Annotated in this window: 44 protein-coding genes, 8 tRNA genes, 3 rRNA genes, 1 pseudogene and 1 other annotated feature (2 of these 57 running past the window's edge); of the genes and pseudogenes, 4 read left to right on the top strand and 52 right to left on the bottom strand. The window is 40.0% G+C overall.

Annotated features, from left to right (window positions below; translation table 11 throughout):
- The 19 genes from IGI63_RS09185 to IGI63_RS09275 all read right to left on the bottom strand — a co-directional run.
- Positions 1-428, bottom strand: the 5' portion of a protein-coding gene (locus IGI63_RS09185; protein ID WP_002354736.1) for a non-canonical purine NTP pyrophosphatase. 166 nt of this gene lie to the left of the window's left edge; only the first 428 of its 594 coding nucleotides appear in the window; its start codon is at positions 426-428; the stop codon falls past the left edge of the window.
- A gap of 3 nt (positions 429-431) precedes the next feature.
- Positions 432-1,001, bottom strand: a complete 570-nt coding sequence (gene folE, locus IGI63_RS09190) for a GTP cyclohydrolase I FolE (RefSeq protein WP_002383148.1) — start codon at positions 999-1,001, stop codon at positions 432-434.
- The gene (gene folK / locus IGI63_RS09195) at positions 995-1,480 is read right to left on the bottom strand and encodes a 2-amino-4-hydroxy-6-hydroxymethyldihydropteridine diphosphokinase (RefSeq protein ID WP_002410681.1); all 486 of its coding nucleotides are present in this window, start codon (positions 1,478-1,480) and stop codon (positions 995-997) included. Before folK ends, folE begins: the two co-directional genes overlap by 7 nt.
- Complete coding sequence (gene folB, locus IGI63_RS09200) at positions 1,481-1,843, bottom strand: dihydroneopterin aldolase (protein ID WP_002354733.1); 363 nt, start codon at positions 1,841-1,843, stop codon at positions 1,481-1,483.
- A gap of 197 nt (positions 1,844-2,040) precedes the next feature.
- The gene (gene gor, locus IGI63_RS09205) at positions 2,041-3,390 is read right to left on the bottom strand and encodes a glutathione-disulfide reductase (protein WP_002354732.1); all 1,350 of its coding nucleotides are present in this window, start codon (positions 3,388-3,390) and stop codon (positions 2,041-2,043) included.
- A gap of 86 nt (positions 3,391-3,476) precedes the next feature.
- The gene (locus IGI63_RS09210; RefSeq protein WP_002378872.1) at positions 3,477-3,875 is read right to left on the bottom strand and encodes a hypothetical protein; all 399 of its coding nucleotides are present in this window, start codon (positions 3,873-3,875) and stop codon (positions 3,477-3,479) included.
- 22 nt (positions 3,876-3,897) lie between these two features.
- Positions 3,898-5,037 carry a helix-turn-helix domain-containing protein gene (locus IGI63_RS09215; RefSeq protein WP_429975720.1) on the bottom strand — a complete coding sequence of 380 codons (1,140 nt, stop codon included), beginning with the start codon at positions 5,035-5,037 and terminating at the stop codon, positions 3,898-3,900.
- Positions 5,015-5,680: a hypothetical protein gene (locus tag IGI63_RS09220; RefSeq protein ID WP_002354729.1), complete on the bottom strand. Its 666-nt coding sequence runs from the start codon at positions 5,678-5,680 to the stop codon at positions 5,015-5,017. Before IGI63_RS09220 ends, IGI63_RS09215 begins: the two co-directional genes overlap by 23 nt.
- A gap of 262 nt (positions 5,681-5,942) precedes the next feature.
- Positions 5,943-7,496, bottom strand: coding sequence for a hydantoinase/oxoprolinase N-terminal domain-containing protein (locus IGI63_RS09225; RefSeq protein WP_002365445.1), 1,554 nt, complete (start codon positions 7,494-7,496; stop codon positions 5,943-5,945).
- Positions 7,497-8,591, bottom strand: coding sequence for a DUF917 domain-containing protein (locus tag IGI63_RS09230; protein ID WP_002354727.1), 1,095 nt, complete (start codon positions 8,589-8,591; stop codon positions 7,497-7,499).
- Between the two features lie 19 nt (positions 8,592-8,610).
- Positions 8,611-9,885: a cytosine permease gene (locus IGI63_RS09235; protein ID WP_161970876.1), complete on the bottom strand. Its 1,275-nt coding sequence runs from the start codon at positions 9,883-9,885 to the stop codon at positions 8,611-8,613.
- A 287-nt stretch (positions 9,886-10,172) separates the two neighbouring features.
- Positions 10,173-11,735, bottom strand: coding sequence for a PucR family transcriptional regulator (locus IGI63_RS09240; protein WP_429975721.1), 1,563 nt, complete (start codon positions 11,733-11,735; stop codon positions 10,173-10,175).
- Between the two features lie 23 nt (positions 11,736-11,758).
- The gene (locus tag IGI63_RS09245) at positions 11,759-13,006 is read right to left on the bottom strand and encodes a peptidase U32 family protein (RefSeq protein WP_002368523.1); all 1,248 of its coding nucleotides are present in this window, start codon (positions 13,004-13,006) and stop codon (positions 11,759-11,761) included.
- Positions 13,007-13,033: 27 nt separating this feature from the next.
- Positions 13,034-13,954: a peptidase U32 family protein gene (locus tag IGI63_RS09250; protein WP_002354722.1), complete on the bottom strand. Its 921-nt coding sequence runs from the start codon at positions 13,952-13,954 to the stop codon at positions 13,034-13,036.
- Between the two features lie 179 nt (positions 13,955-14,133).
- The gene (locus IGI63_RS09255; RefSeq protein WP_002354721.1) at positions 14,134-15,168 is read right to left on the bottom strand and encodes an FUSC family protein; all 1,035 of its coding nucleotides are present in this window, start codon (positions 15,166-15,168) and stop codon (positions 14,134-14,136) included.
- Positions 15,169-15,301: 133 nt separating this feature from the next.
- The gene (locus IGI63_RS09260) at positions 15,302-17,797 is read right to left on the bottom strand and encodes an ATP-dependent Clp protease ATP-binding subunit (RefSeq protein ID WP_002378875.1); all 2,496 of its coding nucleotides are present in this window, start codon (positions 17,795-17,797) and stop codon (positions 15,302-15,304) included.
- Positions 17,798-17,799: 2 nt separating this feature from the next.
- The gene (locus IGI63_RS09265; RefSeq protein ID WP_002354715.1) at positions 17,800-18,267 is read right to left on the bottom strand and encodes a CtsR family transcriptional regulator; all 468 of its coding nucleotides are present in this window, start codon (positions 18,265-18,267) and stop codon (positions 17,800-17,802) included.
- A gap of 203 nt (positions 18,268-18,470) precedes the next feature.
- The gene (locus tag IGI63_RS09270; protein WP_016615462.1) at positions 18,471-19,700 is read right to left on the bottom strand and encodes an aminotransferase class I/II-fold pyridoxal phosphate-dependent enzyme; all 1,230 of its coding nucleotides are present in this window, start codon (positions 19,698-19,700) and stop codon (positions 18,471-18,473) included.
- Positions 19,678-20,985, bottom strand: a complete 1,308-nt coding sequence (locus IGI63_RS09275; protein WP_010783903.1) for a PTS sugar transporter subunit IIC — start codon at positions 20,983-20,985, stop codon at positions 19,678-19,680. Before IGI63_RS09275 ends, IGI63_RS09270 begins: the two co-directional genes overlap by 23 nt.
- 145 nt (positions 20,986-21,130) lie before the next feature.
- Between IGI63_RS09275 and IGI63_RS09280 the strand changes: the two genes are divergently transcribed.
- Complete coding sequence (locus IGI63_RS09280; RefSeq protein ID WP_002354705.1) at positions 21,131-21,988, top strand: MurR/RpiR family transcriptional regulator; 858 nt, start codon at positions 21,131-21,133, stop codon at positions 21,986-21,988.
- Positions 21,989-22,033: 45 nt separating this feature from the next.
- Here IGI63_RS09280 and IGI63_RS09285 read toward each other — a convergent pair.
- The 11 genes from IGI63_RS09285 to IGI63_RS09335 all read right to left on the bottom strand — a co-directional run bounded on the left by IGI63_RS09285 (position 22,034) and on the right by IGI63_RS09335 (position 27,720).
- Positions 22,034-22,107 (bottom strand) — tRNA-Pro (locus IGI63_RS09285).
- 89 nt (positions 22,108-22,196) lie between these two features.
- Positions 22,197-22,270: transfer RNA gene (locus IGI63_RS09290), tRNA-Arg, on the bottom strand.
- A 14-nt stretch (positions 22,271-22,284) separates the two neighbouring features.
- A tRNA-Leu gene (locus tag IGI63_RS09295) sits at positions 22,285-22,370 on the bottom strand.
- Positions 22,371-22,385: 15 nt separating this feature from the next.
- Positions 22,386-22,457: transfer RNA gene (locus tag IGI63_RS09300), tRNA-Gly, on the bottom strand.
- Between the two features lie 4 nt (positions 22,458-22,461).
- A tRNA-Thr gene (locus tag IGI63_RS09305) sits at positions 22,462-22,537 on the bottom strand.
- Positions 22,538-22,543: 6 nt separating this feature from the next.
- Positions 22,544-22,625 (bottom strand) — tRNA-Leu (locus IGI63_RS09310).
- 16 nt (positions 22,626-22,641) lie between these two features.
- Positions 22,642-22,714 (bottom strand) — tRNA-Lys (locus tag IGI63_RS09315).
- A gap of 6 nt (positions 22,715-22,720) precedes the next feature.
- Positions 22,721-22,793: transfer RNA gene (locus tag IGI63_RS09320), tRNA-Val, on the bottom strand.
- A gap of 14 nt (positions 22,794-22,807) precedes the next feature.
- Positions 22,808-22,923 (bottom strand): 5S ribosomal RNA (rrf, locus tag IGI63_RS09325).
- Positions 22,924-23,019: 96 nt separating this feature from the next.
- A 23S ribosomal RNA gene (locus IGI63_RS09330) occupies positions 23,020-25,933 on the bottom strand.
- Positions 25,934-26,159: 226 nt separating this feature from the next.
- A 16S ribosomal RNA gene (locus tag IGI63_RS09335) occupies positions 26,160-27,720 on the bottom strand.
- Together the 16S, 23S and 5S rRNA genes with 8 tRNA genes alongside form the textbook arrangement of a ribosomal RNA operon.
- A gap of 666 nt (positions 27,721-28,386) precedes the next feature.
- Here IGI63_RS09335 and IGI63_RS09340 point away from each other — a divergent pair.
- From IGI63_RS09340 to serS, 3 genes are all read left to right on the top strand, one after another.
- A complete protein-coding gene (locus tag IGI63_RS09340) occupies positions 28,387-29,076 on the top strand; it encodes a response regulator transcription factor (RefSeq protein WP_002355963.1) in 690 nt (229 codons plus the stop codon).
- The gene (locus tag IGI63_RS09345; RefSeq protein ID WP_002363566.1) at positions 29,066-30,247 is read left to right on the top strand and encodes a sensor histidine kinase; all 1,182 of its coding nucleotides are present in this window, start codon (positions 29,066-29,068) and stop codon (positions 30,245-30,247) included. The genes IGI63_RS09340 and IGI63_RS09345 overlap by 11 nt, the downstream gene beginning before the upstream one ends.
- Before the next feature lie 40 nt (positions 30,248-30,287).
- Positions 30,288-30,494, top strand: a binding site (T-box leader).
- A gap of 87 nt (positions 30,495-30,581) precedes the next feature.
- The gene (gene serS / locus IGI63_RS09350) at positions 30,582-31,853 is read left to right on the top strand and encodes a serine--tRNA ligase (RefSeq protein ID WP_002355965.1); all 1,272 of its coding nucleotides are present in this window, start codon (positions 30,582-30,584) and stop codon (positions 31,851-31,853) included.
- Between the two features lie 116 nt (positions 31,854-31,969).
- Here serS and guaB read toward each other — a convergent pair whose 3' ends face one another.
- From guaB to IGI63_RS09460, 22 genes and pseudogenes are all read right to left on the bottom strand, one after another.
- Positions 31,970-33,451, bottom strand: a complete 1,482-nt coding sequence (guaB, locus tag IGI63_RS09355; protein ID WP_002355966.1) for an IMP dehydrogenase — start codon at positions 33,449-33,451, stop codon at positions 31,970-31,972.
- 157 nt (positions 33,452-33,608) lie between these two features.
- Positions 33,609-35,291 (bottom strand): 6-pyruvoyl-tetrahydropterin synthase-related protein, encoded by a 1,683-nt coding sequence (locus tag IGI63_RS09360; RefSeq protein ID WP_429975722.1) that lies wholly within the window; start codon positions 35,289-35,291, stop codon positions 33,609-33,611.
- 166 nt (positions 35,292-35,457) lie between these two features.
- Entirely contained in the window at positions 35,458-36,147 is a 690-nt protein-coding gene (locus IGI63_RS09365) for a DUF1129 domain-containing protein (protein ID WP_002363563.1), read from the bottom strand.
- 108 nt (positions 36,148-36,255) lie between these two features.
- Positions 36,256-37,371 (bottom strand): redox-regulated ATPase YchF, encoded by a 1,116-nt coding sequence (ychF, locus tag IGI63_RS09370; RefSeq protein ID WP_002355971.1) that lies wholly within the window; start codon positions 37,369-37,371, stop codon positions 36,256-36,258.
- Between the two features lie 56 nt (positions 37,372-37,427).
- Positions 37,428-37,613 carry a DUF951 domain-containing protein gene (locus IGI63_RS09375; protein ID WP_002355974.1) on the bottom strand — a complete coding sequence of 62 codons (186 nt, stop codon included), beginning with the start codon at positions 37,611-37,613 and terminating at the stop codon, positions 37,428-37,430.
- Between the two features lie 117 nt (positions 37,614-37,730).
- The gene (locus IGI63_RS09380; RefSeq protein WP_002355975.1) at positions 37,731-38,621 is read right to left on the bottom strand and encodes a ParB/RepB/Spo0J family partition protein; all 891 of its coding nucleotides are present in this window, start codon (positions 38,619-38,621) and stop codon (positions 37,731-37,733) included.
- Positions 38,614-39,375, bottom strand: a complete 762-nt coding sequence (locus IGI63_RS09385; RefSeq protein ID WP_002355976.1) for a ParA family protein — start codon at positions 39,373-39,375, stop codon at positions 38,614-38,616. Before IGI63_RS09385 ends, IGI63_RS09380 begins: the two co-directional genes overlap by 8 nt.
- Positions 39,376-39,390: 15 nt before the next feature.
- Positions 39,391-40,107, bottom strand: a complete 717-nt coding sequence (gene rsmG, locus IGI63_RS09390) for a 16S rRNA (guanine(527)-N(7))-methyltransferase RsmG (RefSeq protein WP_002355977.1) — start codon at positions 40,105-40,107, stop codon at positions 39,391-39,393.
- Positions 40,108-40,354: 247 nt separating this feature from the next.
- Positions 40,355-41,341, bottom strand: coding sequence for a DUF3114 domain-containing protein (locus IGI63_RS09395; RefSeq protein ID WP_010775464.1), 987 nt, complete (start codon positions 41,339-41,341; stop codon positions 40,355-40,357).
- 410 nt (positions 41,342-41,751) lie between these two features.
- Positions 41,752-43,524, bottom strand: a complete 1,773-nt coding sequence (locus tag IGI63_RS09400; protein ID WP_002361446.1) for an oleate hydratase — start codon at positions 43,522-43,524, stop codon at positions 41,752-41,754.
- A 200-nt stretch (positions 43,525-43,724) separates the two neighbouring features.
- Entirely contained in the window at positions 43,725-44,402 is a 678-nt protein-coding gene (locus tag IGI63_RS09405; RefSeq protein ID WP_002355980.1) for a fructose-6-phosphate aldolase, read from the bottom strand.
- Positions 44,403-44,429: 27 nt separating this feature from the next.
- Positions 44,430-44,786 (bottom strand): PTS glucitol/sorbitol transporter subunit IIA, encoded by a 357-nt coding sequence (locus tag IGI63_RS09410; RefSeq protein ID WP_002355981.1) that lies wholly within the window; start codon positions 44,784-44,786, stop codon positions 44,430-44,432.
- 23 nt (positions 44,787-44,809) lie between these two features.
- On the bottom strand, positions 44,810-45,805 hold the full coding sequence (srlE, locus tag IGI63_RS09415; protein WP_002355982.1) for a PTS glucitol/sorbitol transporter subunit IIB: 996 nt from the start codon (positions 45,803-45,805) through the stop codon (positions 44,810-44,812).
- Positions 45,806-45,821: 16 nt separating this feature from the next.
- Positions 45,822-46,376 (bottom strand): PTS glucitol/sorbitol transporter subunit IIC, encoded by a 555-nt coding sequence (gene srlA, locus IGI63_RS09420; protein WP_002355983.1) that lies wholly within the window; start codon positions 46,374-46,376, stop codon positions 45,822-45,824.
- The gene (locus IGI63_RS09425; protein WP_002355985.1) at positions 46,376-46,861 is read right to left on the bottom strand and encodes a transcriptional regulator GutM; all 486 of its coding nucleotides are present in this window, start codon (positions 46,859-46,861) and stop codon (positions 46,376-46,378) included. Before IGI63_RS09425 ends, srlA begins: the two co-directional genes overlap by 1 nt.
- Positions 46,858-48,720, bottom strand: coding sequence for a BglG family transcription antiterminator (locus IGI63_RS09430; protein ID WP_429975723.1), 1,863 nt, complete (start codon positions 48,718-48,720; stop codon positions 46,858-46,860). The genes IGI63_RS09425 and IGI63_RS09430 overlap by 4 nt, the downstream gene beginning before the upstream one ends.
- Before the next feature lie 15 nt (positions 48,721-48,735).
- The gene (locus tag IGI63_RS09435; protein ID WP_002355987.1) at positions 48,736-49,536 is read right to left on the bottom strand and encodes an SDR family oxidoreductase; all 801 of its coding nucleotides are present in this window, start codon (positions 49,534-49,536) and stop codon (positions 48,736-48,738) included.
- An 844-nt stretch (positions 49,537-50,380) separates the two neighbouring features.
- A pseudogene (locus IGI63_RS09440) lies at positions 50,381-52,705 on the bottom strand (type I restriction endonuclease subunit R, EcoR124 family); the annotation flags it as partial.
- A 117-nt stretch (positions 52,706-52,822) separates the two neighbouring features.
- On the bottom strand, positions 52,823-55,813 hold the full coding sequence (locus IGI63_RS09445) for a DEAD/DEAH box helicase family protein (RefSeq protein ID WP_429975724.1): 2,991 nt from the start codon (positions 55,811-55,813) through the stop codon (positions 52,823-52,825).
- Positions 55,814-55,833: 20 nt separating this feature from the next.
- On the bottom strand, positions 55,834-56,403 hold the full coding sequence (locus IGI63_RS09450) for a hypothetical protein (RefSeq protein ID WP_429975725.1): 570 nt from the start codon (positions 56,401-56,403) through the stop codon (positions 55,834-55,836).
- A 6-nt stretch (positions 56,404-56,409) separates the two neighbouring features.
- Positions 56,410-56,739, bottom strand: a complete 330-nt coding sequence (locus IGI63_RS09455) for a DNA methyltransferase (RefSeq protein ID WP_010717426.1) — start codon at positions 56,737-56,739, stop codon at positions 56,410-56,412.
- A protein-coding gene (locus IGI63_RS09460; RefSeq protein WP_002403332.1) for a site-specific DNA-methyltransferase crosses the window boundary here: on the bottom strand, positions 56,681-57,671 show its 3' portion. The gene runs 35 nt beyond the window's last position; only the last 991 of its 1,026 coding nucleotides appear in the window; the start codon falls outside the window, past its right edge — the gene reads right to left on this strand; the stop codon is at positions 56,681-56,683. The genes IGI63_RS09455 and IGI63_RS09460 overlap by 59 nt, the downstream gene beginning before the upstream one ends.

Genomic DNA, 57,671 nt, shown 5'->3' on the forward strand with positions numbered 1-57,671 from the left:
TCAACTAATTCACCAGTCAAAGTGGCTTCCGTTTGCAACAGTTTGTCGTCATCGAGTACATAGACCAACGTGGCTGATAAGGTTAACTCTCGGGTCGACTGTTGCCCTTCAAATAAGTGCAACAGTTCGCGGTTCTGTTCTTCCGGATTGGCTGAATGGAAAAAGCGGCTTGTATGAATACCTAATAAATCAGGAAAAGCAGTTAACGTTAAGCCGCCATCATCACCTAACACTGGGCGGCCAATTAATTGTTGGAAAAAGCGAGCTTTTAGATAAGCATTTTCAGCATACGTAGTGCCAGTTTCTGCAGGTTGTTCTTGACTGGTTGTATACTTTCGATAAGAGACAAGTTGAATAGCGGGGTCCTTAAGTCCTGATTGCATTTCTTTTAACTTACCTTGGTTATTCGTGCCAACAATGATTTCCATTTTCTAACGTATCTCCATTAAAAATTGATTTTTCCACTCTTGTTCTTTAAATAGTCCGGTAAATTGAAATGTTTTGGTGCTACTTTGTGGTGTTTTCACGCCGCGCATCGTCATACACATATGTTCCGCTTCAATGGCTACTGCAATGCCTTTGACGGGAATATTTTCTTGGAGTTTGCGGGCAATTGTCACTGTTAAATCTTCTTGAACTGTGGGACGTTTGGCACAATGTTCTACTAATCTTGGTAACTTGCTTAGTCCCAATACTTTGCCACCTTCTGGCAGATAAGCGACATGTACTTTTCCATAAAATGGCAATAAATGGTGTTCACACATTGAATAAAAGGCAATATCTTTTACTAAAACCATTTCGCCTTCATTTAAGCTATCAAATAATTTATAATCATCAAATTCAGGTTCGGTTAATCCACTAAAAACTTCTGCATACATTTTAGCTACGCGTTTGGGTGTATCAATGAGTCCTGCCCGTTGAGTATCTTCCCCCACTGCTTCTAAGATTGTGGTAACTGCCTGCTCAATTTGCGCTTGTTTTTCCTGCTCCATCTCTACCATTCCTTTTCGCTTACTCGCACTTCTTCTTGATTGCCACTGCGCTGAATCCACGTAGCTATTGGCGTGCCCAATAATTGTTCCTCTGCGTAAACATCACTTAAGGGAATCAAAACAAATGACCGTTTTGTTAATTCTTGATGAGGAACTTGTAAGTGAGGCAACGCGACTGACTGTTCCCCTAATAATAAAATATCAATATCAATAATCCGCGGACCCCAGTGAATTAATTTTTTACGTTTCATTACTTGCTCAATCCCTTGGGTAACAGCCAATAACTCTTCAGCGGTATAGCTAGTATCAATTTTCAATACGGCGTTCAAAAAATCATCTTGGTCTGTATAGCCGTAAGGATCCGTTTCATAAAGTTTTGAAGAAGCCACGACCTGAATCTGCGGGTCTTCGTTTAAATAATTGCGGGCTTTCACTAAATTTGCGTACGGATCGCCGACGTTACTACCTAATGCTACATAGCCAATCATCTATACTTCTCGCTCCATTTCAATTTCAATATTGTCAAAAAGGCCGGGCATCGGCACACTATATTTTCTAATTTTAATGATAATTTTGTTCAATTGTTCTTGATAATCTGCGGAAATATCATCTAAAATAGCACTCGCTAACCCTTCGATTAAATCGTACGAGTGATTGTTTACTCGTTGGGCAATCAATTCATTCACTTCGGCATAATTGACAGTTTGAGTGACATCATCTGTTCGCCCTGCCTCAGCTAACGACAACTGCATTTCAAGGTCGATTTCTACTTGCTGTCCTAGACGTTTTTCTTCTGCCAAAACACCATTTTTTGTGAAAAATTTCAAGTTGTTGATTCTAATTTTATCCATCCTTTAACTCCCTACCCTCTGTTTTGCTGATTTTTTTAATCATAGCATATTTCTTGGAAAAGTCAGTAGTTAAAAGATGGAAAAGTGGTTATTGGTATGATATAAAAAATTACTTTTTACGAATCAAATAGTATAACTCGTGTATTCAAAAAAGAGCGTTGCATCAGCAACGCTCTTTTTTGGGGTTTATTCGCCTTTTATCGCATTGTTACAAATTCTTCTGAGCCTGTTGGATGAATCGCAACAGTATTATCAAAATCAGCTTTGGTCGCGCCCATTTTAATAGCGACTGCAAAGCCTTGTAGCATTTCGTCAACACCGATGCCGATGCCATGCAAACCGACAATTTTTTCTTCTTTGCCGACACAGATTAATTTCATGTCGCATTTTTGACGGTATTCTCCTAAAGCGAAATACATTGGTGTAAAGCTAGAGCGATAGATTTTCACTTGGTCTTCACCATATTCTTCAAGCGCTGCTTTTTCCGTCAAACCAATTGTCGCAACTGGTGGATGGGTAAAGACCACCGTTGGTACCAAGTTATAATCCAAATATAAATCGGTTTGTCCGTTAAATAAGCGTTCAGACAGGCGCCGACCAGCGGCAATCGCGACTGGCGTTAAGTCGATTTTCCCAATGACATCGCCGACTGCGTAGATGCCATTTTGCGTGGTATTTTGGAATTTATCTACTTTGACGTAGCCTTTTTCATCAAGGGCTACTTTCGTATTTTCTAAGCCTAATTGATCCGTGTTTGGCTGACGGCCTGTCCCGAAAATCACGGCATCTGTCGTGATTGATTCACCATTTTCAAATGTAATAACGTACTCATTCTGCGCCGTTTTTTCAATTTTAGCTGGTGTTGCATTCGGATGAATTTGCATGCCCATCTCTTGATAGCGTTCTACGACTTTTTCAGAAAGCATGTCATCAAAGCTTCGTAATGGTCGTTCATGACGGAAGGCCCAATGTGTTTCTGCGCCTAAGCCATGTAAGGTTCCTGCTAATTCGGCTGCGATGTAACCTGCACCGACAAAGACCACACGTTTTGGCATTTCTTCTAACGCAAAGAAGCCGTTTGAATCTAAGGCATATTCTTCTCCTGGAATACCTAGTTTTTTCGGACGACCACCTGTCGCGATTAAAATGTGCGGCGCCGTATATTCTGTCCCATTGACTTCAATTGTTTGCTCCCCAGTAAACGTAGCGTAACCATGGATACGTTCAATGTTGTTACTGTCTAAACCACGATTATACGCACCATGTAAGAAGTCGATATATTTTTCACGATTTTCAACTAATTGTTTAAAGCTAAAATTTTTGATTTCAACATCAAACCCGTAGCCTGCTGTGTCTCTTTCCATCATTTCCATCATGCTGCTGGCTTGCCACATGACTTTTTTAGGCACACAACCAACGTTGACACAGGTCCCACCAATTTCGTTGCCCTCAATTAAAAGGACGTTGGCTCCGTGCATTCCTGCGCGGTTAGCAGAAGCAATCCCGCCACTACCGCCACCAATAACAATATAATCATAGGTTTTCATTTATTCTGGCTCCCTTTCAATTTGAACTTTCTCCTTTATTATCGCAAAAAATAGCAAAAAAAGACAGTCGTATTACTTACTTTTGTTTAGTTTTCTGCTGCTTCTGTTTCATGGATTCGTTCCGTAAAAGCACTGGGGGAAAGGAATTCAATCGTAGCATTGTCGAAGGAAATTCCTAAATCTTCTTTCGTTACGTTTGGATTCATTGTAATGACATAAAGTGTTTTGCCTAAGGAAAGTGCAATCCCAATTTCTAAATAACTTAGTCGGTCAAAGTCACCATTAATAAAAACGTAGGTTGCTTCGTGAAGATACCGTTTTATCACTTCAATATCTGTAAACATTCCGGTTTGAACACAATCTGCTAACCCGAAGTCCACACCCCCCGCACAGCCATGCTCATCTTCAAACAGCTGAGGATCTACCAAAAGGTCCGTTTGAATACGAGGGTTTTGACCAATTTGGTAGGCGAATAATTTAGCCATAGTTATTCCTTCTTCTTTTTGATTACTTGTTAGAACGTAATAATTCAAGAACAATTTCTGTTTTGTCCTGCTCCGTTTGAATAGCTGTTCCTAATATCTTTTCTATTTCTTCTTTAGGTAATTTAAAAGCTTGATTTAGTTGACTTGCAGGAATGACTTGGTGCTCTAAAATCATGTGGTAAACTTTTTGGAAAACTTCTGGCTGTTCGATAGTCAGTTGTTCATCGTAAGGCTCTTTCGTTTTCCATTTATTTTTAGCAATTCTTTTATTTAAATAGAGACGTTGATCATCATTAATTAACGCTAATGTGTATGTTTTTTGAATCATTGATTGAAGAGAAACTTTCCAATACTTTTTCAAATCAATATAGTATTCTAACGAAATAGACAAGAGCGAATCAGAAAAAGCCGCTGAAGGAAGGAGAAAATGCGCAGCAAATAGATTTGCTTGATACTCAATAATGTTCTTTAATTCTGTTTGCGAATACTCATGAATACTTTCAACACCGTTGTGTAATAAAATATGTCCTAGTTCATGCGCCACGTTAAAACGACGACGGACAGCAGATTCATGATTATCTGTGAGCATAATAAACGGCCGACCAATCATCCAACGCGAGACCGCATCTAGTGTTGGATTGGACATGTTGGCTTCTGAAATAATCACACCATTTTGTTCAGCCAACTGAATGAGATTAGGGACTGGCGAAATCAAGTCTAAGCCCCAAATTTTCCGTAATTCCTCAGCCTTTTTCACAATTTCTTCTTCTGTGATTTCATAAATACTCTTTTCAATTAATTCTGGTAAACAAACTTTGGGAAAGTTCACATATGTTGCTAATACTTTATACACTTCTTGCACATATTTTAACCGCTCTTTTTGCATATCTCTTACTTTCTTCGTTGCCGCACTTCGGCTTCTAAAAAAAGTTGTGCCTGAATACAATTCAAATGTATCTGCTGAAAAGAAACTACGGGGAAATTGTAAAACAGAAATTAGTTTTAATATGCTATCTGCTTTAGGAATTGTTTTTCCCGATTCGTAATTCGAAATCATTTGCCTAGATAGCTCTGCTTTCTCGGCTAATTCTTTCATTGTTAATCCTCGTGCAATGCGAGCCGAAGTTAATTGCTTTGGATTAAAAATCAACCTCTCGTTCATTTTCTAGTCCTCTCCTTATCAGTTCGTCAGCGGTTGACGTAAAAGTCAAATGTAGGTCCTTACGAACTTCCTCTGGATTTTTTAAAAGAACTGGTGCCTGCGTAATATCAATTTGGTCAATCCAACGACCAACTCCAATATCTGGTAACCCTAATCGAACAAAACGTAATTGATGATTCGATCCGCCATAAGTTAGTAATAAGAATGGTGGTTGATTGGCATCATAATACTCATTTAAATCTTCTGGTTTGTCAAATAAATTATACTGCTTATTTAATAAGCTCCCACGATTTCTAAATAATGCCTTTTTAGGAACTGAAGCTTCTGATAAAACTTTCGCTGGCGTTAAAATTGCGCCTTTGGTTTCAATCATTAAGTACGTATGGCCATTGACATATCGACTACTAGCTTTGTCAGCTATTTCATGTGGGATTGCTGATGAAGTTAACACTTGTTTTAAACCAACATCAACCAATCCATGCCGAACGTGTCCCCAAACTTTTTTCATTTCTGCTCGTTGAAAAATAGATTCTCTTTCTGTTAGCTCCATTAAGTAGCGATATGCTTCTCTTATGCTTAACGATAAAACACCAACCATTCGTGCATCACAATTTCTTTTTAAATGTTCTTTTAAAATACTCATTATTTTCTCTCCTTTTTTCATAACACCCCAACAACATACCATGTTAACATTTTGCCTTTTCTAAAAAAATATGTCAACACAAAAAAATGAACTTAGGAAGGTAAGTCATTTCGACTTACCTTCCTAGCTCTGAATTTTAAAATAAACGGCGAGACAGATATAGCTTCTTCTGTACTCTTCAGGATAAAACTTCAATCGACAGCCCTAGCCCGACCTCATATTTCAAATAACTCTTCTTATAACTTTTGCTTTGCACTGGTCCTCAATACATATTCCCAACCACTTTTACTCGTAAGCGGGTTGCATTTTCTGGATGATAGGCGAGTGGTGTTTCTTCCACCTCGACTAACTCGATTGTGCCAGGGACTGCACCCGCAAGTTCAGCTTGTTGGACGGCTTTTTCTTGGGCATCGGCCAACGCCGCGTCTCGTTGGATTTTTGAATAGACATAAATTTGTTCGTATTGTCCGCTAATCTGAGCGATAGAGGCACCGATGGCATTCGCCACTGCCCCGTTTTCGTTGCGAATTAGCGCTTTAACACCTGTCAATTCTTCGGGGATGATAATACTCCCACCACCAACTAAAACGACCGTCACGTCTGCAGAACTGGTTTTCATGCGATCAATCGCTTCACTGACCAATTCGCCAATTTTTTGGTACACTTTTTCCGCAAACGCTTGGTCTAAATGAGCCACTTTGCTAGGATCACCGACTTGGGCATGGCCTAAGCGAACCGCAATATCAGTGGTCGTTAATTGTGTGCCACCAAAAACAAGGGCCTCTTGTGTAATACGGTAGCCGACACTATCGGGGCCAACTGTCACAGAACCATCTGGTTGTTCACGCACTAGACTGCCGCCGCCGACACCGATTGACACGATATCTGGCATTCTAAAATTGGTCCGTACCCCGCCAACATCAACGGCCAGTGAAGATTCTCTTGGAAAGCCATCCACTAACACGCCAATGTCGGACGTTGTGCCACCAACATCTAAAACAACCGCATCTTTCAAGCCAGCTAAGTATGAAGCGCCACGAATACTATTGGTTGGTCCACAAGCAATGGTTAAAATAGGAAACTGTTTGGCATACGTTAACGACATTAACGTACCATCATTTTGACATAAGTACACTTGGGCGTGATGAATTTTTTCTTGTTCTAAGGCTTGTTCAAAGCCTTCGCTGGTCACTTTAATTACTTTGTGCAACGCAGCATTTAAAATTGTCGCATTTTCCCGTTCGATTAAACCGACAGACCCAATCATTGAGGAGCAAGATACAGGAACATCTGCCCCTAACACTTCCTTCGCAAGTGCTTGAACAAACAATTCTTGGTCATTTTTTAAAGAAGAAAAAACGCCAATTACTGCGATTGCCTCTACTTCTCCTCGCCAAGAGGCCAAAATCCCACGTAATTCTTCTTCGTCCAGTGCAGTCAATGGTTGTCCATCATATTCGTAGCCGCCATGTGCTAAAGCATACGTTTCTGAAAGAGTGGCCACTAAATCCTTGGGCCAAGCTGTGTAAGGCAAGACCGAAGCGGTTGCTGGATAGCCCAAACGAAGGACCCCAACTTTTGCTAATTTTTTTCGCTCAACAATGGCATTCGTACATTGGGTCGTGCCCAACATTGCATGTGTGACTTTGGTTGGGTCCACTGCTGATTCTGCCAAGACTTTATTTAAGGCACCGGCAATCCCTGTTTGAATATCATCGGTTGTTGGAACTTTCACTGAATGAATCAAGTTTAATTGATGATCTAAAATAACAGCATCTGTATTTGTGCCGCCGACATCGATACCGATTTTATACATTTATTTATCCTCCTTCGCTACTAAGTTTTCTAGTGGTTGATAATCCATTTCGTAGCCGAAATACCGAGGACCCACTGTTTCGATACCTTTTTTCGTTCGCCAAGCTGCATTCGCTTTCAAGCCCATTACTTGGACACGTTTGCCGTATTTCAAGCTTTCTGTTGTCACAGGCGTTAAAGTTTCTAAATCTACCATACAAATCAAATCAGGCGTCATCGCAATCACCTGACCATCTTTCTCGGCAATTAAATTTTCATTTTGAAAATGGACGACTGCTTCTGAACCAGCATCACTGTTTAAGCCACTCAATTTGACACGTCCCAAATTGAAGCCACCTTTTACTTCTCGTTCTACATCTAGAATTTTTCCTTGGAACAATTCAAAGCCATCCGTAACTTCTACTAATGCTTGGCGTTTTTCTTGTTCATCTGCATAGGTACCTCGAATCACTTTGCCAATTTCTTCTGATAATGTCACGATGTTGTGAATACCATAGTCTTGTAATTGTTTGCCTGTCGCGGGATAAATGCTCACTAAAGCACTGGCGCCCATTTCAACCGTTTGAACACGAGCAAGACGTTCTGTCCAAGTATTATCAATCGTTTCCATAATGCCGATATTTCCTTTTTCATCGGTAATTGCCATAGGGGTCGCTGACATCCCATTCAAATGGAACGTTACCATAGGCAATTCTGGAAAGGCCCGACCCATACCATCACAATCCACCAAGGGAATGCCTAGCTTCGCTGCAACAACAATTGGAATCATTGAATTGACGCCCCCAGCTTCCATTGGAAAGGTTCCCGCAATCGTTTCTTGGTCTAAATATTTTCCTAACTTCTCAAAGACACGGACGAATTCGTCGCCTTTGGGAAATTTTTCAATTGCGACAGATGGGGCACCCATCATTGCGGCTGGTAGGAAAAAATCCTCCGCAGCTATCTCTTCTGGAGAAACCAGTTTGACAGGTCCGTTTTCTTCGATGGCGGACAAAGCCATCATTTTACCAATGTAGGGATCACCGCCACCTCCTGTCCCTAAAAACGCTGCTCCTGTGGCTATATTCTCAATTGCTTCTGCATCTAAATAACGCATTCTCCGACACTCCTCTTCTTCATTCCATTTCTAATGATTCGGTGTTCGTCTGTTGACGTTTTGCACCGAAATAATAAATAACAAACGATAAAACAATGCCAATTAGCGGTTGGTTAGGCAATTGAGGGGCATTGGGAAAGAAACTCATAATCACCGGAATGCCCCCCACTGCAGCACCAATTAGCCATGAAAAAACACCTAATTTATTCACGCCAGGCGTTGGCTGCCATTTGGTTCGATCGCCTTTGTTAATCAACCAATAGGCAGCAATCATTACACCAGCCACTGGTGGCACCATCGCAGAAAGGACGGACATAATCGGCGTAAAGTAATTTAAAATCCCCACAACTGCTAATAAGGTTCCAATCGCGCCGGCCGCACCGACAGCGACTTTTTCTTTTTCTTTTGGAATATCAAAGACATTAATCAAGGCCAGTCCGCCAGAAAAAGCATTCACGGCATTCGTGGTCCAAGTTGCTAAAATTAGCGCAATAATTCCTAAAACTGGAAAACCGAGATTCATAAAAACTTCCGTGATATCTGCGGTGTTCGATGCAATGGTCAAGACCGCACCAACGCCAATCATCAACAAGCCTGTCGGTAAAATCCCTAATGTGGCCGCTTTAACCACATCTTTACGAGAAGAAACATATTGAGAGTAATCTCCAGCAATTACTGCGCCTAATGCAAAAGAACCGACAGTCATTGAAAGACCTGACATAAAGCTTCCTACTGTTTGAGGTGTATATTGACTAACAGCTTCCCAACCGTTGTTTCTTAACGAAGCCACCAAGCCATAAAGACAAACCAGAACTAACACAGGAACCGCAAAATAATTCAGAATTTTCAATATTTTTATGCCATAAAGAGCCGAAATAAGCATGATAACTCCCCAGATTAAGGAAGAAAGCGACACAGGTAAATCAATGCCGTAAATTTTTAAAAAGTTCGTGAAGGCGCCGCCGCTGACATTGGCTTGCAAACCAAACCAACCTAAGCAAGCAATCGCTAGAATAATAGAAATGATCTTTTGCGAACCTTGAATGCCAAACACTTGAGAAGCGACTTTGACAGAAGGTTCTTGTAAGTCGGAACTTTGAATTCCTTGTAAAATCATTAAAATAACAATAATACCGTAACCAATAAATCCTGTTAACAAAGCTTCCCATAAAGGCATGCCTGCAACTAACGTTCCTCCAATAATTAATCCTGGCACGCTAATCATTGCGCCCGCCCAAACAAATGCTAAGCTAAGCCACGATTGTTGTTGCTCGTTTTTTAATTTCATTCTCATTCCTCCTTAATTATTTTTTCAATTATAACGAAAAATCAGTCATAGGTCTTTTTCAAATTAAAAAAAATATCGAGGAAGTTTTGGCTTAAAATAAAAAAGAGACAAGAACCTGGGACAAAAATCACTTTGGATTTTTGTCCCAGGCTTAAAAATTGATAAACGGCGGAAACAGAAGCAACTCCTTCGGAAATAAGCCGAAATTCTCCAAAAATTAAAGAACAATTTTCGGAAATTCCTTCTTATTTCTCGGAGTTAAACACTTCTGTCCCGACCTCTGTCTGCTTTTTTCATTCGTTCGTGACCAAGCGATATAAGATCATCGCCAAATAGACTTCATAGGCTTCGGCGGCGTTGGTCATATCATAGCCGAGCGCTTCATTAATTTTACTGATACGATATTTGACCGTATTTTTATGAACAAATAGGCGTTCACCGCATTCTTTAAAATCACTACTTGCATCTAGTAAAAACGTTCCTAATGTCATTAACTGCTCTGATTCTTTTAAGAGAGGTTGGATAACTGCTAAGCGTTGTTGGATTGCTTCTTCTCCTGCTTGGAGACACGTCATCATTTGTTGAACTGTACGAATTTCTGCGATTGATAACACTTTTCTTTGTGGATAGACGCGCTTTAAAAACGGCGCGACTTGATTAGCGGTTTGGTAGATGACACGCACTTCAGTCGTGTTACGAACTTTCGGACAAAGGATGATTTCACCTAAATAGTCCTGATAGTCTGTGGCTTGCAAGTATTCTTTACTAATCGTGGCTTCAGGCTGTTTGTGTAAATAATTACCTAAGAGAACAATCAGGTAATTTTCTGTTTGCTGGACAATCGTTGTTTGGTAATAGTAACGTAGGAAATCTTTCAAATCTTGCTGAATAGCGTGGATTTCTTGTCCTTGTTGCCAAATAGGCAAAAGCCACATCGTTTCGACAGAAGAAATATCAATCATTAATTTTTTGGCTAATTGGTACATCTTATCACTTTCATCGTTAATGATTGCTTGGACTAAGGCATACTCACTGACTTCGTCATAGTTTTTCCCCCATAAATTCAGAGCCATCTGAACGACTTCCACCGCTTGATTCATCTCAAAAGAGGTTAACTGCTCTTCTTCTCGAATGAAGTAAAGCTTCAATGTTTGTCCATCTTTCTGAGGAAGTTTTTGCGAGGTAATGAAGTAGGTCGTTTCTCCCAGCGCTACTTTCTCTTGTGATTGATAAAGTAACTTGGTTAAGGGCAATTTCGTGCTTCGCGGCCAATTGATGGTGCTGATGATTTCATTGGTATATGTGGTTAACGCAATGTTGACTTTTAAAAAATCGGATAGGATTTTCAAGGTCATTTCCACACTGCGGTTTTGTTCAGGCAAAAGGGAAACTTTTTCCAAGAGGTCCGTTGCAAAAGAAGCCATTTTATTTTTATTGACTAACAATTTCATGACTTCATAAATGACTTCGTTGTAGCGTAATGTGGGATCATTTTTAGGCATTTGGATTAAAATAAAACCTAAAGAATCCGCTAATTGAATCACTTCCTCTGCAACTTTCGGTACGATAATCCCAACGTAGTACAAGATTAGGCCTACTTCGCCTAATTCATGGAGATGCCGAATCGTTTCGCATTGCTTCACCACATCATGACGAATGGCACAAAATGAACCAATCAAAATTTCGCCAGCATGGTATTCATTTGTTTTGTGAAGTTTTTCCGAAAACAAAGACATATCAGAGACTTCTAAAAAAGAAAGAGAAGCAACAGATGTGTCCAATTGGTTTTTACCAGAAAGTACCGTCGCTTCTCGCAAAGACGGTAATTTTAATAAATCATTCACGCGGACACTCATATTTACTCCTCCTTTTGGCTGGTTTATTTTTTCTTACGAATCATATCGCCGACTGCAACAGGTTGCGTCACTTCCATTGTTAATAACATCATGGGATTAGGTGCCCGATCGATCGCTTCACCGTCTTCATTATACATCTCTTTAACGGTTTGGTGGAAATGGGTAAACCCGGGACCATAAAATTCAATTTCATCGCCGACACTGAAAAGGTTCCGTTGACGAATCGTTGCGACTTGCGTCTTTTCGTTGTACGCAATCACTTCACCAACAAATTTATATTGTGGAATTTTACGACGTTCGCCGAATAATTGTTCATTTTCACTTGGTGTATTGTAATAAAAACCAGTTGCTAATTCACGTTGTGCTACTTTCCATAATTCATCAATCCACTCTTGTTGGCAGACATAGTTTTCAGGGTCTTCCATGTAAGAATCGACGGCTTTTTTATACACATTAGCGACTGTCGAAACATAGTGAATGGATTTCATGCGGCCTTCAATTTTAAAACTATCGACACCATTTTCAATTAATTCTGGAATATGTTCAATCATAGACATATCTACGGCGCTCATTGAAAACTCTTCTTCAACTTCCCCTTCGCTGGTTTTGCTCCGACGTTCTGTCCCAAAAGGCATATCAAATAACTCGTATTTCCAACGACAAGATTGAGAGCAACCGCCACGATTGGCATCCCGCATCGACATATGGTTGGATAAAGTACAACGTCCTGAATATGAAATACACATTGCTCCATGAATAAAGGCTTCAATCTCAATGTCCGTATTTTCACGAATCGCTGCAACTTCCTCCATTGAAACTTCGCGCGCTAATACCACACGTTCTAAGCCTTCATTTTTCCAAAATTCTAATGTTTCATAGTTGGTTGCTGAAGCTTGTGTCGATAAATGGATGGGTAAACCTGGTGCTTCTGTCGCACAAATTTCGATTAAAGCTGGATCGGAAACAATCACAGCTGAAATTCCGATGTCTCGCAATTCTCTGAAAAACGCTCCTGCCCCTTCCTGGTTTCCTTCATGAGTGACCATATTGGCAGCGACATAAACTTTCGCATTATGTTCGCGGGCAAAGGCTACGCCTTCCGCCATTTCTTCTGGCGTGAAATTTCCTGCGCGGCTACGCAGACCGTAGGCATTCCCTCCGATATAAACGGCATCGGCACCGTAACGAATTGCGACTTTTAGTTTTTCTAGCGTCCCGGCTGGAGCCAACACCTCGGGACGCTTCAATGTTCGTTCTGTCATTACTTTCATGTTCTTCTTCCCCTTAAATGAATCAATTTATTTTATTGCATCGGCACTTAAATCAAAGAAACCATTGTCTAAGCCACGACCTGTTGGATGTAATTTTTCAATTTCAGCTGTTGCATGAGCTGCTTGATCTTCTGACCAAGTTCCCGCTTCAAGTGCTGCTTTCGCTTCAGCAAATAAGCGAGCAATCGCGACAAAATTTTCACCTGGCGTGTAAAGGCCATCGAGCTTCCATGTACGATAGTGATGGTCATACAAGTTTGTTAACTCATTCATCAAGTTCACATCGTTATTGGCAAAAATATGCGTACCATGACTATCTTCATAAATGGAATAGTGGGTTTCTGGTTTTTTGGGTTCAGAAATAAACAGCCCTTCGTCTTTCGTAACCCCTTTGTCGTTCTTTGTGTAATTGTAGTAATTTTGAATTAATGGGCGTTTCGATTGATGAATACAGGTCGCCCCATAGACAAGAATTTCAGCTGGAACTGCTAAGTTTTCTTCCATTGCGACCATTTCTTCAAAAGGCACTTCCCGAGCTAGGACAGCTCCGATGGCTCCTCGTTTACTCCAAAAATTGATTTGACGTGAGCTCGTTACTAAGGTTTCACCATCATAAACGTAAGGAATTTCTAATCCATCTCGTTGCATAATAAACACAATACCTGGATCACCCAAAGTAATTTTATCGACGTTGATTTCTTTTAAAAATGTCAGATACTCTGGGACTAATTTCATTTTTTCAGGGTGCATAATGCCATTTACTGCAACTAGCACTTGTTTGCCCATTTCATGTGCACGTTTCACAATCTCGCGTTGTTCATCTCGTGTAAAAGATACGGGCAAACGCAACCCGAATGTTTCTTCTCCAATATATAATGTATCCACACCTGTTGCGAGTAATTCTACAGCCTGCTCAACAGATTCTGCAGTTGCAATCAGTTCAATCATAAATATAGCCTCCTTCTTTATGACCGTTTAATAGTATCATACGTTCACAAACTTTAAAAGAGCCTATCTGTATTAAACGTACATTTTTCACAATGTTTCCGAAAAAATCTTGGTAGAGAAGCGCCATCCGCTTACCTACCAAATGCTCTTTTTTTAATTACTGGTCATCTGTTCTTTGGTCACTCGTTCAAGTGATATTTTCGTTCATAAAACGTTACTACAACGGTGAATAGCCACGCTGCCGCTAAGCCTAACAAGCTGCCTAAAACAATCCCCAAAAAGCGGAATTGAATCAACGTTATCACGTACTGCTGACGAACGAGCAATGAAAGCATCAGAGCCATAGGCGTTGTGAAAAATTGCGCCAATCCATAATTACGACGAATAAAATACTCAACGGTCACAAATAAGATTGTAATCACGACAATCGATTCAAAAGTTGTCAAAGCTAAATTAAGCAGAAAAGCGGAAATAACCAATCCAATCGTTGTGCCAAAAATCCGCTGAATATTTCGCTGCTTAATCGCACGTAAATTGTCTCCTTGTAAAATGGATGCACAGGAAACGACTAACCAATACGGATTCTGTAAATGTAAACTTTCGCTGATATATACAGCAAAAAATAAGACAAAGCTATAATATATGCTATCTAATGGCGCTTCTGGATGCCGATAAATTCGTTCCCGTAATGATCGCTTAGCTAGCGGGGCACTGATTTCCTTCTCTGTAAAATGCAACACTAGTGCAAACAAAATAGAAAAGCCAATACCTAATAACATACAGCCACTCATGAACGGAATTTTTGCTAACGGAATACTCGTACTGGCACCCATCGCTGTCACCATCACACCAAAGAAGGCCCCTGGTTTTGAAATATCGTAGACTTCAAAGAAAAAGCGGCCACCAAAACCGACCAGTGCAACAACAATGGGAATAAGCCATGCAATATGGGTCGATAACATGCCTAACAAATTTCCTAAAAAAAGGTAACTACCGACCACAGATAAACGAGTCATTAACTGTTTTAATGGTAACGGCTGATAATATAAAAAAGTAAAAATACCTAACGAGCCAAAGCTTGAAATCAATAATTGATGATTGATATAGCCCAAAAAAAGAATGCTGAACATAACCAAGCCAGCAAACACTAGTCGAAAAGGATTATCCTTTGGACGCTGATAATGTAGTAATTCTCGAAAAAAAGATTGTTCCATTCCATCACCCCTCCTTATTAACGTAGCACAGAAAAATCAATCTGGCAATTCTCAAAAAGAAATCGCCACTGGAAAATAGAAAAGCCTGGTATAAAAACCCTAAATGGTTTTTATACCAGACTTCGCATCTCATCTATACAGTTTGTAATTCTTTCGCTTCTGTTTTTGGTGCTTTTGGTGCCCGCACATTTAACGTAATTTTGCCTTTGCTAGCGCCTAAAGTTACTTTATCCCCTAACTGAATTTGACCAGAAAGAAGGGCTTCACTTAAACGATCTTCCACTTCTTTTTGCAAGGCCCGACGAATTGGACGTGCGCCATATTCTGGATCAAACCCGACTTTACCAATAACTTCAATTGCAGCTGGTGTGATTTTCACTTTAACCTCTTGTTCGGCCATCCGTTTCACGACAGATTGACTCATAATTTTTACGATTTCATGAATTTCCTCTTGTTTCAAGGAATGGAATACAACCGTTTCATCAATTCGGTTTAAGAATTCTGGACGGAAGGCTTTTTTCAATTCTTCCATGATTCGTTTTTGCATTAATTCATGATTTTTAGAAATGTCTTTCACATTGAAGCCGACATGTTTTTCTTCACGAATCGCTGTTGCTCCTAAGTTGGAGGTCATGATTAAAATCGTGTTACGGAAATCGACTTTTCGTCCTTTGGCATCCGTTAAATGGCCATCATCTAAGACTTGTAATAAAATATTAAAGACATCTGGATGGGCTTTTTCTACTTCATCTAGCAAAATAACGGAATAAGGACGTTGACGAATTTTTTCAGTTAGTTGGCCGCCTTCTTCGTAGCCGACATAACCTGGAGGAGAACCGATTAAACGGCTAGTACTGTATTTTTCCATAAACTCAGACATGTCCACGCGAATCAAAGCTTCTTCGCTGCCAAACATCGCTTCGGCTAAGGCTTTGGCAAGTTCTGTTTTCCCAACCCCAGTTGGTCCTAAGAACATGAAGGAACCAATCGGTCTTGCTGGGTCTTTCAAGCCACTACGCGCACGACGGATAGCGCGTGAAACAGCTTCAACTGCTTCATTTTGGCCAACGACCCGTTGATGTAAAATGGTTTCTAATTCCATCAATCGTTCGCTTTCTTTCTTCTCTAGCTGCTGCAAAGGAACGCCTGTCCATTGTGAAACAACCCCAGCCACGTCTTCTTCTGTTACTTGTGTACTGTAACCAGACAGACTTTTTTCTTTCACTGCAATCAATTCTTCTAGTTTTTCCATCACTTGTTTTTCTTTTTGACGAATCCGAGCAGCACTTTCAAATGATTGGTTTTGAATGGCCTCTTCTTTTTCCGTAATTAATTGAGAAATTTCGGTACGCAATTCATTAATTTCTGAAGGTTGATCTGCCTTATCTAAACGAACTTTTGCTGCAGATTCGTCCATTAAATCAATTGCTTTATCTGGTAATTGGCGGTCATTTAAATAGCGAATCGATAATTGAACCGCTGCATGTAGAGCTTCATCTGTAATTTCTACGCCATGATGTTTTTCATAGCGTGAACGCAAGCCTTTTAGAATTTCTTCTGCTTCTTCTGGGGTTGGTTCTGCTACTTGAATACGGGCAAAACGACGTTCCAAAGCGGCATCTTTTTCAATATATTTTTGGTATTCATCCAGAGTTGTCGCACCAATGGTTTGCAACTCGCCACGTGCTAAAGCAGGTTTTAAAATATTTGAAGCATCAATCGCCCCTTCTGCACCGCCAGCACCGATCAAGGTATGCAATTCGTCGATAAATAAAATGACTTGTCCATCTTGATAGATTTCATCGACAACTTTTTTCAAGCGATCTTCGAACTCACCTCGATATTTGGTTCCAGCAACCAAGGCACCCATGTCTAGCATCATTAAACGTTTGCCTTGCATATCTTCAGGGACTTCCCGGTTGACAATTTTCTGGGCTAAGCCTTCTGCTATCGCTGTTTTCCCAACACCTGGTTCACCGACTAAGACAGGATTGTTTTTGGTACGGCGACTCAAAATTTGGATTAAACGACGGACTTCGGTCCCGCGACCAACTACTGGATCCAAGCTTTGTTCTCGTGCTAACTTGGTTAAATCTCTTGCTAAAGAATCCAATGTTGGCGTCCCTTGTGGCGCATTTTTATTTTGACCATTCCGACGACGTTGTGCGCCATTGGGTTCGGAAACGCCCATTTTTTTCAATAATAATTGACGCATTTTGGATAAGCTTAATCCTAAATTCACTAAAATTCTAGACGCTAAAATTTCTTCGTCTCTTAACAAGCCTAATAATAAATGCTCGGTACCAATCTTTTGAGCCCCTAAGCGCTTCGCTTCATCTCCAGCATAGGCAAAGATTTGTTTGGCTCTTGGTGAATAAGGTAAGTATAAGTTGTTATTCCCCATTGGACTTTGCATGGTGCCATAGCCACTTAAATGCTCAATTTCTTCACGGATGTCTTCTGTGTCAGTATTCAATTGTCGTAATGTTTTTCCGGCAATCCCATTTGGTTCTAAAACGAGTGCTAATAATAAATGTTCAGAACCGACGGATTGGTGACGAAAATACTTCGCTTCTTCTTGGGCAATCGCCAGTACGGCTTTCGCACTTTCTGTAAATAGTTCATCCATAGTTATTCCTCCTCATAGCTCAAGCGCTCTAAAAATGAACGCATTATTTGAGCTCTTAGAAAATCTTCGTGATTCCCCAGACCATTCAATGTGCTTTTACTTAAAGCAGCTAGCATTAAATTGCCTTCCTTTTTCGTAATCACTTCTTCTTCATACAATGTTTGAATAAATGTTAGCGCATCTTTTTCTGTTAAGGTTGCGCCAATCAATTGATCCATTTGTTTTAGTAATTGATCGTTATCTGAAATTTGTACTTTGACAATGCGAATATAGCCGCCTCCACCACGTTTACTTTCAACTGCGTAGCCTCGTTGGATGGTAAAACGTGTATTAATTACATAGTTAATTTGTGAAGGAACGCAATTAAATAAATTAGCCATTTCCGCCCGACGGATTTCAATTTTATTACTTTCTTCTAAAATCTTTTTTAAATAAGCCTCGATTAAATCTGACGTATTTTGATTACTCATAGTCTTCCATCCTTCTTCTCTCTTGACTAATATTGACCATTATTATATCGAACTTTGCCTATTAAATAAAGAGGAACGCTTTGACTTTAATAAAAAAATGCAAAACAGGAGGAGCAACCTCAGTCAAACTGACTTAAGTTCCCCTCCTAAAATTGAAAATATGTTATTGAATCACAGGCAGACAATGGCTCTGCCTTAATGTCTCACAAAAACGATTCTTCGCCGTAGGCTTGATCCAAGGCTTGTTGAATATCTTCGATAATAGATGTTGGCTCTTCCAAACCAACGTACATGCGAATGTGTGCTGGCGACAAACCTCTTTTCTGAACAGCCGCTAAGTTATTGCCTTTGAATACAGGCAAGGCCAAACTTTCAAAGCCACCCCAACTGACCCCAATTGTGACCAGCGTCAATGCGTTCACAAATGTTTTCAAACGTTCAAAATCGGTATCTTTTAAATCAATCGCAAACAATGAGCCATAACCTGTTAAATATTTTTCTGCTAACGCTTGTTGTTGTTGATTTCCTACAAAAGGATGATATAAGCGGCTGATTCGCGAATCCTTTTGCAAAGCCGACAGCACCGTTTGGATGGCTTGAGACTGATGCGCCAACCGAACGGGCATGGTACGAATACCACGTAACGCTAACCAAGAATTGAAGGGACTATTGACTGCTCCTAAAGCTTGATGACCATGTTCAAAAATTTGATCTACAAGCGCTGCTTTGCCAATGACAGCCCCCGCTACAATATCCGAATGGCCACCAATATATTTGGAACAAGAATGAATCACTAAGTCCACATTATGGCATAAAGGATGCTGAAATAACGGTGACGCCCACGTGTTATCAATGACAGTGTATGCGCCGATTTTTTGTGCTAACGCAGTTATTTTTTCTAAATCTAGCAGTTCAAACTTTTGTGAGGACGGACTTTCAAAGTAAATGACTTTGGTGTTTTCCTGAACAAATTGAAAAAGTTCTTCTGTTTCTGCAACGTCTACTTTGGTCAAGGATACGCCAAATTTCTCTAAATATTGCACAAACGAAACAGATTCTCCATAAATTGTATTGACCATTAAAACATGATCGCCTTGTTGGAGCAACGTAAACAGCGTTGCCGAAATAGCGCCCATTCCTGAGGCAAAAACTTTACATTTTTCTCCACGTTCCAAACGAGCAATTTTTTTCTCTAAAATTTCTGTTGTGGGGTTGGTGCCACGTGTGTAAACATAATTATTTTTTTCATCTATACTCGCTGCCATAAATTCTTCGTAAGTTGGAAAATAAAAGGAAGAGGTTTGAACCAACTCGGGCACCATCGGATGATACATTTTTTCCATTCCTTTTTCCACTTCACAGCAAATATTTTCATCATTCTCAACATGCATTTCCTTCACTCCTCTTTCTCTACAATGTTTCTGGTACTTCATGGGCTTCTTCTTTTTGATATTGTCGATCTAAGGCTTTTACAAATGGATAATAAATAACGACACTAGCGGCAACAGCTAAAACTTGCGTCACTGCACCTTGCCATTTTCCCACTAAAAAGCCCGAAAACAGAAAGGGGGTAGCCCATGGTGCTTGAATGTTTGTAAACATTGGCATGAACCCAATTTTCATTGACAGAAAGGCAATCAAGACCGATACAATCGGCGCGACCGCAATCGGAATCAATAATAAAGGGTTAAAAATAACTGGGAGTCCAAAAATCAAGGGTTCATTAATGTTGAAAAATGCTGGAACAAACGAAATTTTCGACATGGCTTTCATTCTAGACGAATGTCCGACGATGGCCATTGCAATAGCCAAGCCAATCGTGCAACCAGCGCCTCCAATTGTAGCAAATTGATCGAGCATTTGGACCGTGCCAAAGTTGCCATTTTGAGCAGTTAATTGTCCTAATTCCGCTAAGCTTTGGTTTTTGTCTGCATTCGCATATAAAATAGGATATAGCATGGAATTGATGACAGTTGGATGAATCCCAAACCACCAGAACAGTCCATTTAAGCCAGCCACAATAATAATTGCAAAAGGGGTTCCGATTAAACCTTGCAGTGGCGCTTGAATCACCGCATAAATTAATTGTGGGAAGGAATCCGCAAACGAAAGCCCAATCCCATTAATCAATAAAGCCACCGCTACCACAAAAATCCCAGGAATCAATGCACTAAAAGCTTGGCTCACCATAGAAGGCACGCTTTCAGGCATTTTGATGACTAATTTTTTCTTAATACAGAAACGAGTCAACTCAACCGAAAGAATTGACATAATAATGGCCGTAATCACCCCTTGCGTTCCTAACCAATCAAACGATAAAACTTTCGTCACAACTTCGCCTGATTCAGTGGTCACCGTTTTCGGTAAAACGACTACGTAAGCGACAATTCCTAAAATTAATGAAGTTAAACGATCCATTTCGTAACTTTCCGCCAATTTATAGGACATCGTCCCAGCAAAAATAATTCCCATCATGTTGAAAGTTGCTCGATAAGCTGGTGAAATCATATCCGCCCAACCTGCACCGAAAATTCCAGCCATAAAATCGCCATACCCTGCTACTGGAAAATCTGTAATCAACATAAAAATCGATCCAATAATTGTTAACGGCATAATTGCAAAAAAACCATTTCTTAAGGCTTGAAAATAACGTAAACTTGTAATCCTTGAAACTTTAGGCACTACGGCTTGCTCCACCCAGTTTGTTAACTTATCCATTTCACTTCTCTCCTTAATCCTTTGTGATATCCTCATCATAAAGAAACCGCTTTCTGATGTAAATACGACTAACTGATTCTGTAACTATGTTTCATAATTCATACGCTTAAGGTATACTGAAAGCGAAACAAAGTATCACAGAGAGGTGAACCCATTGAATCTAATCGAATGTTTAGAACAAAAAGAACGCTATACATATAACGAAGGGCTAATTATTGATTTTATTTTATCTCATACTGAACGAGTCCTGCATATGTCGATTTATGAACTAGCAGAAGCCACCAACTCTTCAACTTCCACGATTGTTCGTTTGTGTAAAAAAACAGAAACTAGCGGTTTCAAAGAATTTAAAATCCGCTTGTCCCGCGACTTAGAAATTCACTACCAAGCAATCCGGAATGTTGATGCGAATATGCCTTTTTTAGCGCAAGATTCTGATTTACTAATTGCCAAGAAAATTGCGCAGTTAACGACTGAAACTGTTCAATCCACCCAACAGTTATTAACCGAGGCCATGTTAAATAAAAGCATTGATTTACTTTTAACCGCTGAAAATATTTTAGCAGTGGGTGTCAGTAACTCCTACATTCGCTTAACGGATTTTCAAACAAAGTTATTACGCATTCAGCTATTTATCCATTTAATCCCTTATCAAGCTGAACAATTTTATTTAGCCATCAATGCCACCAAAAATGACGTAGCCATCCTCGTCTCTTACAGTGGTAACACTGCAGAAATCGTAAATGAAGCACGGATTTTTGCAGAAGGAGGCACCCCGATTATTGCCATTACTTCAGACTTGAACAGCCAATTAGCTAAATACGCCACAGTGATTTTGCCCATTCCTAACGTTGAACATGCAGATTTCAAAGTCTCGACCTTTTCCTCTCAACTAGCCATCGAATATATTCTCAATGTCCTTTATTCCTGTATTTTTAGTCGCAATTTCGATAAGAATTACACATCACAAAAAAATACACCTACTTCGATACTTAAATTTTAAACAAAACAAAAAAACAGTACTGATGATCAGTACTGTTTTTCACAATCGGGAAGACAGGATTCGAACCTGCGACCCCTTGGTCCCAAACCAAGTGCTCTACCAAGCTGAGCTACTTCCCGGGCTATGAAGTTAAAGTAATAAAAAAAGACTATCGAATTAAAAAGAAACTCACGTGCACCTTTTTAAAACTTAGTCAATCACTCAACTATGCACCCAAAGGGAGTCGAACCCCTAACCTTTTGATTCGTAGTCAAACACTCTATCCAGTTGAGCTATGGGTGCTAAATATAAAACAATGCCGAGGACCGGAATCGAACCGGTACGGTGATCACTCACCGCAGGATTTTAAGTCCTGTGCGTCTGCCAGTTCCGCCACCCCGGCGTAATGAATTGGCTAAGCGGAAAACGGGGTTCGAACCCGCGACCCCCACCTTGGCAAGGTGGTGCTCTACCACTGAGCTATTTCCGCAAAATGGTGCCGGCTAAAGGACTTGAACCCTCGACCCTCTGATTACAAATCAGATGCTCTACCAACTGAGCTAAGCCGGCTAAATATGCGGGTGAAGGGACTTGAACCCCCACGCCTTGCGGCGCTAGATCCTAAATCTAGTGCGTCTGCCAATTCCGCCACACCCGCAAATGAAATATGAATATGAGCCGTACAGGGCTCGAACCTGTGACCCTCTGATTAAAAGTCAGATGCTCTACCAACTGAGCTAACGGCTCAAAAAATGGAGGTTAACGGGATCGAACCGCTGACCCCCTGCTTGTAAGGCAGGTGCTCTCCCAGCTGAGCTAAACCTCCAAAAACAACAATTCGCGTGGCGACGTCCTACTCTCACAAAGGGAAACCCTTCACTACAATCGGCGCTAAGAAGCTTAACTTCTGTGTTCGGCATGGGAACAGGTGTATCCTTCTCGCTATCGCCACCACACTGGGTGTTGTTTCTTATTGAGTTGAATCTTCATTCACTCAAAACTGGATTGAAGTTTGAATCAAAATAACCAAGTTGCTTTTACTTATCCATTCTTTGGTTAAGTCCTCGACCGATTAGTATTGGTCCGCTCCAACTATCACTAGCCTTCCACTTCCAACCTATCTACCTGATCATCTCTCAGGGGTCTTACTTTCTTAAAGAAATGGGAAATCTCATCTTGAGGTGGGCTTCACACTTAGATGCTTTCAGCGTTTATCCCTTCCCTACATAGCTACCCAGCAATGCCCTTGGCAGAACAACTGGTACACCAGCGGTAAGTCCATCCCGGTCCTCTCGTACTAAGGACAGCTCCTCTCAAATTTCCAACGCCCGCGACGGATAGGGACCGAACTGTCTCACGACGTTCTGAACCCAGCTCGCGTGCCGCTTTAATGGGCGAACAGCCCAACCCTTGGGACCGACTACAGCCCCAGGATGCGACGAGCCGACATCGAGGTGCCAAACCTCCCCGTCGATGTGGACTCTTGGGGGAGATAAGCCTGTTATCCCCAGGGTAGCTTTTATCCGTTGAGCGATGGCCCTTCCATGCGGAACCACCGGATCACTAAGCCCGACTTTCGTCCCTGCTCGACTTGTAGGTCTCGCAGTCAAGCTCCCTTCTGCCTTTACACTCTTCGAATGATTTCCAACCATTCTGAGGGAACCTTTGGGCGCCTCCGTTACCTTTTAGGAGGCGACCGCCCCAGTCAAACTGCCCATCTGACACTGTCTCCCACCACGATTAGTGGTGCGGGTTAGAGGGTTCATAACACAAGGGTAGTATCCCACCAGCGCCTCCTCCGAAACTAGCGTTCCGGTCTCATCGGCTCCTACCTATCCTGTACATGTGGTACAAACACTCAATATCAAACTACAGTAAAGCTCCATGGGGTCTTTCCGTCCTGTCGCGGGTAACCTGCATCTTCACAGGTACTAAAATTTCACCGAGTCTCTCGTTGAGACAGTGCCCAAATCGTTACGCCTTTCGTGCGGGTCGGAACTTACCCGACAAGGAATTTCGCTACCTTAGGACCGTTATAGTTACGGCCGCCGTTTACTGGGGCTTCAATTCTGAGCTTCGCCGAAGCTAACCCATCCTCTTAACCTTCCAGCACCGGGCAGGCGTCAGCCCCTATACTTCATCTTACGATTTTGCAGAGACCTGTGTTTTTGATAAACAGTCGCTTGGGCCTATTCACTGCGGCTGACCGAAGTCAGCACCCCTTCTCCCGAAGTTACGGGGTCATTTTGCCGAGTTCCTTAACGAGAGTTCGCTCGCTCACCTTAGGATACTCTCCTCGACTACCTGTGTCGGTTTACGGTACGGGCAGTTGTTTTCTCACTAGAAGCTTTTCTTGGCAGTGTGACATCAGGAACTTCGCTACTATTATTTCGCTCCCCGTCACAACTTGTCCTTAAAGAGTAAAGCATTTAACTCTACTCAAGACTCATTGCTTGGACATGCACTTCCAATCGCATGTATTCCTTAGCCTACTGCGTCCCTCCATTGCTCAAACAAAAACAACTGGTACAGGAATATCAACCTGTTGTCCATCGCCTACGCCTATCGGCCTCGGCTTAGGTCCCGACTAACCCTGGGCGGACGAGCCTTCCCCCAGGAAACCTTAGTCATACGGTGGACAGGATTCTCACCTGTCTTTCGCTACTCATACCGGCATTCTCACTTCTAAGCGCTCCAGCCGTCCTCACGATCGACCTTCAACGCCCTTAGAACGCTCTCCTACCACTACACCTAATGGTGTAGTCCACAGCTTCGGTAATATGTTTAGCCCCGGTACATTTTCGGCGCAGGGTCACTCGACTAGTGAGCTATTACGCACTCTTTAAATGGTGGCTGCTTCTAAGCCAACATCCTAGTTGTCTGTGCAACCCCACATCCTTTTCCACTTAACATATATTTTGGGACCTTAGCTGGTGGTCTGGGCTGTTTCCCTTTCGACTACGGATCTTATCACTCGCAGTCTGACTCCCGGATATAAATGAATGGCATTCGGAGTTTATCTGAATTCGGTAACCCGAGATGGGCCCCTAGTCCAAACAGTGCTCTACCTCCATCATTCTCAATTCCGAGGCTAGCCCTAAAGCTATTTCGGAGAGAACCAGCTATCTCCAAGTTCGTTTGGAATTTCTCCGCTACCCACACCTCATCCCCGCACTTTTCAACGTACGTGGGTTCGGTCCTCCAGTGCGTTTTACCGCACCTTCAACCTGGACATGGGTAGATCACATGGTTTCGGGTCTACGACTACATACTCATTCGCCCTATTCAGACTCGCTTTCGCTGCGGCTCCGTCTCTTCGACTTAACCTCGCATGCAATCGTAACTCGCCGGTTCATTCTACAAAAGGCACGCCATCACTCATTAACGAGCTTTGACTTGTTGTAGGCACACGGTTTCAGGATCTATTTCACTCCCCTTCCGGGGTGCTTTTCACCTTTCCCTCACGGTACTGGTTCACTATCGGTCACTAGGGAGTATTTAGCCTTGCGGGATGGTCCCCGCGGATTCCGACGGAATTTCTCGTGTTCCGCCGTACTCAGGATCCTCCTAGGTGTTGTCAGCATTTCGTCTACGGGGCTTTCACCCTCTTTAGCGGAATTTTCCAAATCCTTCAACTATACTAACAGACTACCATATTGGAGTCCTACAACCCCAACAAGCAAGCTTGTTGGTTTGGGCTCTTCCCGTTTCGCTCGCCGCTACTCAGGGAATCGAATTTTCTTTCTCTTCCTGCAGGTACTAAGATGTTTCAGTTCTCTGCGTCTACCTCTAATCAGCTATGTATTCACTGAAAAGTAATATCCTATAAAAGATATTGGGTTTCCCCATTCGGAAATCTCTGGATCATAGCTTACTTACAGCTCCCCAAAGCATATCGGTGTTAGTCCCGTCCTTCATCGGCTCCTAGTGCCAAGGCATCCACCGTGCGCCCTTATTCACTTAACCTTATCAACCTTACGGTTGGGTCTTGATCACTTCTTCTAGCGATAGAAGGTTAATCAATAAATAAGCAATTGAACTTATTAAAAAACTCATTCAACGCGGTGTTCTCGGTTTGTTTTGATTCTTTTTACTTCAATATCCAGTTTTCAATGAACGAATGTTTTGAGAGTAGACCTCTCAAAACTGAACAAAGTAAAGACGAAATGTGTATTTCCGTAATATTCCTTAGAAAGGAGGTGATCCAGCCGCACCTTCCGATACGGCTACCTTGTTACGACTTCACCCCAATCATCTATCCCACCTTAGGCGGCTGGCTCCAAAAAGGTTACCTCACCGACTTCGGGTGTTACAAACTCTCGTGGTGTGACGGGCGGTGTGTACAAGGCCCGGGAACGTATTCACCGCGGCGTGCTGATCCGCGATTACTAGCGATTCCGGCTTCATGCAGGCGAGTTGCAGCCTGCAATCCGAACTGAGAGAAGCTTTAAGAGATTTGCATGACCTCGCGGTCTAGCGACTCGTTGTACTTCCCATTGTAGCACGTGTGTAGCCCAGGTCATAAGGGGCATGATGATTTGACGTCATCCCCACCTTCCTCCGGTTTGTCACCGGCAGTCTCGCTAGAGTGCCCAACTAAATGATGGCAACTAACAATAAGGGTTGCGCTCGTTGCGGGACTTAACCCAACATCTCACGACACGAGCTGACGACAACCATGCACCACCTGTCACTTTGTCCCCGAAGGGAAAGCTCTATCTCTAGAGTGGTCAAAGGATGTCAAGACCTGGTAAGGTTCTTCGCGTTGCTTCGAATTAAACCACATGCTCCACCGCTTGTGCGGGCCCCCGTCAATTCCTTTGAGTTTCAACCTTGCGGTCGTACTCCCCAGGCGGAGTGCTTAATGCGTTTGCTGCAGCACTGAAGGGCGGAAACCCTCCAACACTTAGCACTCATCGTTTACGGCGTGGACTACCAGGGTATCTAATCCTGTTTGCTCCCCACGCTTTCGAGCCTCAGCGTCAGTTACAGACCAGAGAGCCGCCTTCGCCACTGGTGTTCCTCCATATATCTACGCATTTCACCGCTACACATGGAATTCCACTCTCCTCTTCTGCACTCAAGTCTCCCAGTTTCCAATGACCCTCCCCGGTTGAGCCGGGGGCTTTCACATCAGACTTAAGAAACCGCCTGCGCTCGCTTTACGCCCAATAAATCCGGACAACGCTTGCCACCTACGTATTACCGCGGCTGCTGGCACGTAGTTAGCCGTGGCTTTCTGGTTAGATACCGTCAGGGGACGTTCAGTTACTAACGTCCTTGTTCTTCTCTAACAACAGAGTTTTACGATCCGAAAACCTTCTTCACTCACGCGGCGTTGCTCGGTCAGACTTTCGTCCATTGCCGAAGATTCCCTACTGCTGCCTCCCGTAGGAGTCTGGGCCGTGTCTCAGTCCCAGTGTGGCCGATCACCCTCTCAGGTCGGCTATGCATCGTGGCCTTGGTGAGCCGTTACCTCACCAACTAGCTAATGCACCGCGGGTCCATCCATCAGCGACACCCGAAAGCGCCTTTCACTCTTATGCCATGCGGCATAAACTGTTATGCGGTATTAGCACCTGTTTCCAAGTGTTATCCCCCTCTGATGGGTAGGTTACCCACGTGTTACTCACCCGTCCGCCACTCCTCTTTCCAATTGAGTGCAAGCACTCGGGAGGAAAGAAGCGTTCGACTTGCATGTATTAGGCACGCCGCCAGCGTTCGTCCTGAGCCAGGATCAAACTCTCATAATAAAAGTTAGAACAATCTTACGATTGTTAAGCTCAATTTGTTTGCTAGCATATTGCTTGCTTGTTAAAAATGTTTGTTGTCTTGAATTGAATCAAGACGCCCTACACATTTGGTTCGTCTATTCTTTGTTCAGTTTTCAAAGGTCTACGTTACCTCGCAGCAACTTTTATATCATAACAAACTTTTGTTTGAATGTCAAAAACTTTTTTAAAAAAGTTTTTTTAAGTTGTTTTGCTCGGTTGTTGTTGTCTGTTGTGACAACTTCTATATCTTATCATCTCGTTTGTTATTTGTCAACAACTTTTTTGTTGTTTTTTCAAACTTTTTTCGAGAAATTTGAAATCAAGAATTGTTATTTAATTATTGATTTCTGAATCGCTCAGCTGTGTGACTCGCCTTGCGACATGTAATAATATACCAAGATTTCAAGCATTGGTCAATCATTATTTTCACTTTTTTTAAACTTTTTTTCAATACCGATTATTATGATTGGTATAGGTATTTTCGTTCGTTTTTTACCCCCTTTCATCCTTTTTTGGCTATAGTTTATTAACTTTTAGCAAAATCTTCTAAATTTATCGTAATATATCAAGGATTTTGTCCTTTTTAGCAATTATTTGTTAAAATATGGAAAAGAGATTTTTTATATATGGAGGAAATGAACGCTTATGAAAATTTTAGTTGCAGATGATGATAAAGAAATTGTAGAACTATTGAGTATTTATATTCATAATGAAGGATACGAAGTCGTGAAAGCTTATGATGGAAAAGAAGCGTTATCCAAATTGCACACAACACCAGATATCGATTTATTAATCTTGGACATTATGATGCCAATCATGGATGGAATGGAAGTAGTAAAAGAACTTCGAAAAGAATCGCAAATTCCAATTATTATGTTAACAGCAAAAACAACCGATATGGATAAAATCAAAGGCTTAGTTGCTGGTGCAGACGATTATGTCACCAAGCCTTTCAATCCTTTAGAAGTAATGGCTCGGGTGAAGTCTATTTTACGTAGAAGCCAAATGCAATTAACCAAAGAAGAACCCGATGAATTAGAAGTCGGCCCATTAATGATTAATAAGGACTCTCACGAAGTCAAAACAATAGAAGGAAAAGAAATTCAATTAACCGCTCTTGAGTTTGGTATCCTCTATCTATTAGCTAGTCATCCAAATCGTGTATTTAGTGCGGATGAAATTTTTGAGCGTGTGTGGCAACAGGAAAGTATTGTTTCTGCTAAAACCGTGATGGTTCACGTCAGTCATTTAAGAGATAAGATTGAAGAAGCAACTGGTGGAGAAAAAGTCATTCAAACAGTGTGGGGAGTTGGATATAAGATCGATGCTCGTTAAACCTAAAAAGATTGAAAAACAAAAACGAATTACCTTAACTTCTAAAGAAATCAGCGAGTTATTAGCAGAAGCAATTGTGACAATTGTTTTATTACTACTATTAAATGTCTCAATTATGTTCCTTTTAGGACAACTACTTAGTGAAAACTCGCCCTTAGCTGGTGTCATCTGGGCCACTAAGGATGCGGTCGCTAAAGAATTAAATACTGATTTGTTTTGGAGCTGGAATAAATTTGTCTTACCTATTTTCTTTTTAGTAGATGCAGCTGTTCTCTATTGGCGCTTAATTCGTCGCTACCATCAAATGCAATTGCGTCATATTATCAGTGAGTTACATTACATCGCTGATGGTAATTACAATCACCGCATTCCGTTTGAATTAAGTGGTGATTTAGCAAAAGTCGTGACGAGTATTAACGGTCTGGTGGATAGTACTGTCGCAGCCATTGAAGATGAACGGCGAATTGAAAAATCAAAAGATGAATTAATTACGAATGTCAGTCATGATATTCGGACACCGTTAACTTCTATTATTGGTTATCTGGGATTGATTGAAGATCGTCAATTTCATAGCCAAGAAGATTTACTGAAATATACGCATACCGCTTACGTCAAAGCGAAACAAATGAAATTATTAGTTGATGATCTTTTTGAATATACAAAAGTCCGTCAACCAAGTGTACCGATTCATACGACGACTTTTGATATGGCACAATTAATTGAACAGCTTGCTGCCGATTTTGAATTGGAAGCGAAAAAGATTAATATGCAAATCCAAGTAAAAGCCAATCCAGCTTCTTTAATGATGGAAGGCGATACAGAAAAACTAGTCCGAGTCTTTAACAACCTTCTTTCAAATGCTTTGAAATATGGCAAAGGCGGCCATCATATTGTAATGGAAGTAGACAAAGTCGGCACCGAAGCAATTATCGCTGTTCGCAATGATGGACCAGCTATCCCTAAACATTCTTTAGATCAGTTATTTGACCGCTTCTATCGTGTCGAAGAATCCCGATCACAAGAAACGGGTGGTACTGGTTTAGGTCTGGCTATTGCACAAAGTATTGTTGCTTTACATGGTGGATATATTTATGCGAAGTCTGATCAAAAGTGGACCTCCTTTATTATTCATCTACCCTTACAGCGTACCAACAAGAAATCAGAGAGTTAATTGACATCCCTGAACTTTTTCGGTATTCTATAGAAAAGAGAAAACTAAGAGAAAAAGTATTTATGGCACTGAATTCCAGAGAGTTTGCGGGGGTGCGAGCAAACATTCACCTATAAAGAAGTCCGTCTCTTCCAGGTGTCCAGCGAAATAAGTTGGAACGGTCTGCAGCCGTTATCTGCAAATCAAGGGCAGTAACATTACTGAACTTGGGTGGTACCGCGAGATTTCCAGTCATTTCGTCCCAAGAATATTTATTTTTGGGGTGAGATGGCTTTTTTGTTGTTTTCTACAACAGTTATTATTGGTTATGTACTAATTTTAAGGAGGAAAAAATATGTTAGATGTAAAAATGATGCGTCAAAATTTTGACGAAGTAAAAGCAAAGCTACAAACCCGTGGCGTGAAAGAAGAAATCTTAGTGGAATTTCTGCGTTTAGATGAAAGTCGCCGTGATTTATTAGTCAAAGTCGAAGAAATGAAAAAATACCGGAATGATGTGTCTGCTGAAATTGCTCAATTAAAACGGAACAAAGAAGATGCAACGGCCAAAATCGCGGAAATGAAAGAAGTCGGCGGCAATATTAAAGCGTTAGATGCAGAAATTAATGCTATTGACGAAGAGCTACGTGGGATCACAACTACTTTACCGAACTTGCCAGATGATTCTGTGCCTGTTGGTGCTGGTGAAGAAGAAAATGTAGAAGTACGTCGTTGGAGTGAACCAAGAACTTTTGCTTTTGAACCAAAACCACACTGGGAAGTCGCTGAAAACTTAGGCATTCTAGATTTTGAACGTGGTGCCAAAGTAGCTGGTAGCCGTTTTGTTTATTACAAAGGCTTAGGTGCTCGCTTAGAACGTGCGTTATACAACTTCATGTTAGATTTACATGTTTATGAACATGGGTATACAGAAATGATTACGCCTTATATCGTTAATGACACCGCCATGTTCGGGACTGGCCAATTTCCTAAATTTAAAGAAGATGTCTTCCAATTACAAGATACGGATTTAACGTTAATTCCAACTGCGGAAGTCCCTCTAACCAATTACTACAACAATGAAATTTTAGATGGCAAGGATTTACCGATTTACTTTACGGCCTTGAGCCCTTCTTTCCGTTCTGAAGCTGGTAGCGCTGGTCGTGACACACGTGGGTTAATTCGTTTACACCAATTTAATAAAGTCGAAATGGTTAAATTTAGTGATGCAGAGCATTCTTATGAGGAATTAGAAAAAATGACGAATAATGCCGAAGAAATTCTGCAAAAACTGGGATTACCTTACCGTGTCATGGCTCTTTCAACAGGTGACATGGGCTTCTCAGCTGCGAAAACTTATGACTTGGAAGTTTGGATTCCCGCTCAAGAGACATACCGTGAAATCAGTTCATGCTCAAACTGTGAAGATTTCCAAGCGCGCCGTGCGATGATTCGTTACCGTGATGAAAATGATAAAGTCCAATATGCGCATACACTCAATGGTTCTGGTTTAGCCGTGGGACGGACAGTCGCTGCTATTTTAGAAAACTACCAAAACGAAGATGGCTCTGTGACTGTACCAGAAGTCCTAGTACCTTACATGGGTAACCTAACAGTTATTAAATAAAGGGAAGATGAAGGTCGTTGTCTGATATCAGATAACGGCTTTTATTCTACAGAAAAAGAGGCAGACGTCGAAATGACGTCTGCCTCTTTTAAATTTCAAAAAAATCAGCTTTTATTTTATTGAACAGAATAGTTTGGTGCTTCTTTTGTGATTTGAACGTCATGTGGATGTGATTCTTTCAATCCGTTACCACTCATTTGAACAAATTGTGCTTCTTCACGCAACGCTTTCAGGTCTGCTGCACCGACGTAACCCATCCCTGATTTCAAGCCACCGATTAATTGGAAGACAATATCAGAAACGCTTCCTTTGTAAGCGACACGTCCTTCGATTCCTTCTGGCACTAATTTGTTTGCTTCATTGACACTTCCTTGGAAGTAACGATCACTTGATCCTTTTTCCATTGCGCCCAATGAGCCCATGCCACGGTAAGTTTTGAAACGACGGCCTTGATAAATTTCAAATTCGCCTGGAGATTCATCTGTACCTGCTAACATACTTCCTAGCATTACAGCATGTCCACCAGCAGCTAAGGCTTTCACGATATCACCAGAATATTTAATACCGCCATCAGCGATAATTGCTTTACCATATTCTCTAGCTACAGAAGCAGCATCATAAATCGCTGTTAATTGAGGAACACCAACACCAGCAACGACACGTGTTGTACAAATTGAACCAGGTCCAATACCAACTTTGACAACGTCAACGCCGACATCATACAATGCTTTGGTTGCTTCAGCAGTGGCAACATTACCAGCAATTAATGTTGCTTCAGGGAACGTTTCACGAATTTCTTTAATTTTGCGAATAACGCCGGCACTATGGCCATGTGCAGTATCGATAACAATCGCATCGGCACCTGCTTCTAATAATGCTTCCGCACGTTCGAACGTATCACTAGTGACACCGACTGCTGCCGCCACAAGTAAACGACCGTGTTCGTCTTTGGCAGCATTTGGGAATTCAATCACTTTTTCAATGTCTTTAATTGTAATTAAGCCACTTAAGCGACCTGCTTCATCAACGATTGGTAATTTTTCGATTTTATGTTTTTGTAAGATTTTTTCTGCATCTTTTAAAGATGTGCCAACTGGCGCAGTGACTAAATGATCTTTTGTCATGACTTCTTCGATTTTGATTTGGTAGTCGGTTACAAAACGCATATCACGGTTTGTAATAATTCCGACTAATTTACGGTTTTCCATTGTTTCTACAATTGGCACACCGCTAATACGGTAACGACTCATTAATTCTTCTGCATCCGCTACTAAGTTTGTTGGTGTTAGAAAGAATGGATCAATGATAACGCCGCTTTCAGAACGTTTGACTTTACGTACTTCGTCTGCTTGTTGGGCGACAGTCATATTTTTATGTACGACACCTAGTCCACCTTGACGAGCCATCGCAATTGCCATATTACTATCTGTAACAGTATCCATACTGGCACTCATCAATGGAATATTTAACTTGATATTTTTAGCTAATTGTACACTCATGTCTACATCATTTGGTAAGACATGGCTTTCTGCAGGGATTAATAGCACATCATCAAATGTAAGACCTTTTTTCGCAAATTTTGTTTCCCAATTTGACATTTTTTTGTCCACTCCTCGACTTAATTTTATATATGAAAATAACAGATAATACTAAGGAAGTCAACTAGATTTGTTTAAATAATCAATGAGGAATAAAGGACAAAACGCCGAAATCGGTTTGTCCTTTATTCAACTCTTCCTAATTAAGGTCCTACTTTCATCGTTGTTCTTTTATCTTGTGTTTCTTTTTTTGTTGTAAAAATCGGCTAAATCCAAAACCGCCGACAGAAAGCAAGGTCATCATTGTCCCTATTTTTTGCACTTTTGTTCTTTGGTAACGGATGTCGACATGTCCTGTACCAGATAAAGAAAGAGCGGCTAAGCCTCCTTGATTGGTTAGGCTCATTTTTTTAGCGCCCGTTTGGTTTTTCATTTGAATCGTGGCTTGATAGCCTAAGTAATAAATAAAAGGAACGGTCACCTTCGCTGATTGATTCACCACTTGGTAGTCAAATGAAATTTTCCCATAAGGCATTCTAACATTTGTAATGGTTACTTGTGCTGCCGAATAATCAAGTTGTCGTTTTTTCTGTTTCAATAATTCCTGATAATTGATTTCATCTGGCAAATATTCATGGCCCGCACCGATATAAAAAGGCGTTGGTTGCTCATACTCAGCTTTTGTTAACAGGTGGCCTTGTTGTGACTGAATACTTTGATATTGATAAATGCCTAAATTGCTGATGGCAAGGAAAACCAACAAAGCCACAGTCCAAGATTTACGGAAAACGCCCCATTCGTCTTGTGCAATGAAAAAAGCGAGCATTACGGAAAGAATCCCTAAAAACCGCCAAGGAAACTGAATCGTATTTAAAGGCGTGTGGTTCAGCCAGTGCCAAGGAAAAAGCGTAGTAACCATCAATAAGAGTACCAGCGTCAAACCAATAAACCGTTTGTTCTGAATTTTTTTGCTGGCAAGCGAAACCACTGCTACAACAAGTCCCACAAACAAAAGGGTTCCTAGATTCGCTGTTTTCGCGTGAAAAACACTGCTCTTTAAACTATTAATGAAAAGAGAATCAATGGGATAACTTCTTTCGGAAATATAAGTGAGTGGATTGGATGTAACTTTAAACACTTGATTTTTCATTTGTTCAGCAACTGGTAAAAGATAAAAGGCCAGCCAAAGTAGTGTCAGACCTGCAGCCTTCGCTAATGCCCACAGGACCTCCTTTTTAAAAAACTGCTGCCAATAAAACAGAATGTATAACCCAATCCAAATAGAAACCATTTCAATAGAAATAAAGTGAGCCAACCCAATGCCAGTCATCGCCAGCGTTAACAACGGCCAACATTTCGTGGTTCCCTTTCGTAATAAAAACAGGCTCGCTAAGACCAACGGAAAAAAGCTTAGCGCCAAAAATTCTCCTAACGCTTGGCGATTAAACAAGTCTTGCATGCGGTAAATAGATAAGCCATACAAAATGGCAAAGAGATAGCTTCTTTTTTTAGAGAGCGCCATGATTCGGCCTGCATAATAAGTAAGACTGAATGTTGCCAAATTTACCGCAAACACAAAAATCGCCATACTAGCGACAAAGGAAAAACCCAGAACACGCAAAAGCGCAGGTAAATAAAGATACGCATCTGGATAAAACAAACTAGAGGCATAGCCATAGCCTCCCAAGAAAAAATAATTGATTTTAGGAAACCAGTCGTTGTTTTTAATTGCTAATGCGAGACCTTCCACCCGATTTTGATGAAAGCGGAAATCACTTGCTCGTAAAAAATTCTCTTGAAAATAGACAAAATAGAGAGAAAGTCCACTTAATAAGAGAAAACTAATAAAAATGAGTAGCCGCTCGTGTTGACGGCACCAAGACTTCACTTGTTGTCCCATAAGAGGCTCCTTTCTTTAGCAAACTTCTGAAAACAGAAGCCTGGGACACTAGTTTTTTCGACTAATCCCCCAGGCTTTAACTGTTAAAACGCTCTATTGAGAGAGCGAATTTGCTTGTTGCAGTTTCTGCGTCAGCCGAGCGCATTCACAATTGAGCGCGCGCCGTTTATTGACGTGTCATGAAACTACCTTGAATATTGTATTTTTTCTTGAAGAAATAGCGTGCTACAAAGGCTAACGCACCGATTACTAAAGCAATCATCGGATCTAAGATGGGATTGATCACTGGTGGTAGCATCGCTGAACCAGCGAAAACTGCAATCCACAAGAACATCCCACCAAATAGAATGGCGGTCGTTTTTAACCAACCAGGACGTTTGCTTTTGTCGCCACCTTGACGATCAAAACGGTAAACATATTTGTGCATTAGATAGAAAACATAACCCCCAGCCATCGCACCTAAGATATATGTGGTTAATCCGAGAGGTTGTGCGGTTCCTTTTGAAAATAGAGACATCGCCGCTAACATGATTGTTAATAAACCAAGTAATAGTAAGGTATTGTCGAGCCAAATCATCCAGCCCGCTGGTTCTTTGACTTCTGCTGGTTTATTTAAAATTGCTTCCGTCCGTTCTGAAACAGTGCCAAATAACTGACGGGCTGTTTTGCCTGTTTTTTGACCGGCTACTAATTCTGGTAAAATACCGTGTAGAGCCAATGCTAGTTCTTCTTCAGATAAATTAGCCGCTTTTAATGATTTTTTTAAGTCAAAAATGTATTGTTCATTTCTTTTAGTCAAATTCTGTTCTAATTGACGATTCTCAGCCACGATTGCTCGTAATGCTTCTGCTTCCATAGTTGTATCCTCCTCACCCTCATGTAGAGGGAACCTCTTTCTAAACGGCTGAATGGCCTTAAATATGTGGGCTTAGCCCAAAACAAATTGCTTGTTGGGCACATTTTTTTAAACGTTAAAACGGAACAACATAACATCGCCATCTTGAACGACGTAGTCTTTTCCTTCTAAACGAACACGGCCCGCTTCTTTGGCAGCTTGCATATTGCCATATTTATCTAGGTCTTCATAAGAAACTGTTTCCGCACGAATGAAGCCTCGTTCAAAGTCACTGTGGATAATCCCAGCTGCTTGAGGTGCCTTGATTCCCTTACGGAACGTCCACGCACGAACTTCTTGTTCACCAGCTGTAAAGTAGGTAGCTAAGCCTAACAAATCGTACGCCGCACGAATCAATTGATCTAAGCCAGATTGTTCAATGCCCATTGCTTCTAAAAATTCAGCCTTGTCTTCTTCAGAATCCAATTCAGCAATTTCTTCTTCTGCTCGCGCACTAACCACGATTACTTCCGCATTTTCACTGGTTGCAAAATTACGAACTTGTTGTACATACTCATTGTTGTCTGGATCCGCCACTTCATCTTCTGAAACATTTGCTACATAAAGGACCGGCTTTGTGGTTAATAAGAAAAGAGATTTAACAATTTTTTCTTCTTCTGGCGTAAATTCAATCGTACGAGCAGATAAACCTTCTTCTAAAACTGGTTTAATTTTGTCTAAAACAGCTAATTCTTCCACCGCTTCTTTATCTTTTGCTTTCGCCATTTTAGCCACGCGAGTATAGCGCTTATTGATTGAATCTAAATCTGCTAAAATTAGCTCTAAATTAATTGTATCAATGTCTGCTAAAGGATCAACGAAATCCGCATCCCGATTTTGTTCACGCATGATATTTTCGTCATCAAAACAACGAACCACGTGACAGATTGCATCTACTTGACGAATGTGACTTAAAAACTGATTTCCCAGCCCTTCTCCTTTGCTGGCACCTTTAACAATTCCGGCGATGTCTGTAAATTCAAACGTTGTGGGAACTGTTTTTTTCGGTTTTACTAGTTCTGTCAAGCGTTGTAAACGGGCATCTGGTACTTCAACCATGCCGACGTTCGGATCAATCGTTGCAAAGGGATAATTTGCAGCTTCTGCTCCTGCTTTTGTAATTGCGTTAAATAGGGTCGATTTACCAACGTTTGGTAAGCCGACAATTCCAGCTGTTAGTGCCATTTGTTTTCCACTCTTTCTCTCAGTCTATTCTCTTTTCTATTAGAGGCATCAAAGCATTAGTCTGCTTTTTTCTCGATTACTTTTTTTAATTTTTTAGTAAAATCACGACGCGGCATCATGACAATATGCCCGCAATTCGTGCACTTGATTTTGATATCAGCGCCCATGCGAATGATTTGCCAACGATTTGCTTGGCAAGCATGCGGCTTTTTCATTTCGACAATATCGCCTAAATCATACATGTTCCAAGCCTTCTTTCTTCTCTTACTTATATAAAAATACCATGATTACAATACCATTTTTTAACGAAACTAGCAAAAGGATTTGTGACTTTCTGTCTTACTTTCTCACTTTGCTTTTTATTCCTCGTCAAAATGAATATCTAAAATATCTAAAATTCTAGCCAAATCCGAAGAGGACAAGTACTCAATTTCAATTTTCCCTTTGCCTTCTTTTTCTTGAATCGCTACGGTTGTCCCAAATTTATCCATTAAGCGGTCTTCACTTTCACGAATATAAATGGGTTTTTCTTTGATGGCTTTTTTCGCTTTTTTGCCCTTTTTGCCTTGTGTTTCGTTTAATTCAGCGACAAGTTGTTCTAATTGTCGAACCGTTAAATTGTCTTTAATACAACGATTAGCTAATGGCAATAGCTGTTCTTTGTTCTTCAAGCCTAATAACGTCCGTGCTTGACCCATTGACATGCTTTGTTTTTGAACCATTGCTTTGACCGCATCTGGTAAAGTTAGCAATCGTAAATAATTGGCAATATACGGGCGACTTTTGCCCAAACGTTCTGCGACTTCCGCTTGTGTTAATTTCAAATTTTTCATTAGCATTTCATAGGCTTCTGCTTCTTCTAGCGGATTTAAATCTTCCCTTTGTAAGTTTTCCAAAACAGCAACTTGCATCATGGATTCTTCATCAAATTCGCGAATAATTGCGGGAATTTTTTCTTTGCCGGCTAATTTAGAAGCCCGGAACCGACGCTCACCTGCAATAATTTCATAGCCTTTAACTGCCGATTTACGAACAATAATCGGTTGAAACACACCGGAATGTAGAATCGAGTTTGCAAGTTCTTGTAAAGAGGTTTCATCAAATGTTTTCCGCGGTTGGTAAGGATTGGGACGAAGTTCGTTTAATAGAATTTCTGTCACTTGTTCGTTCTTAACGTCGACATCTTCTAGCTTTGCGATATCTTGAAACAAGGCATCGATGCCTCTGCCTAAACCTTTGCCTTTATTCATTCTCCAACACTTCCTTTGCTAGTGCTTGATACACTTCGGCACCTTTTGAGCGAATATCATAGTCAATGATTGGTAAACCATGACTTGGTGCTTCGGATAAACGGACATTTCTTGGAATAATCGTATCATAGACTTTTTCACGGAAATATTTACGGACTTCTTCCACGACTTCGGCACCTAAATTGGTCCGAGCATCGTACATGGTTAACAAGACCCCTTCAATTTTCAATTCAGGGTTAAAATGTTTTTGAACCAAGCGAATCGTATTTAGCAATTGACTCAAGCCTTCTAATGCGTAATATTCACATTGAACAGGAATTAGAATCGAATCACTTGCTGTAAAAGCATTGATTGTTAAATGCCCTAGAGAAGGCGGGCAATCAATTAAAACGAAATCATACATGTCTCTTACTTCATCAATTGCTAATTTCAAGCGCGATTCTCGAGCCATCATTGAAGTTAATTCAATTTCAGCGCCTGCTAATTGAATAGTTGCAGGGACAATATCTAAATTTTCACGGCTGGTATGTTGAACCACGCTAGTGATTGGTTCTTCATTTACAAGGACATCATACACATCATGTGCGACATCTGGTTTAGGGACACCCATGCCACTGGTAGCATTTCCTTGTGCATCAATGTCGATCAGTAAGACTTTTTTGCCTAAGTTTGCTAAACATGCGCCTAAATTTACAGTGGTCGTTGTTTTACCAACGCCGCCTTTTTGGTTCGCTACAGAAATAATTCGTGTCATGTGTGTGCCTCCATCTTATTTAATCGGTTGTTTATTTGGTAATCCAGGTTTTCTGGGATATTTTTTAGGGGTTTCTTTTTTCTTTTGAATCACGACAATGTGGCGTTCGTCTGCCGTAATCGGCAAAGTAAAACCAACTTCTTTCTGAAATTGACCGCCTAATGTAGCGATTGCAGGTTTTGCTTCATTAATTTCTTCTTCACTTTTCGATGCTTTTAAGGCTAAAAAATAGCCTTCTTTTTTAACTAAGGGTAAACACAGTTCACTTAAAACATTTAATCGTGCAACTGCTCGCGCTGTAACGTAATCAAACGCGCCACGAAATTCTGCTTTTTGACCAAATGTTTCTGCACGATCATGATACAAAGAAACATTAGCCAAACCTAGTTGATTCACCAACTCTGTTAGGAAAGTAATTCGTTTATTTAAAGAGTCAACAATTGTGACATTTAATGAAGGAAAAACAATTTTCAAAGGAATACTTGGAAATCCTGCGCCTGCGCCAACATCACAAATGGCTTTGTCACTGGCAAAGTCTTCAAAGAATGCCAACGAAACAGAATCATAGAAATGTTTCAAATAAACTTCTTTTTCTTCTGTGATGGCTGTTAAATTCATTTTTTCATTCCATTCTACTAGTAAATGGAAATATTGGTCAAATTGTGTCATCTGTTGGTCTGTCAATTCAATGCCTTTTGCGGCTAATAGTTGTCTAAATTCTTCGGGTAGCATAAAGACTCCTTCCTTTTTTGTGAAACAGAAAAATGTTTCACAATCATCTTTTCCTACTTTAACGCAAATAGCAATTTCTTGCAATGCTTTTCGGAAGATTTTTGCCTGAATGATAAAAGAAAAACCCGCCTTTTTATGTAGTAAAAAGTCTCTAGTCACGGGCCAAAATATTCAATTGGCGGCAACGAAAACCGCCTTTCTCTAAGAGTAAAACAAGCCAATGTTTCATGTGAAACATTGGCTTGTTTTACTTACTATAATCATCGCACTTTATTTGTCGTTCTCTGCGATAGTCGTATTCTTGGATACGGGGACTTAACCAACCTTTTTTGGCTGTTTTTCGTAATTGATGATCAAATCTCCCTGGTGGTGAACTATCTAGTAATTCATGGGTACGATTATTCCGATTTGCATAATTAAACGATTCACCATTCAAGACTTTTTCCTGGTATTCACTGTTTTTGGCCGCTTGATAATAGGCTGGATTACTAATTAATCTGCCTCGCCAGTCTTCAACTAACACATCCCACTGGGTTACAAAGGTCCCTTCTTCATTCAAAATAAACTCACTGTGAAAATTAGGCGTCAATCGTTTCTTATTAATTAAAGAATAAGATGCCCCCTCAGGGTATTTGTTGTGCAAACGAGCAGAGCTTTTTTTCAGCTTCCGCCCACCCATCCCTTGCGGCTTGGCCGCAAAAACATAGCGTTTTAATGCCTGTTCATCGGTGTCCCCTTCTTGTTTAAAAAAATCGCGGATATACGTGATATTTTGACGATCAATATACATTCTTAATTGATGTATCTTTTTCGCTTTCTCTTGATTAAAGCTCCCAAGAAGACCTAACGGATAGGCTTTTTGAACTGTTTTTGCCAACAAATCCCAAAACGTCGCATGCGGTGCAACCGTCTTCGAGAAACGATAAGGTCCTACTAATTGCAACATGCCATGCTGATCCAACACTGCACCTAATTGCCATAACAGTAACGAGAGCTTTTCTTGCGGACGATAAGCCGAAAAGCGAAATAATCGCTCATACGCTGAAGAGCCCACTTCTTCCACTTCAGAAAACAGTTCCGCGACTGCTGTTTTCGCTTGCTCAAGTGGCAAGAAACGCGTGTCTTTTATGGCGCTTTCCACTAATCCATAAACAGCTTGGCGGTCCCAGCCAGCGTCAATCGCCGCCTCTACACCAGCACTCATTGCTTGTTGTAATTCTTGCCAACGTCCCATCTTCTCGCCGCCTTTTTCTATATACTTCTTCTATAATGATAATCCTTTCCCCACAAAATGCCAACTGCTTTAACGCAAAAAAACAACCCGCCCTTTGGGGAAGGGCGGGCGGAGGAGTTAAAAAATGAAAAAGTGTTTTGTTAGGGTTTTGTTTATCGGGTATGTTTAAATAATAGCCGTTAAATGTGAAGAAACTATGGTAAAAATGCGCCTTCTTTTCAACAAAATTTTGAAAAAGTCTCTTCAGAAATTAAGATTTTTTTGCAAAGTTGACCACTGGCCACTCCCGCTCAACATATTATATATTTAATATTCATAAAATCATAAAAGAAATATACACAATAATGAATATTTATTCAACGGTTAATAAAACAACCAAAAAAGCGAGTGATTTACACTCGCTTTTTCAACTAAATTAAATGATTTTCTCTTAAAATATCACCAATATACGTATCCTCAAATTTCTTCACAAAGTGTTCAACCATTTTGCGTTCCACGAACGGCATATCCATTTCTGTTAATTTTTTCTTGTCAGATAAATAATAAACAGAGTTTGCTAAGACGCGCAAGTCGTATGCAGAAGCAAACACTTCTGGTACTCCGCGTTCAACCTCTAGCAATTGATAAACAGCTTCCATCGCTGTCCGTACAGAATACTCTGTTGTAAACACCGTATCTCGTTCAGTATCTGCGAAGTTCCCAATGAAAGCAAGATTTTTAGAGCCGTTTGGTACAACTAATGGTCGATCGCCTGGTTCTCTTAACATAAAGTAAGAAGTGATAAACGGCATATAAACCGGAATAGTGGTAGCCGATTCTTCTGAAATACGTTCAATTTCCCCTTCTGGGACCCCTAAATGATAAAGTAACTCTTGCGTAATTTCTTGGCCTGTACATTGTTCGATTGGTTTTTTGATATAATTTCCTGGTTTATTAGAAAGTAATCCATATACCCAAGTTATAGATTGTTGATCATTTTGTTCTTTAAAATGCGGTTGTCTATGCATAGCAAAACTCATCATCCAATTAGAGTCTTTGATAGTAATAATACCACCTGTGACAATTTTTCCTGTGCGTAATTTACGATGTGTTAACCGAGAAAGATACGGTTCAATATCGAAATTTTCCCACGTAATCGTTGCTGAGACAAACCAACTTTCATCTGGTAAATTTTCACAGAAAACTTCTGGGTGCCCAAATTCTGGGGATTGTTTTGCTAAGTTTTTCCAGAGATTCCAACTTCCCCCTAGTTCATGAGTAATTGGTGCTGGTGTATGATGATCTCCTTGCGTCGAACTTTCAGTAATTGAGCCATTCGTTACGAAGACTAAATCATTTTCAGTTAAAGGAATTTCTTTGGTTTTTCCCGCTTGTGTCAACAATAATCGCCGAGCAACTTTAGTAGCTCCTTTGATGTCGACTTGGATATCATTGATCGTTGTTTCATATTGAAAGTCTACCCCTTGATTGGTTAAAAAGCTTAGTAATGGTTTCACTAACGATTCGTATTGATTGTATTTGGTAAACTTCAAGGCTGTAAAGTCAGGCAAACCTTTGATGTGGTGGATAAAGCGCATGATGTAACGGCGCATTTCAATGGCAGAGTGCCATTTTTCAAAAGCAAACATTGAACACCAATAGATCCAAAAGTTGGATTCAAAAAATTCTTCGCCGAAAACATCTTCAATTTTTTTGCCAATTAATTGATCTTCAGAAGTCATAAATAAATCAACGATTTCTTTTTGTGCTTTTTTGGATAAAGTAAATTGTCCATCATCTGGGACACGTTCGCCACGGTTATGAATAATGCGGCAATTTGAAGAATTCGGATCATCTAAATCTAAACGGTAAAACTCATCTAGGACAGAGGCATCTTCTACTTCTAATGATGGTACCGAACGAAATAGATCCCACAAACACTCGAAATGGTTTTCCATTTCGCGTCCGCCGCGAGTGACAAAGCCATCATGGGGAATAAATTTACCATCTAAAGAACCGCCAGACAGCGTGAGTTCTTCAAAAATGTGAATATTTTCGCCCTTCATTTGACCGTCACGAATTAAGAAAACAGCCGTTGCTAAACCTGCTAGGCCACCACCAACGATGTAGGCACTCTTGTCATCTACACCTTTTGGTTTTCTTGGTCGAGCAAATGCTTCATAATTTCCATTTGTGTATCTCATTCTCGTTTCCTCCTATCATTTGATACCCTCATCATACTGCTACCAAAAAAAATACCCAAAAGATAACCCTTTTTTTTAAGAAATTCTTTGACAAATAAAGGAAATTGTCTAATTTTTAAGCAAGTGAATAATCGTAGATGTTTCATGTGAAACAAAAAAAGAACGAGAAGAAAAATGGCCGCTTTTTCTTCTCGTTCTTTTTATGCTAATTCGTTTACCGTTTCTACTCCAAAAACAGCAACCCAATCTTCCTGAAAATCAGTTACTGCTTTTTGAATGGCGGGCATTGCCAAGCCTTGTGTCACGAGTTCTGGTGCGATAGTGACCGCTTGCGCCCCCATTTGACAGGCTTGATTAATTTGTGCCACGTTTTTAAAACTAGCAGCTAAGATCTTACTCTTTGCGTTCGTCCGTTTAATTTCTGCAGCTAAATGCTCAATAACCTTTTGAGAATCAATTGTTAAATTCTCCATCCTATTATAATACGGTGCTAAATAATCTGCACCTGCCGCAATCGCTAGGTAGCCTTGAAATTCTGTATAAATAGCGGTTGCTGTTATCCGATAATTTGCCTGCTTTAGTTGTTTGATGGCTGCCAAGCCTGCTTCATTGACTGGGATTTTAATGAATGTTTCTTGGCCTAATTGTTGTACAATGGTTTGGGCATCTTCTAGCATCTCTTCTGTCGTTTGACCGACCACTTGGACGTGCAAACTCGCTTGTCCAATCGTTTTTTTGATTTCTTTCATCTGCGCAAAGAAGTCAATTTTTCCTGCTTGTTTAACAATACTGGGATTAGACGTTACGCCTGCCAGTGGTAAAATTTTCTGATACTTTCGAATAGCCTCAAGATTAATTGTATCTAGCATAAATTCCATCTTTTACGTTCCTCCCTTAAACGATAATTATAGAATAGTGATTGTTGTACCAACAGTTATTTCAGGAATAGCTTTTTCTTCAACATATAATGTACCTGGTAATTCAGGTGTTGTTGCGCCATCAAATTTAATAGTAATGTGACCCAATGTGTCTAAATTAGTTAATACTACCTCGCCTACAGCGGTAATCTGGTAAGTTTGTTCATCAATCACTAACGTTTGCTTGTCCGTAATCGCTTCTGTGACTGGCTGAACCTCAATGTTATAACAATAATCTGCTAAAGCATCTGGTGCATCTTTTCCAAATAAGATGACCATTTTTTCTTCTTTAAATAATTCGGCTTCTGGTCCAATAGACTGAACCTTTGTTGTAAATACTGACATTTCCCATCCTCCAAAAAAATTTTTTAACTATACAATCCAAAACTTGCTAACCAAGCAACTAGTACTCGAGGGGCACCATTTAAGAAACGAGAATATAAAACAGAAGGGACCCCGACTTCAACGGTTTCAGCTTCAGCTTCTTCCAAGCCTAAACCCACGGGAATAAAGTCGCACGCGTTTTGTGTATTAATAGCAAACAATGCTGGTAAGGCTAGTTGTGGCGGAATGTTGCCTTTCCCAATTTCCACACCAATTAACGTACCAATTACTTGGCTGATTACTGCTCCAGGACCTAATAAAGGAGAAAGAAATGGCAGAGAACAAATAAAACCAATAATTGTTAAACCCACAATGTTTCCTGCCAATGGCGCCATGATATTGGCAAAAAATTCACCAATTCCTGAACCTTGAATCACACCAATTAATAAAGAAACAAATGCCATAAACGGAATCACTGTGTTGATCATCGTTTGTACGCCTTCACGGGCTGATTGGTTGAATGTCGCTACAACTTTTCCTGCACCCATACCAATTTTCGCAACAAAACTTTGTTGTTCCGCTTTTTGTTCAGTAATTTTTTTACTTGTATCATATTTAAATTCTGTTTTTTTCGAGGTGGGCTTTTCTGTATCAGCAGCAGCTTCTTCTGATGTCAATGTAATCTGTTTCGGGCCTACAGCGGAAACATAAATTGTCTCATTAATGTATTGTGCTAAGGGACCACTTTTGCCAGTTGGAACAACGTTAATAGTAGGAATTCCTTTTTTAGGATAAATTCCGCAACGAAGAGTGCCTCCACAATCAATAATGGCTAATGCGATTTCATCATCTGGAATCGATGTCTTAAAACCATTGACCGCTTCCATTCCTGTCAATTCTACGATTTTATCAACAATTGCGGGTTTCTCGCCGCCACCTGTAATGTAAATAAATTTATGTTTTTCTTCTGTCGGTGTAATCACTAAGGGCCCACCATAACCGCCATTTCCTTTAACTACCTTAATACTATTGTACGTCATCTCACCTTGCTCCTTTCTAATCCACAGCAATCTCTACTGTTTTACTAAGGGTAATTCCTTGTTGTTTGCAAACATAGGCGGTAGTGAAATCGGTAACCCAACCGCCAATAAAATTCATTAATATCCCTACAAACATATAGCGAATCGCTAGGTCCATCGAATTTAGTCCTAACGTATCAATCCCTTGCGCAATCCCTAACCAAACGAACAATTCACCAGGATTAATATGAGGAAAAACTCCATTACTGGTATGACAAAATTGCGCTTGTGCAGCATAATAGCTAGGTTTATAGTATTCTGGTAAAAATCGAGCCATCGTAAAGGACATTGGATTGCCTAACATAAAAGCGGATAAAAAAGGCAGCACTAAATATCGCGTAACAGGATTTTTGGCAGAAAGTTTGGCTACTTTGGTTACTCTTTCTTCTCCTAGAAAAGCAATTAAAGTATTCATAGCTACCATTAACATCAAAACAACAGGTACGATGCCTGTCATCCAAGAAATAAATGTTTCTGCTCCTGTTTGGAAAAGGTGCATAAATCCTTCCGCAAATTTTGTAATATAAGACATTACTCGACACTTCCTTTCAATTTTGTTTGTACTTTATTTTTCCATAATTGCCATTGAATTTTGGCTCCATTAAGCGGCGTTAATGGTTGTGTTTCTTGATAATTGCCAAGCTCAACACGTAAGTAAATTTCTCGTGCATTTTCCATCGCTTGTTGGGTTAATTTATTTTCCTTTTGTACGAGTGGATGGTAATGATCCATATAATGAATATCCTCGTTCACGTACTGAGGTAAGGGATGAAATTTAGCTAGAACGGTGACACCTTGCATCTTTCTAGCGGCTAAGATTTTCCCTTGTGAATCCACAGCAAACAAGATAATCGTGCCTGCTTTTAACTTCCCTGCACGTCGACCAATCGCGACTTTCCCTAATTGTCGCAATTCTTGGTAGTTTTGATTAAAGTGTTTAATCTGTTTCATTCCCATAGCTATCTGAACGAAGTAAGCTGTTAAAAAAAGCGCTCCGAATACGTAGATAAAGCTCATATGATAATCCCCTTCCTTTGCATCCACTCTTTAACCGCTAAAACATCTCGTTGCTTCCGTAATTCATTACGTAAACGTTCGTCTCCTGCGATTGTAAACAAGCGGTCATATAGTTGTAGTAACTCTGCTTCAACAGTGGCAGTCAGCTCTTCTGGAATACCCAACAGCAAAATAACATCAACTTTACCTTCTGGTGTAACCAGTGATTCTTCAAAAACCCCAATCGATAAAATAATCGTTGGTAAGGCTTGATTAATTGTATGGGGAAAGGCAATCCCCGATTCAAAAATAGTTGTTTGTTGATCTTCTCTAGTAAAAATTCGTTCGATAAATTGGGGATCTACTAATTTTTCTGCTTCTAAATCAGCAATCATTTTCTGGATATTCGCTCGGTAACCTTGAGTATTCTCTAATAATTGATAGGTCATATGAATATTTTGAGATTCCACGGAACGAATTTCTTTTGCTCTCTGCCACTCATTTCTGAGCCAAGTATCGTTAAATAAATTAGTTAAATGGATCATCGGTGTTTGTGGTCGAATATTTTTTAAGGGAATGGTTGTAAAAATAGCAAAATATTGATTCAATTCTCTTCTCTCTGCCTCTTCTTCAGAAAAATGGGCAATCTGGACGTCTGGACCCAAAACTTTTTCCAATTGCCGCTGAATAATCAAGGCCGTTCCATGACCTGTACTGCAGATTACAGCGATTTCTTTTTTGGCTCCCGCTTCATAGTTCCCTCTCAATGCTAGCTCAAAATACAAAGCGAGATACCCAAATTCAACCGTCGGCACACAACGATTTAACAAACGGCCCAATTCTTGCAAGCCAATCTTGGCTAATTCATAGGCCAAAGGATATTGTCGTTCAATTTCTCCATAAAATAAATCGTGACATTCCACATGAAAAACGAGTCGATTCATCACGTTTCTTAAATGATCTTTCATTTCTGAAAACAAGAAGTCCTCATCAAATTCAACAACAACTGAATGATGAATTTTTTTCATCATTTTTTGAAAATAGTCAGCTAAGAGTCCTTCATCAGCCAATAAAGAATTACGAATATGGTTTGTGTTGATGTTAAAAGGAAAGCTGATAAAGGAACGTTCCCATTGGCTTAACGTTACATTATAGGTTATTTCCAAGTGATACATCAGTTCTTCAATCTGCTCGTTATGACGAACATAATCAACATATTCTGGTGGTAGTTCCGTAATGAGTTTTCCAGCTAAAACACGCTGCAAAACAATTGAAACCACTCTTCGTAAAAGAAAACTATCTTGTTTTGCTAGTCTTGTTTCTTTGATTATTTTTTGTATCATTTGTTTGGTAGTTTCATGAAGAAACTGTTCTTCAAAATATTCTTGGACGTAATTCACATGAAGTAAGCGTAAATCAAACTCTTTTCCTTCTAAATGAATGCCACGGTTTGGCGTACCTACAACCGCAACCTGCCAAGGAGCAATCAGCTCTTTCATGCGCTTAATGTCTTTATTAACTGTGCCGCGACTAACGGCGAGTTCTTCGGATAAATCATAAGTTGAAATAAATTGATCTTCTTCTATTAATCGTTTGATAATGTAGGAAACACGCTTGCTTGAAGAATTAAAATCAGATTCCCTTTTTAGCCGTCCAGACAAAACCTCTTCAAAACCTTCAAAGTTTTTGATTTCTAACTGAAAGAGATTTTCCTTCTGAATAATTTGGGCGATACCGATTAATTCATCATTCAATGTATCAATGTTTTTACGAACTGTTTGAGGACTTGCGGCTAATTTCTCTTGCAATTCCTGTAAGCTCATTCCTTTGTGATCAACTAGTAATTTTATTACTTGGTACCATCTATTTACTAGCGTCATTTAGTTTTCCCACCTCTATCCTCTTGTTTTACCTCCAGCTACGTTTGTGGTGATGCCTGTAATATAGCTTGAACGGTCTGATAAATAATAGCATACTAAGTCAGCGACTTCATGGAGTTTTCCGCTACGACCTAATGGAATCGTACTTGTTTTTGAATAACCTGCTCGCAATTGCTCCACAGAAATGTTTCGTGTATAAGCCAATGCTTCTTCGTATGCTAAAGTGCGCAAGCCCGTTTCTTCCATAATGCCTGGCGCAATCCCCACGACACGGACGTTTGATTTTCCTAACTCTTTAGCCCATGAACGTGTATAACTGCTGACCGCTGCTTTCGTTGCAGCGTAGGCGCTTTGCCCTTCGGAGCCTTCTAATCCAGCTTCTGAAGACATATTAATAATGACACCTGCTTGTTTTTGTACAAGAATCCGGCCCACTGCTTGGCTCATTAAGTAGAGCCCTTTTTGATTGATGGCTACAATTTTGTCGAATACCTCATCCGATAATTCATAAGGCCCATGAGGATGATTTTTATCCACCAACAAACGAGGAATATTGATTCCGGCGTTATTTACTAGGCCATCTACGGTTCCAAATTTTTCCACCACTTGAGCGACACCCGCTTCTACTTCTGCTCGAGAAGTTACATCGACTTTCACAAAGAGTAAATGCTCATGTTGCGTTTCTGATGCTGAAATATCAAAATTAGCGACATAGACCTCTTGCGCTAACAAGCTTTCAACAATGCTGCGACCAATACCAGATGAGCCTCCTGTAACAATAACTACTTTTCCTTTAATTCCTAACCAATCTGTCATTTGTTCCACTCCTATCATTTGTTTGCGCTTTCAGTATAGGTCAGTTTGTGAAATTATTTAAGACAGTCTTTTTTTGCAGTTTAGAAAAAAAGTAGACTAATTCAAAACAAAAAAGCAGTTGCTTCTTCACAATCAATCATCCGTGAAGAAGCAACTGCTTCAAATTTTTATTATCCTTGCACTTTCGCGATTTTTCCTTGTTCGATGTAGACCCAAATTGATCTATCAATAATTATCAAACTGAGTCATATAGAGACAAAAATTTCAAAAATGACCTGTTAAATGGTCATCGAATATCATTTAAAATCAATACGACGGAGTCAGACACGGAGTCAAAACAAGCCCGCTGAGAGTAAAAAGTATACAGTCCCATAGGTAAAGTGCCACAGGACTGTATATTTTTTTATTTGAGATTACCTGAAATGATTCCATTTACTTTTTATCTCATTTTTTCCTACTAGTTAGTATCAAATACTCTCCTATTTTCTCAATAAACTATTTTGGGTTACATGGTATCTGAAACAGCTAAAACCTTGTCATTACAGCAAAAAAATCACTTTATCTCCGTTTCATTTCAGATACATTTCACTTAAGCGGATTCCAAAAAAACAAAAGAAAAAGGAACCCCTAGTTAGCCTATGCTTTTTATTGGTTCCTCTCAAAACACGGTCATATAACAACGGGGTGGGGTAAATGAATGAAAAAGGTGGAGGAAACATTATTCAATAGCTGTCTTAAATATTTCGTTATAAAATGTGAACAAATAAAAGACATCTATCCCTATTTTCTACACTTCCACTTTACTACCATCTTTGAATCGTACAATTTTCTTAACTCTTCTCGTTTACCTCAATTCATTTTCAAGTGGAATCAGCTCATCATCTAACATTTTACGCCATGCTCGCTTCATTTCTTGCGGGTATTTAAATAGCTTCGCTTCTGGATGTTTGGCTTTATATCCTTCGTAATCCTTACTGTTGATAATTGCTTTCATATTAGGAATTGGATCTTCACCTGGTAGATATTGCAGATTAGAAGCATGTAATTCTTTCTCAGAAACAAACCACTCATTGGAAAAGGCATGAATCAAATCATCACTTGCTTGTGTAAAATAGCGACGTTTAATGACAAAGATATCTTCATTACTATCTAAAGTCCCCACATCAAATGCATTTAAAATTTGTCGGTAAACTTCTTTGACTCCTTCTGTTTTATTCAATTTAGCCAAAGCTTTTTCAATTTCTTCTCGTGCATCTGAACTATTTGCAGCATAAGTTCCTAGTAATTGATCAATATAAGTAGAATCAATATCATACAACTTAGTGGTATTTTCACTATAAAATTCGATCGTTGAAAAATCTTCTCCCTCTTTTTCTGATTGTTCCTCCATTAATGACCCCTTCACGGTCTCATATACACCAATTTGTTCTTCCAAAAGTTGAATTTGATTGTTCAAGGTTGGGGATTTTACCATACCATCATTATAGTCGTCATAAGTCACTAACGATTCATACGCACGATTCAATTCTTGGAATGCTTTGACATATTCGATACGAGTTTCAAGAGGAGTATGTTCATCAATGGATTCCATGAATGAAACCTCTTTTAACTTACGATATGCTTGCTTGAATCTTTTTTTGGATTCTTGGTAACTTGGATAAATCAAGCCCGATTCTTCTTTAGCTTCTGAATACAGTTTTGTCGCATCCTCGACATTCTTCTCCATTGTGGCTGGCTTACGAAACGTCACAATTAATCCTTTTGTCTTATCAGGATACGTACGATTCGTACGTGAAAAAGCTTGGATCAATCCTGCATACTCTAGATTACGATCCACAAATAGGGTTTGAATCGTAGGTGCGTCAAAACCTGTCAATAGACGATCCACTACGATCACTAAATCAATTTGTTTCCCAAATTGTTTGAATTCCGCTCTTTTTCGTGCCAAACGATTATTGATATCTCCGTTATAACGTTCAATGTCTGCTAATAACCAGGCAGTATCATAATACTGATTATATTCCTCAATAATTTTTTGCATTTCTTCTTGTTGGGCACTTGAATCTCGGCTATTTTCTTCTAATGAATAGGTAATAGCGATCCTTGGGAAATCAGGATCCTCCATCGTTCGTCCTTCACGAATGGGCTGATTGGGAAACTCTTTTGTTAACCAATCAGGCTCTTTCGTCATCTCTTTGATGGCCCGATAATACTTTTTGGCCATGTCAATGGAACTCATGGTTAAGATTGCAGATTTCGTTGGACGGCCATTTCGAAAATCAAATTTTGTATAGGCATTATCTAGACGGAACATTTTATGAATGACTTTTTGGATATGTTCATCTGCTTCAAAAACAGCAGGGTCTAAATAACTTTCTTTTTTGACAGGCTCCATTTGATCGATTATACGATTGATTTGTTCTGATGAATACTCTGCATATGTTTCTACTTCTTTTAATTTCCGATAGATTTTATTCTCTAATGAAGTCGGCTCCACGGTGTTTTCATGTTCTACTTGAAATCCTAAAACCGAGCCATCTTCTAATGCATTCTTGATGGTATAGGTGTGTAAGACCTCTCCATACTGATCATGGGTTGTACGTGCCAATTGCCCTTTGGCTTGTTTCCGATTCTCAGGGAAAATCGGCGTACCTGTAAAGCCAAACCAAGTGGATTTCGGAAACATTTTTTTGATTTCTTCCATATTTTCAGCACTTAACGCTCGATGACACTCATCTACTACAAACACGATATGTTGTCCCATTAATTTTTGGAAGCGATTGGTTCCTTTTTTCTCTTCTTGTTTCTTTGCATATTTCAACGCCGCATCTAGTTTTTGACGGGTTGTAATGATTACAACATTTGCATTGGCATCTGCCAACAGAGTTTCACTTAACTCTTTGGCACTTCCTGTTCCCACGATCAAGCTATTCGCTTTGGCATTACCGGAAGAAATCCCAGTATTAAATTCGGAAGCAAATTTTGTAAATTCCGTTGTCGTTTGATTATCTAAATCTTTGCGGTCCACTAACATGATCGTTCGATCGATCCCCGATTTTCGTGCTAAAAGCTTAGTAGATACAAAACTAGTCAACGTCTTTCCTGAACCAGTCGCATGCCAAACATAACCTGATTGATGTTTATTTGCAGCAATAAACAATGTCGTTAGGAACAAAATTTTCTACCGCATCAGAAATTTTATTGAACTGATGCGTATTAACATAGTTTTTAAATGAACGTTGCTGTATCATTGATTTACTTCTCCCTGTTTTATTTCAAATATAGATTACCCACGAATCTCCGCTTCATCAGAAACCCGCTTAAATTTAATATCTGTATCAACTGCTTTAAAGTGTTTCTCACCAGCCAGAATCTTAGCCCGTTCATGAGGCCGTAACTGTTCAAAGCTTGTATCACCTTTCGTTTCAACGATGAAGTATAGGTGTTGCTCATCATCTTCTTCATACAGCAATGCCCAGTCTGGATTGTAAGGCCCAAGCGGTGTGCGAATCTTGAACCAATCTGGCAGCTTAATGTAGAACTTAACATTGTCATCCATTTCAGCCTTACGAGCAAAATCCTTTTCAATGCTTGAATCAGTTACAACATAGTCATAAACAGTCTTTTGTTTACTTTTATCAACTTTAACCGAATTCTCTTTTTCACCGAGGTAAGCATTCAAGGTTTCAGTGCTAAACAGCGTCTGTTCATATTCATCATTTGTACGAGTATATTCAATACCATCCACAATCAATTGATTCTTGATTGCGTTGATAATCTTCGCAGCCTGATTCATATATGACAATGGATTGTTCTTAAAACTATCCAGATTGTTGACTGACTGCAAAATTGCGACGATTGTCTTGCGAGTCAAACTTGTTTCATTTTGCAAGAAAGTAATGATATCTGGCAATTTGTACGCACCACTCGTTGTTGCACGAACACTGCTTTCGCTAGATTCATCAGCCTTCACACCGGCTTGACTCATCTCAACCATCCCCTTCTTGTAAAGGTAGGTCCCCTTGCGAGTCTGGATGGAATCAACTCCGTCAAATGATTCATTTCCTTTTGCAGCAAATTCGATTAATTTGTTTGAATCAAAATGAATCTTATAAGTCGTCTTGTATTTGATTTTGTTCCAAAGTTCTAAAAAGTCATCTGCTAAGGCTTCTTTTACAACCTTGACTTCGACTTTATCCTTGGCATCTTTGATATCAAGACTCTTAACTTTAGATTTAGCAACAACCAAGATCTGTGGCACAACATCAATAAATTCTTCCGGTACTTCAATTTCCTGATCAGTAATCGCTTGTTTCAACTTATCGGTTGCTCGCCCGGATGAATTAATAAATTCTTCCTGTTTGAGGTAGTTGAACAATTGCTCAGATTTTTCTTTGCCAAGAATTTCCATTTCTTCCGTAACTTCATCGTAATGCGTAATAATCGTCGCAAAGCTATCTTTATTAAATACACCAAAGATAACACCATCTTCTTCGTATTCTTTTTGAAGACCTTCAGCAAAATCCTTATAGCTTTCATTTGCCATAACAGTCAGCGTGTTAACAGCAAATCCAGGGACACGTTCACCATCTTCGTTAACCGCAATACGCAGGCCACGACCAATTTTCTGACGTTTGTTAATTGTATCCTTTGTTTCAATCAAAGTGGCAATCTGGAATACATTCGGGTTGTCCCAACCTTCCTTCAAAGCTGAATGAGAGAAAATGAAGCGAATTTTATTAGCCTTCGCTGTATGATGCTTCTCTTCATCATAGAAAGTCAGTAAGCCTTCCTTGTCCTTCATAATCATCTTGTAGGTAGATTCATCGGCCTGAGTATCACCCTTGGTATTTTTTAACTTACCTTTATTATCAGCTGAGAAATAACCATCATGAACTTCAGAAACCGGTACGTCAACATCGTTCAACTCTTTGTACTTAGACAAATGAATCAAGCGTTCATATTCTTCCTCAAAAACACGAGCGTAACGGCCAAGGCTTGGATTGCCTTCTTCGTCATAAACACGATAATTCTCAACCTTGTCCAAGAAGAATAAGCTCAACACCTTGATTCGTTGCCCCGATTGTTTCAACTTCAACTCCTTGTTCAAGTGTTCTGCAATCGTCTTAGAAATCTGAGCACGTTTTATTGCTTCATCTTCTAATGTAGCTGACTCAAGCGTGATTTTTTCAGGATTACCCGAGAAAGTAACTGATTCAAATCCAGGTGTAGCATCAATGTCTTGAATGAACCCAACTTCATCATACGCCTGAAGCTTGGTTTTACTAAACATATCGTCACCGGATTTAAAGTTCATAGTTATTTTATCAGCGTCATTACGTGTCTTTTTATAAACTTCAATCTTGGCACTGATACCGTTCTTACCAGTTTTTACGTCAATCAATTTCAAATGAGCACGGTTACCATCTTCGTCCATCTCGATGCCGGCTACCTCAATCTGCTTAACGAGTTGATTGTCGTAAGCATCAACCGCACCAAGTTGATAAATCTTCGGATAAGTATTATCTCGGTGAGTGGCTGAATAACGGAAGCCCGCTGACGGATCTAAACTCTTCAAAGCATCTTTAGCCAAGTCAGTATTATCAACAGACTGTGGTTCATCAATAATAACTATCGGCCGTGTTTCAGCAATCAGGTCAATTGGTCGTGCACCAGAAAGTTGGTCATTTTCACGGTTCATGACGTTTGTATCTTTGTTGAAAGATTGAATGGTCGTAACCATGATATCAATCGTATTTGCCGATGCAAATGAACGAACACGGTCAAGTTTGCTGCTATCAAACATGAATAAATCATAAACCACACCGTTGTATTGATTTTTGAAATAGTCTTTTGTAATCTCGAAGGATTTAAGTACCCCTTCCTTAATCGCAATACTTGGCACTACAATCACGAATTTCAAAAATCCGTATTGTTTGTTTAATTCAAGAATCGTTTTCAAGTAAACAAAAGTCTTACCAGTCCCTGTTTCCATCTCAATATTGAACTGCGGGAAAGCTTTGTTATTTCCAAACAGATTGTCACTTGGCACGATTCCATCCAGAATTTGAGTTTTGTTGACGTTCTTCAACATCTGTTCTTCATTAATAATCACACGGTTACCAACACCGATTCCATCCTCAGTGAACATCGAACCTTGTGAATAATCATCTGTAATCGTAAAATTTGATTCTTTAATTGTCTGACCTTCAAACACGCGCACCGCACTGTTAACGGCATCTGTTTGATAGTCGAGTGTATCAAATTGTATTTTCAAGAGTCTTTACCTCCTTTGCTTTAAATACTTAAAATGTCGTTGTACTGGATGCCACTTGCATTAAGCTGCTCGATAGTGTTTAACTTCTCACTATAATTGATGAATTTTTCATCCTGCAAAACAACCACCGAGTTTTCAGCTTCTTCGTCAGCAATTTGCTTCATAATATGTCCAGCCACTTCACTCGTAATCTTGTCTCCAAGCACTACAAACATCGCGCCAAATGCTATATCGTAAACGACCGCATCCCCGACTTTTATTTCGCTAATTGGGTAAGTCAGATCAAGACCTTGCTTCAGCATGATTTCGTAAACAACATCAATTGATTTTGAACCTTCCTCAAAGTTGTTAGCGAGTAATTCAAACTGCTCATTCAAGTCTTTTGGTTTGGCATTCCATTTCTTGATATTTGACTTAGAAAGTTCAAAGACTTTGAAGCCAATATCAAGCTTGTCAGCAAGAAGTGGATTTTCTTCAACAATCTTGTCACCAGCGCGACGGATGCGTTCTTCGGCTATTTCTGGAATAGTTTTATACCCATCCTTAAAAGCAACATCTTTTTCTGAAAGTTGTTCTGGCAACTGCACCATAATAAATCAACGGTTTCCTCCATCTTCAACGTTCATTCTCATTACAGCTTCTGCCGTAGTTGCCGAACCACTGAAAAAGTCTAAGACAATCGAATCAGGATTAGAATACAACTCTACAATTCGTTTAATTAACGGAACTGGTTTAGGATATGAAAAGTATGCTTTGTCATCAAAGAGACGTTTCAAATATTGACTTGCACTTTGGGAGTGCCCAACATCTTCATATTTCCAAATTGTCATTGGCACAATAGTTTGTTTTACTTCCGATAAGAAGCGTTTAATCGATGGAACAGCGTCCCCATTTGGACCGAACCAGATTATCAGAAACATATTCATCAAAGCGTTCTCTAGAAAGCCTCCAGCTGTAGCCACTTGGTGGTGTTGTCTTTCTCCCCGATGGTGTAACAATTTCATAAATATTCTTTTCAATAGCTGGTCCAACAGATAAATCACTGGACTTCCAATCACCACGTGGGTCATTATCTGGATTCGAGTATCTATCATTTGCGTCATCTGAGCGTTTTAATCCATTAGACTCAATGATACTTGCATTTTTTCCATACACTAATATATAATCGTGACTTTCAGAAAAATTCTTCTTCAAATTGACTGGTGAATAAGCCCTTTCCCAGATTACTTGAGCTAAGAAATTCTTTTCACCAAAAATCTCATCTGCAATTTTCTTTAGGTTAGCCTGCTCCGCATCATCAATCGAAATGAAAATAACACCATCTTCGGTCAGTAGATTCCTTGCTAATTTAAGCCTTGGATACATCATATTTAACCAATCAGTGTGATATCGACCATTAGTTTCCGGATTAACAGAAAAATTATTGCCTTCACTATCAACTTGACCTGTTTGTTCTAAATAATTATCAAGGGAATCTTCAAAATTGTCCTTATATACAAAATCTTTGCCAGTATTGTAGGGCGGATCCACATATATAAGTTTTACTTTATCCGAATATGATTTTTGAAGAATCTTCAATACTTCCAAATTATCACCTTCGATATAAAGATTGTTAGTGTCATCAAATTTTTTAGATTTACTTGAATTAGGCTTTAAAGTCGCCACTGTAGGAGCTTGCGATAACTTTATTGACCTCTTTTTCCCATTCCAATTGAAGCTATATTTATCAATATTCGCATCCAACTTTCCGGTTAATATTTCCTTTAATTTATCGAAATCTACCATTTCACCTTCTGTAAAAACCTCAGGCAAAACGTTTTGTAATTTTTGAATCGTCGTGTTTCTTACATCATCAGAA

This window comes from Enterococcus sp. DIV0086 (assembly GCF_050498705.1).
In the GTDB taxonomy this organism is placed as follows: Bacteria; Bacillota; Bacilli; order Lactobacillales; family Enterococcaceae; genus Enterococcus; species Enterococcus faecalis.

Bases quoted from the DNA above. Each gene is read 5' to 3' on its own strand.
- folE (WP_002383148.1), bottom strand. From the start codon at position 1,001: ATGGTAGAGATGGAGCAGGAAAAACAAGCGCAAATTGAGCAGGCAGTT.
- folK (WP_002410681.1), bottom strand. From the start codon at position 1,480: ATGATTGGCTATGTAGCATTAGGTAGTAACGTCGGCGATCCGTACGCA.
- folB (WP_002354733.1), bottom strand. From the start codon at position 1,843: ATGGATAAAATTAGAATCAACAACTTGAAATTTTTCACAAAAAATGGT.
- gor (WP_002354732.1), bottom strand. From the start codon at position 3,390: ATGAAAACCTATGATTATATTGTTATTGGTGGCGGTAGTGGCGGGATT.
- IGI63_RS09210 (WP_002378872.1), bottom strand. From the start codon at position 3,875: ATGGCTAAATTATTCGCCTACCAAATTGGTCAAAACCCTCGTATTCAA.
- IGI63_RS09215 (WP_429975720.1), bottom strand. From the start codon at position 5,037: ATGAACGAGAGGTTGATTTTTAATCCAAAGCAATTAACTTCGGCTCGC.
- IGI63_RS09220 (WP_002354729.1), bottom strand. From the start codon at position 5,680: ATGAGTATTTTAAAAGAACATTTAAAAAGAAATTGTGATGCACGAATG.
- IGI63_RS09225 (WP_002365445.1), bottom strand. From the start codon at position 7,496: ATGTATAAAATCGGTATCGATGTCGGCGGCACAAATACAGATGCTGTT.
- IGI63_RS09230 (WP_002354727.1), bottom strand. From the start codon at position 8,591: ATGCGTTATTTAGATGCAGAAGCAATTGAGAATATAGCCACAGGAGCA.
- IGI63_RS09235 (WP_161970876.1), bottom strand. From the start codon at position 9,885: ATGAGAATGAAATTAAAAAACGAGCAACAACAATCGTGGCTTAGCTTA.
- IGI63_RS09240 (WP_429975721.1), bottom strand. From the start codon at position 11,735: ATGAGTGTCCGCGTGAATGATTTATTAAAATTACCGTCTTTGCGAGAA.
- IGI63_RS09245 (WP_002368523.1), bottom strand. From the start codon at position 13,006: ATGAAAGTAATGACAGAACGAACATTGAAGCGTCCCGAGGTGTTGGCT.
- IGI63_RS09250 (WP_002354722.1), bottom strand. From the start codon at position 13,954: ATGATTGAACTGATTGCAACTGCAGAATCTGTTGAGCAGGCTGTAGAA.
- IGI63_RS09255 (WP_002354721.1), bottom strand. From the start codon at position 15,168: ATGGAACAATCTTTTTTTCGAGAATTACTACATTATCAGCGTCCAAAG.
- IGI63_RS09260 (WP_002378875.1), bottom strand. From the start codon at position 17,797: ATGGATGAACTATTTACAGAAAGTGCGAAAGCCGTACTGGCGATTGCC.
- IGI63_RS09265 (WP_002354715.1), bottom strand. From the start codon at position 18,267: ATGAGTAATCAAAATACGTCAGATTTAATCGAGGCTTATTTAAAAAAG.
- IGI63_RS09270 (WP_016615462.1), bottom strand. From the start codon at position 19,700: ATGAAGTACCAGAAACATTGTAGAGAAAGAGGAGTGAAGGAAATGCAT.
- IGI63_RS09275 (WP_010783903.1), bottom strand. From the start codon at position 20,985: ATGGATAAGTTAACAAACTGGGTGGAGCAAGCCGTAGTGCCTAAAGTT.
- IGI63_RS09340 (WP_002355963.1), top strand. From the start codon at position 28,387: ATGAAAATTTTAGTTGCAGATGATGATAAAGAAATTGTAGAACTATTG.
- IGI63_RS09345 (WP_002363566.1), top strand. From the start codon at position 29,066: ATGCTCGTTAAACCTAAAAAGATTGAAAAACAAAAACGAATTACCTTA.
- serS (WP_002355965.1), top strand. From the start codon at position 30,582: ATGTTAGATGTAAAAATGATGCGTCAAAATTTTGACGAAGTAAAAGCA.
- guaB (WP_002355966.1), bottom strand. From the start codon at position 33,451: ATGTCAAATTGGGAAACAAAATTTGCGAAAAAAGGTCTTACATTTGAT.
- IGI63_RS09360 (WP_429975722.1), bottom strand. From the start codon at position 35,291: ATGGGACAACAAGTGAAGTCTTGGTGCCGTCAACACGAGCGGCTACTC.
- IGI63_RS09365 (WP_002363563.1), bottom strand. From the start codon at position 36,147: ATGGAAGCAGAAGCATTACGAGCAATCGTGGCTGAGAATCGTCAATTA.
- ychF (WP_002355971.1), bottom strand. From the start codon at position 37,371: ATGGCACTAACAGCTGGAATTGTCGGCTTACCAAACGTTGGTAAATCG.
- IGI63_RS09375 (WP_002355974.1), bottom strand. From the start codon at position 37,613: ATGTATGATTTAGGCGATATTGTCGAAATGAAAAAGCCGCATGCTTGC.
- IGI63_RS09380 (WP_002355975.1), bottom strand. From the start codon at position 38,621: ATGAATAAAGGCAAAGGTTTAGGCAGAGGCATCGATGCCTTGTTTCAA.
- IGI63_RS09385 (WP_002355976.1), bottom strand. From the start codon at position 39,375: ATGACACGAATTATTTCTGTAGCGAACCAAAAAGGCGGCGTTGGTAAA.
- rsmG (WP_002355977.1), bottom strand. From the start codon at position 40,107: ATGCTACCCGAAGAATTTAGACAACTATTAGCCGCAAAAGGCATTGAA.
- IGI63_RS09395 (WP_010775464.1), bottom strand. From the start codon at position 41,341: ATGGGACGTTGGCAAGAATTACAACAAGCAATGAGTGCTGGTGTAGAG.
- IGI63_RS09400 (WP_002361446.1), bottom strand. From the start codon at position 43,524: ATGAGATACACAAATGGAAATTATGAAGCATTTGCTCGACCAAGAAAA.
- IGI63_RS09405 (WP_002355980.1), bottom strand. From the start codon at position 44,402: ATGGAATTTATGCTAGATACAATTAATCTTGAGGCTATTCGAAAGTAT.
- IGI63_RS09410 (WP_002355981.1), bottom strand. From the start codon at position 44,786: ATGTCAGTATTTACAACAAAGGTTCAGTCTATTGGACCAGAAGCCGAA.
- srlE (WP_002355982.1), bottom strand. From the start codon at position 45,805: ATGACGTACAATAGTATTAAGGTAGTTAAAGGAAATGGCGGTTATGGT.
- srlA (WP_002355983.1), bottom strand. From the start codon at position 46,376: ATGTCTTATATTACAAAATTTGCGGAAGGATTTATGCACCTTTTCCAA.
- IGI63_RS09425 (WP_002355985.1), bottom strand. From the start codon at position 46,861: ATGAGCTTTATCTACGTATTCGGAGCGCTTTTTTTAACAGCTTACTTC.
- IGI63_RS09430 (WP_429975723.1), bottom strand. From the start codon at position 48,720: ATGACGCTAGTAAATAGATGGTACCAAGTAATAAAATTACTAGTTGAT.
- IGI63_RS09435 (WP_002355987.1), bottom strand. From the start codon at position 49,536: ATGACAGATTGGTTAGGAATTAAAGGAAAAGTAGTTATTGTTACAGGA.
- IGI63_RS09450 (WP_429975725.1), bottom strand. From the start codon at position 56,403: ATGGTGCAGTTGCCAGAACAACTTTCAGAAAAAGATGTTGCTTTTAAG.
- IGI63_RS09455 (WP_010717426.1), bottom strand. From the start codon at position 56,739: ATGAATATGTTTCTGATAATCTGGTTCGGTCCAAATGGGGACGCTGTT.